The organism is Methylobacterium dankookense, from assembly GCF_902141855.1.
GTDB classification, from domain to species: domain Bacteria; phylum Pseudomonadota; class Alphaproteobacteria; order Rhizobiales; family Beijerinckiaceae; genus Methylobacterium; species Methylobacterium dankookense.
The window spans coordinates 54,000-108,913 of the sequence record NZ_CABFVH010000015.1; the positions used below are offsets into that span (position 1 = coordinate 54,000).

Annotated in this window: 54 protein-coding genes and 1 tRNA gene (2 of these 55 cut by a window edge); 31 read left to right on the top strand and 24 right to left on the bottom strand. The window is 70.2% G+C overall.

Annotation, left to right across the window (positions count from 1 at the left end; genetic code table 11):
- On the top strand, positions 1–323 hold the 3' end of the coding sequence (gene ligA, locus MTDSW087_RS13375; RefSeq protein WP_144764609.1) for an NAD-dependent DNA ligase LigA. 2,170 nt of this gene lie to the left of the window's left edge; 323 of the gene's 2,493 nt are visible here — the last part of the coding sequence; its start codon lies beyond the left edge, outside the window; it ends in the stop codon at positions 321–323.
- 48 nt (positions 324–371) lie between these two features.
- Here the strand turns inward: ligA and MTDSW087_RS13380 are convergent, their stop codons facing one another.
- The 3 genes from MTDSW087_RS13380 to MTDSW087_RS13385 form a co-directional block, all read right to left on the bottom strand.
- Complete coding sequence (locus MTDSW087_RS13380) at positions 372–629, bottom strand: hypothetical protein (protein WP_144764611.1); 258 nt, start codon at positions 627–629, stop codon at positions 372–374.
- A gap of 176 nt (positions 630–805) precedes the next feature.
- Positions 806–1,228: an STY0301 family protein gene (locus tag MTDSW087_RS30130; RefSeq protein WP_186383833.1), complete on the bottom strand. Its 423-nt coding sequence runs from the start codon at positions 1,226–1,228 to the stop codon at positions 806–808.
- Positions 1,200–1,595: a BPSL0067 family protein gene (locus MTDSW087_RS13385; RefSeq protein WP_210248286.1), complete on the bottom strand. Its 396-nt coding sequence runs from the start codon at positions 1,593–1,595 to the stop codon at positions 1,200–1,202. Before MTDSW087_RS13385 ends, MTDSW087_RS30130 begins: the two co-directional genes overlap by 29 nt.
- Before the next feature lie 389 nt (positions 1,596–1,984).
- On the opposite strand from MTDSW087_RS13385, the gene MTDSW087_RS13390 reads away from it, so the two are divergent.
- Complete coding sequence (locus tag MTDSW087_RS13390) at positions 1,985–2,266, top strand: hypothetical protein (protein ID WP_144764613.1); 282 nt, start codon at positions 1,985–1,987, stop codon at positions 2,264–2,266.
- A gap of 87 nt (positions 2,267–2,353) precedes the next feature.
- Here the strand turns inward: MTDSW087_RS13390 and MTDSW087_RS13395 are convergent, their stop codons facing one another.
- From MTDSW087_RS13395 to MTDSW087_RS13410, 4 genes are read right to left on the bottom strand one after another with little or no spacing between them, the layout of a single operon-like run.
- Positions 2,354–3,502: a GNAT family N-acetyltransferase gene (locus tag MTDSW087_RS13395; RefSeq protein ID WP_144764615.1), complete on the bottom strand. Its 1,149-nt coding sequence runs from the start codon at positions 3,500–3,502 to the stop codon at positions 2,354–2,356.
- The gene (locus tag MTDSW087_RS13400) at positions 3,499–4,839 is read right to left on the bottom strand and encodes a lipopolysaccharide biosynthesis protein (protein WP_144764616.1); all 1,341 of its coding nucleotides are present in this window, start codon (positions 4,837–4,839) and stop codon (positions 3,499–3,501) included. Before MTDSW087_RS13400 ends, MTDSW087_RS13395 begins: the two co-directional genes overlap by 4 nt.
- Positions 4,840–4,898: 59 nt before the next feature.
- Positions 4,899–5,858 carry an SGNH/GDSL hydrolase family protein gene (locus tag MTDSW087_RS13405; protein WP_186383834.1) on the bottom strand — a complete coding sequence of 320 codons (960 nt, stop codon included), beginning with the start codon at positions 5,856–5,858 and terminating at the stop codon, positions 4,899–4,901.
- The gene (locus MTDSW087_RS13410; protein WP_144764618.1) at positions 5,825–6,916 is read right to left on the bottom strand and encodes an OpgC family protein; all 1,092 of its coding nucleotides are present in this window, start codon (positions 6,914–6,916) and stop codon (positions 5,825–5,827) included. The genes MTDSW087_RS13405 and MTDSW087_RS13410 overlap by 34 nt, the downstream gene beginning before the upstream one ends.
- Before the next feature lie 231 nt (positions 6,917–7,147).
- Here MTDSW087_RS13410 and MTDSW087_RS13415 point away from each other — a divergent pair, with 231 nt between their 5' ends.
- Positions 7,148–7,411 carry a hypothetical protein gene (locus MTDSW087_RS13415; RefSeq protein WP_144764620.1) on the top strand — a complete coding sequence of 88 codons (264 nt, stop codon included), beginning with the start codon at positions 7,148–7,150 and terminating at the stop codon, positions 7,409–7,411.
- Between the two features lie 110 nt (positions 7,412–7,521).
- Entirely contained in the window at positions 7,522–7,845 is a 324-nt protein-coding gene (locus MTDSW087_RS13420; protein ID WP_144764622.1) for a hypothetical protein, read from the top strand.
- A gap of 15 nt (positions 7,846–7,860) precedes the next feature.
- Here the strand turns inward: MTDSW087_RS13420 and MTDSW087_RS13425 are convergent, their stop codons facing one another.
- Positions 7,861–9,729: a cation:proton antiporter domain-containing protein gene (locus tag MTDSW087_RS13425; RefSeq protein WP_144764624.1), complete on the bottom strand. Its 1,869-nt coding sequence runs from the start codon at positions 9,727–9,729 to the stop codon at positions 7,861–7,863.
- A gap of 276 nt (positions 9,730–10,005) precedes the next feature.
- Here MTDSW087_RS13425 and MTDSW087_RS13430 point away from each other — a divergent pair, with 276 nt between their 5' ends.
- The 5 genes from MTDSW087_RS13430 to MTDSW087_RS13450 all read left to right on the top strand — a co-directional run bounded on the left by MTDSW087_RS13430 (position 10,006) and on the right by MTDSW087_RS13450 (position 19,160).
- Complete coding sequence (locus MTDSW087_RS13430; protein ID WP_144764626.1) at positions 10,006–11,154, top strand: YihY/virulence factor BrkB family protein; 1,149 nt, start codon at positions 10,006–10,008, stop codon at positions 11,152–11,154.
- A gap of 207 nt (positions 11,155–11,361) precedes the next feature.
- On the top strand, positions 11,362–13,479 hold the full coding sequence (locus MTDSW087_RS13435) for a TonB-dependent siderophore receptor (RefSeq protein ID WP_144764628.1): 2,118 nt from the start codon (positions 11,362–11,364) through the stop codon (positions 13,477–13,479).
- An 8-nt stretch (positions 13,480–13,487) separates the two neighbouring features.
- Positions 13,488–14,675 (top strand): PepSY-associated TM helix domain-containing protein, encoded by a 1,188-nt coding sequence (locus MTDSW087_RS13440; protein WP_144764630.1) that lies wholly within the window; start codon positions 13,488–13,490, stop codon positions 14,673–14,675.
- 89 nt (positions 14,676–14,764) lie between these two features.
- Complete coding sequence (polA, locus tag MTDSW087_RS13445) at positions 14,765–17,935, top strand: DNA polymerase I (RefSeq protein WP_144764632.1); 3,171 nt, start codon at positions 14,765–14,767, stop codon at positions 17,933–17,935.
- Positions 17,936–18,086: 151 nt separating this feature from the next.
- Entirely contained in the window at positions 18,087–19,160 is a 1,074-nt protein-coding gene (locus MTDSW087_RS13450) for a glycosyltransferase (RefSeq protein WP_186383835.1), read from the top strand.
- A 146-nt stretch (positions 19,161–19,306) separates the two neighbouring features.
- Here MTDSW087_RS13450 and MTDSW087_RS13455 read toward each other — a convergent pair whose 3' ends face one another.
- The 3 genes from MTDSW087_RS13455 to MTDSW087_RS13465 are packed head-to-tail and all read right to left on the bottom strand — an operon-like array spanning position 19,307 to position 23,203.
- Positions 19,307–20,524: a glycosyltransferase gene (locus MTDSW087_RS13455; protein WP_144764636.1), complete on the bottom strand. Its 1,218-nt coding sequence runs from the start codon at positions 20,522–20,524 to the stop codon at positions 19,307–19,309.
- An 11-nt stretch (positions 20,525–20,535) separates the two neighbouring features.
- The gene (locus tag MTDSW087_RS13460; RefSeq protein WP_144764638.1) at positions 20,536–21,666 is read right to left on the bottom strand and encodes a glycosyltransferase; all 1,131 of its coding nucleotides are present in this window, start codon (positions 21,664–21,666) and stop codon (positions 20,536–20,538) included.
- 28 nt (positions 21,667–21,694) lie between these two features.
- Complete coding sequence (locus tag MTDSW087_RS13465) at positions 21,695–23,203, bottom strand: GumC family protein (RefSeq protein ID WP_144764640.1); 1,509 nt, start codon at positions 23,201–23,203, stop codon at positions 21,695–21,697.
- Between the two features lie 390 nt (positions 23,204–23,593).
- Here MTDSW087_RS13465 and MTDSW087_RS13470 point away from each other — a divergent pair, with 390 nt between their 5' ends.
- Complete coding sequence (locus MTDSW087_RS13470; RefSeq protein ID WP_144764642.1) at positions 23,594–24,544, top strand: cupin-like domain-containing protein; 951 nt, start codon at positions 23,594–23,596, stop codon at positions 24,542–24,544.
- A 10-nt stretch (positions 24,545–24,554) separates the two neighbouring features.
- Entirely contained in the window at positions 24,555–25,721 is a 1,167-nt protein-coding gene (locus MTDSW087_RS13475; protein WP_144764644.1) for a GNAT family N-acetyltransferase, read from the top strand.
- Positions 25,722–25,825: 104 nt separating this feature from the next.
- On the opposite strand, the gene MTDSW087_RS13480 is transcribed toward MTDSW087_RS13475, so the two are convergent.
- Positions 25,826–27,247 carry a lipopolysaccharide biosynthesis protein gene (locus tag MTDSW087_RS13480; protein WP_144764646.1) on the bottom strand — a complete coding sequence of 474 codons (1,422 nt, stop codon included), beginning with the start codon at positions 27,245–27,247 and terminating at the stop codon, positions 25,826–25,828.
- A gap of 312 nt (positions 27,248–27,559) precedes the next feature.
- Here MTDSW087_RS13480 and MTDSW087_RS13485 point away from each other — a divergent pair, with 312 nt between their 5' ends.
- Both MTDSW087_RS13485 and MTDSW087_RS13490 read left to right on the top strand, forming a co-directional pair.
- A complete protein-coding gene (locus MTDSW087_RS13485) occupies positions 27,560–31,093 on the top strand; it encodes a diguanylate cyclase domain-containing protein (RefSeq protein WP_144764648.1) in 3,534 nt (1,177 codons plus the stop codon).
- Between the two features lie 224 nt (positions 31,094–31,317).
- Positions 31,318–32,421, top strand: coding sequence for a PAS domain-containing protein (locus tag MTDSW087_RS13490; RefSeq protein ID WP_238178602.1), 1,104 nt, complete (start codon positions 31,318–31,320; stop codon positions 32,419–32,421).
- 48 nt (positions 32,422–32,469) lie between these two features.
- On the opposite strand, the gene MTDSW087_RS13495 is transcribed toward MTDSW087_RS13490, so the two are convergent.
- Entirely contained in the window at positions 32,470–33,174 is a 705-nt protein-coding gene (locus MTDSW087_RS13495) for a GntR family transcriptional regulator (protein WP_144764649.1), read from the bottom strand.
- 178 nt (positions 33,175–33,352) lie between these two features.
- On the opposite strand from MTDSW087_RS13495, the gene MTDSW087_RS13500 reads away from it, so the two are divergent.
- From MTDSW087_RS13500 to pyk, 3 genes are all read left to right on the top strand, one after another.
- Complete coding sequence (locus tag MTDSW087_RS13500; RefSeq protein ID WP_144764651.1) at positions 33,353–34,651, top strand: MFS transporter; 1,299 nt, start codon at positions 33,353–33,355, stop codon at positions 34,649–34,651.
- A gap of 40 nt (positions 34,652–34,691) precedes the next feature.
- Complete coding sequence (locus MTDSW087_RS13505) at positions 34,692–35,768, top strand: tartrate dehydrogenase (protein ID WP_144764653.1); 1,077 nt, start codon at positions 34,692–34,694, stop codon at positions 35,766–35,768.
- 108 nt (positions 35,769–35,876) lie between these two features.
- Entirely contained in the window at positions 35,877–37,298 is a 1,422-nt protein-coding gene (gene pyk / locus MTDSW087_RS13510) for a pyruvate kinase (protein ID WP_144764655.1), read from the top strand.
- Positions 37,299–37,373: 75 nt separating this feature from the next.
- On the opposite strand, the gene MTDSW087_RS13515 is transcribed toward pyk, so the two are convergent.
- Positions 37,374–39,515, bottom strand: a complete 2,142-nt coding sequence (locus MTDSW087_RS13515) for a TonB-dependent siderophore receptor (RefSeq protein ID WP_238178603.1) — start codon at positions 39,513–39,515, stop codon at positions 37,374–37,376.
- A 384-nt stretch (positions 39,516–39,899) separates the two neighbouring features.
- Between MTDSW087_RS13515 and MTDSW087_RS13520 the strand changes: the two genes are divergently transcribed.
- The 3 genes from MTDSW087_RS13520 (at position 39,900) to MTDSW087_RS13530 (ending at position 42,387) form a co-directional block, all read left to right on the top strand.
- Positions 39,900–41,438, top strand: a complete 1,539-nt coding sequence (locus MTDSW087_RS13520) for an acetate--CoA ligase (protein ID WP_144764659.1) — start codon at positions 39,900–39,902, stop codon at positions 41,436–41,438.
- Between the two features lie 9 nt (positions 41,439–41,447).
- Entirely contained in the window at positions 41,448–42,281 is an 834-nt protein-coding gene (locus tag MTDSW087_RS13525) for a glycosyltransferase family 2 protein (RefSeq protein WP_144764661.1), read from the top strand.
- Positions 42,282–42,294: 13 nt separating this feature from the next.
- Positions 42,295–42,387, top strand: a tRNA-Ser gene (locus MTDSW087_RS13530).
- 150 nt (positions 42,388–42,537) lie between these two features.
- Here MTDSW087_RS13530 and MTDSW087_RS13535 read toward each other — a convergent pair.
- The 4 genes from MTDSW087_RS13535 to MTDSW087_RS13550 all read right to left on the bottom strand — a co-directional run bounded on the left by MTDSW087_RS13535 (position 42,538) and on the right by MTDSW087_RS13550 (position 44,831).
- Entirely contained in the window at positions 42,538–43,530 is a 993-nt protein-coding gene (locus tag MTDSW087_RS13535) for a DNA-methyltransferase (RefSeq protein ID WP_144764663.1), read from the bottom strand.
- 10 nt (positions 43,531–43,540) lie between these two features.
- A complete protein-coding gene (locus MTDSW087_RS13540; protein ID WP_144764665.1) occupies positions 43,541–43,750 on the bottom strand; it encodes a hypothetical protein in 210 nt (69 codons plus the stop codon).
- Positions 43,751–43,891: 141 nt separating this feature from the next.
- Positions 43,892–44,140, bottom strand: a complete 249-nt coding sequence (locus MTDSW087_RS13545; protein ID WP_144764667.1) for an RNA-binding protein — start codon at positions 44,138–44,140, stop codon at positions 43,892–43,894.
- 265 nt (positions 44,141–44,405) lie between these two features.
- Complete coding sequence (locus MTDSW087_RS13550) at positions 44,406–44,831, bottom strand: hypothetical protein (protein WP_144764669.1); 426 nt, start codon at positions 44,829–44,831, stop codon at positions 44,406–44,408.
- Positions 44,832–44,927: 96 nt separating this feature from the next.
- Here MTDSW087_RS13550 and MTDSW087_RS30135 point away from each other — a divergent pair, with 96 nt between their 5' ends.
- Positions 44,928–45,071, top strand: a complete 144-nt coding sequence (locus MTDSW087_RS30135; RefSeq protein ID WP_186383836.1) for a hypothetical protein — start codon at positions 44,928–44,930, stop codon at positions 45,069–45,071.
- Between the two features lie 28 nt (positions 45,072–45,099).
- Positions 45,100–45,327, top strand: a complete 228-nt coding sequence (locus tag MTDSW087_RS13555; RefSeq protein WP_144764671.1) for a hypothetical protein — start codon at positions 45,100–45,102, stop codon at positions 45,325–45,327.
- 23 nt (positions 45,328–45,350) lie between these two features.
- Here MTDSW087_RS13555 and MTDSW087_RS13560 read toward each other — a convergent pair whose 3' ends face one another.
- Genes MTDSW087_RS13560 through MTDSW087_RS13575 form a run of 4 tightly spaced genes read right to left on the bottom strand, consistent with a single transcriptional unit; the run spans position 45,351 to position 46,454 of the window.
- Positions 45,351–45,575 (bottom strand): hypothetical protein, encoded by a 225-nt coding sequence (locus tag MTDSW087_RS13560; protein ID WP_144764672.1) that lies wholly within the window; start codon positions 45,573–45,575, stop codon positions 45,351–45,353.
- Positions 45,572–45,778, bottom strand: coding sequence for a hypothetical protein (locus MTDSW087_RS13565; protein ID WP_144764674.1), 207 nt, complete (start codon positions 45,776–45,778; stop codon positions 45,572–45,574). The genes MTDSW087_RS13560 and MTDSW087_RS13565 overlap by 4 nt, the downstream gene beginning before the upstream one ends.
- Entirely contained in the window at positions 45,775–46,017 is a 243-nt protein-coding gene (locus MTDSW087_RS13570; RefSeq protein ID WP_144764676.1) for a hypothetical protein, read from the bottom strand. The genes MTDSW087_RS13565 and MTDSW087_RS13570 overlap by 4 nt, the downstream gene beginning before the upstream one ends.
- On the bottom strand, positions 46,014–46,454 hold the full coding sequence (locus tag MTDSW087_RS13575) for a hypothetical protein (RefSeq protein ID WP_144764678.1): 441 nt from the start codon (positions 46,452–46,454) through the stop codon (positions 46,014–46,016). The genes MTDSW087_RS13570 and MTDSW087_RS13575 overlap by 4 nt, the downstream gene beginning before the upstream one ends.
- A gap of 366 nt (positions 46,455–46,820) precedes the next feature.
- Here MTDSW087_RS13575 and MTDSW087_RS13580 point away from each other — a divergent pair, with 366 nt between their 5' ends.
- The 9 genes from MTDSW087_RS13580 to MTDSW087_RS13620 all read left to right on the top strand — a co-directional run bounded on the left by MTDSW087_RS13580 (position 46,821) and on the right by MTDSW087_RS13620 (position 52,395).
- Positions 46,821–48,485 carry an AAA family ATPase gene (locus MTDSW087_RS13580; RefSeq protein WP_238178604.1) on the top strand — a complete coding sequence of 555 codons (1,665 nt, stop codon included), beginning with the start codon at positions 46,821–46,823 and terminating at the stop codon, positions 48,483–48,485.
- Positions 48,482–48,739, top strand: a complete 258-nt coding sequence (locus MTDSW087_RS13585) for a hypothetical protein (RefSeq protein ID WP_144764682.1) — start codon at positions 48,482–48,484, stop codon at positions 48,737–48,739. Before MTDSW087_RS13580 ends, MTDSW087_RS13585 begins: the two co-directional genes overlap by 4 nt.
- Positions 48,727–49,320 carry a hypothetical protein gene (locus MTDSW087_RS13590; RefSeq protein ID WP_238178605.1) on the top strand — a complete coding sequence of 198 codons (594 nt, stop codon included), beginning with the start codon at positions 48,727–48,729 and terminating at the stop codon, positions 49,318–49,320. Before MTDSW087_RS13585 ends, MTDSW087_RS13590 begins: the two co-directional genes overlap by 13 nt.
- Positions 49,298–49,678 carry a hypothetical protein gene (locus MTDSW087_RS13595; protein ID WP_144764686.1) on the top strand — a complete coding sequence of 127 codons (381 nt, stop codon included), beginning with the start codon at positions 49,298–49,300 and terminating at the stop codon, positions 49,676–49,678. Before MTDSW087_RS13590 ends, MTDSW087_RS13595 begins: the two co-directional genes overlap by 23 nt.
- Complete coding sequence (locus tag MTDSW087_RS13600; RefSeq protein WP_144764688.1) at positions 49,678–50,106, top strand: DUF6634 family protein; 429 nt, start codon at positions 49,678–49,680, stop codon at positions 50,104–50,106. The genes MTDSW087_RS13595 and MTDSW087_RS13600 overlap by 1 nt, the downstream gene beginning before the upstream one ends.
- Positions 50,107–50,109: 3 nt before the next feature.
- The gene (locus tag MTDSW087_RS13605; RefSeq protein WP_144764690.1) at positions 50,110–50,664 is read left to right on the top strand and encodes a hypothetical protein; all 555 of its coding nucleotides are present in this window, start codon (positions 50,110–50,112) and stop codon (positions 50,662–50,664) included.
- A 6-nt stretch (positions 50,665–50,670) separates the two neighbouring features.
- The gene (locus tag MTDSW087_RS13610) at positions 50,671–51,003 is read left to right on the top strand and encodes a hypothetical protein (RefSeq protein WP_144764693.1); all 333 of its coding nucleotides are present in this window, start codon (positions 50,671–50,673) and stop codon (positions 51,001–51,003) included.
- A 55-nt stretch (positions 51,004–51,058) separates the two neighbouring features.
- Positions 51,059–51,304 carry a hypothetical protein gene (locus MTDSW087_RS13615; RefSeq protein WP_144764695.1) on the top strand — a complete coding sequence of 82 codons (246 nt, stop codon included), beginning with the start codon at positions 51,059–51,061 and terminating at the stop codon, positions 51,302–51,304.
- A gap of 584 nt (positions 51,305–51,888) precedes the next feature.
- Positions 51,889–52,395, top strand: a complete 507-nt coding sequence (locus tag MTDSW087_RS13620; RefSeq protein ID WP_144764697.1) for a hypothetical protein — start codon at positions 51,889–51,891, stop codon at positions 52,393–52,395.
- Positions 52,396–53,251: 856 nt separating this feature from the next.
- Here the strand turns inward: MTDSW087_RS13620 and MTDSW087_RS13630 are convergent.
- Positions 53,252–54,148, bottom strand: coding sequence for an ImmA/IrrE family metallo-endopeptidase (locus MTDSW087_RS13630; protein WP_144764701.1), 897 nt, complete (start codon positions 54,146–54,148; stop codon positions 53,252–53,254).
- A gap of 97 nt (positions 54,149–54,245) precedes the next feature.
- Positions 54,246–54,554 (bottom strand): helix-turn-helix domain-containing protein, encoded by a 309-nt coding sequence (locus tag MTDSW087_RS13635; RefSeq protein ID WP_238178606.1) that lies wholly within the window; start codon positions 54,552–54,554, stop codon positions 54,246–54,248.
- A 155-nt stretch (positions 54,555–54,709) separates the two neighbouring features.
- Between MTDSW087_RS13635 and MTDSW087_RS13640 the strand changes: the two genes are divergently transcribed.
- A protein-coding gene (locus MTDSW087_RS13640; RefSeq protein WP_144764705.1) for an anti-phage 6A-MBL system MBL-fold protein crosses the window boundary here: on the top strand, positions 54,710–54,914 show its 5' portion. The gene runs 926 nt beyond the window's last position; only the first 205 of its 1,131 coding nucleotides appear in the window; its start codon is at positions 54,710–54,712; its stop codon lies beyond the right edge, outside the window.

Consider the following 54,914-nt stretch of genomic DNA (forward strand, 5'->3'; position numbering starts at 1 on the left):
TCGCGGAGGCGCATAACCGCGACGCGGTGGAGGCGCTGCTCGCCGAGGTCACGCTCGCCCAGGCCGAGGCGCCTGTGGCGTCAGGGAATAGCGAACTCGCCGGCAAGATCGTGGTCTTCACCGGCAGCCTGGAGCGGATGACCCGCAACGAGGCCAAGGCCACCGCCGAGCGGCTCGGCGCCAAGGTCGCCTCCTCGGTCTCGGGCAATACCGACCTCGTGGTGGCCGGGCCCGGCGCCGGGTCCAAGCTGAAGGAGGCTGAGAAGCACGGGGTCGCCGTGATCAGCGAGGCGGAGTGGCTGGAGCGGATCGGGGCGGCCTGAGCGTCCCGATCCGGGCGCCGAGCGGCGGTCAGGCGCCGGCGGTCGCCTTCAGGAACCCGACGAGAAGGCGGCGTCGTAGCCGTCGATATGCGCCATGAGGTCGTTCAGCCGGGGAAACCGGCGCATCGCCTCGTAGACCGAGACGAAGTCGATTCGTCCTTCAGGCAAGAGATGACGCATCACGCGCGCCACCGCACCGCCCTGACAGGTTCCGATGACGAAGATCCTCGGTGATTGGACAGCGCAGCTGCGTAATGCACGCCATTTGTACTCGGCTCGCCACAGGCGTGTCTTCAGGGCGAGCATGCTGGGCGCTGGCTGTACTGGAGATGGACCGGAAGGAATCCATGCTCTACGAAGCCCTGTCAATTCAGGTGCTTGGCAAAGTTTCGCCGGCGCCTGATATCTGCAACAGTGCCGCGAACCGGGCTCGGTACGGCGGACCTGCTGCTTGCCATGATTGATCCGCCCTATGTCCACCTTCATCGGCAAAGGCCGGATGCCCCATCCAGAAATTTGCGGGCTGGTCTCGCTTTGTATTCGAACGCGCAGGTTGTTGCTCCAGCTGGAACAGGTATCGCAATAATTGCGTGCTCGTAATTGCAGGTCACCCAGTAGCTTGTTGCGGGGTCCATTTTCCACTGCGGACGCGTTGCCGAATCGTTATCTGGGGCAAGCGAAGCAAGTTGTTCGGGCGGACCTGAGAACAACGACATAGATACAAGACGTGAAGCTTTGAGTGGTCCTACGCCGCGCCATCTATCTGGCACCTTTCTGGCAAAAGCTGGATTGCATATTAATGTCTCATACCTTTTTTCTTCCTTCGAATAAGCAGAGTTATTCAGTGCGAAAAACGCAAAGATAGAGAAGGCCAAATTACTCAATAACATAAAATGTCTTGCCATCGTTGCTCCTTTTGGTTCCTTCTGCGCATTTGAAATTAATTTTTCTCCTTAGAACTTGTTTTTGAGAAGCCCACTGATCGAGGACTTCGATTCCATTCTCATCATGACTCAAGTAAATGGCGGCATGTTTTCCTTTGTCGTCGGTCGGATAATGAGGCGGAACGCCATCGAAAGTAGCGATGGCAATGTATTTTTCAAACTGCTCCTTAGCACCCCATATTTGCTTTCCTCGCGTCCACGTCGTTGTCGCTCCAACATCTGTTACCTGCTGGACAAAAGAAACACATTCCGTTGTCTTCTTCGTGGGGTGTACGTATTTGCTGATTCCTTTGACCTTTTCCTCTGCAACATTCATTTTGTGCGGCATTGGAGAAATTCCTCTTATAGAATATAAAATATGTCACTTGAATTACTTTATGACATCGGCTGTTTATTGTTTATATGCGGCGAGCTCCGGCATGAGTCAAGATTTATCGAGAGCGTGGTTGACCTGAAGTCACGCTCGAAGACTATTTACCTATAATCATCCAGTCGTTACGAGGTGCAAGCTCGAACGACCGGGAGGGGCCGGACGTAGCTCCGCATGATGCGCCAAGCGCCGAACCGAGCCAGCGCACAGCCTCGATCCGATCTCTTGTATTATGTATGCCAGACGGCTAGGCTGACGCCGCACCTTCCTGAAGGGTCCACTTCCAACTTGCGGCGCGCCCCGAAACGGGTGCGCCGCTCTTGTGAGCCAGTGCGGAGCCGGCCCCTATGGCGATGCATGCCCAGATCCTCGACGGGCCGGAGGCCGAAGCCGACGCGTCTCTCCGTTGCCTCTCCGATATCGAGCAAGCCGTGCTGCGCGCCCTGGATGGCGAGTTCGTCAGCGCGACCGTCGTCAGGTGGCGCGCCAAGCTGCCCACCACGCAACGGGTCGGCCCCACCCTCGCGGCCTGCACCAAGCTGGAACAGCTCGGGCTTGCCGAATGCATCGGCGTCGGTTTGGCGCGGCGCTGGGCGCGGGCGGGCTCGGGCGACTTCGTGAGCGCCTGACCACCGCAGTGGCTGCGCGCGGCGGCCGGCCGTCGCGAGGTCCGCGGCGGGGCAGGGATAGGCGCCATCGAGCGCCCATTGCGACCCCTACCGCCGCCGCAAAGCCGTCTTGGCCGCCTCGCGCGCCCTCTGCTCGAAGCGGGCGAGGCGGATGCGCCGGTCCAGGGAGAGGCGGTCGGCGCCGGGGGGGACGGCGATGATCTCGGCGAGCGTCTCGCGCTCCGGATAGAGGCTCTCCAGGGCGGAGCCGGCGAGCGTCGCCGAATCGAGCCGGTCGGCGAAGCGGGTCTCGTGGCAGGCGCGCACGATCTCGGCTTCGAGCACGAGGCCGGGGGCCTGGGCGCGGAGCGTCTCGTCATAGGCGGTCTTCAGGAGCGTCGCGGTGCCGGATCCGACGAGGGCCAGGCTGATCGCGATCGGCCGGCCATCGAGGGTCAGGCTGTCGGCGCGGGCCGTGACGGGGCCGGTGCCCTCCGCGAAGAGCGCGCGGGCGAGGGCGGCGGTGGCCGGGCGGCAGGCCATGGCGGTGCCGGCCTCGCCCTTCCAGCCCGCCCGTTCCAGGGCGAGGAAGCTCTCCACCGCGGCGGCCAGCGCGGCGCCCCCGCTGGCGCTGTCGAGGCGGAGTGCGCCGCTCTCGGACAGGCGCTTCGTGCGCCGCCGCAGATCCTTCAGTCGGCTCCGGTTCGGATGGCCGGCCTGGAAGGCATCGAGGCTCGCGCGGCGGTCGAGCACCGGCCGCGCGAAGGTCGCGACGGGGCCGTGCGACCAGCCGGCCCGGTCCATCGCCGCGCGCATCGCCGTGCCGGCCGGGCTGTCGAGGCGCAGCAGCGGCCAGCGCCAGGCGCCGCCGCCCGAGGCGCAAGCGAGCCCGGCGACCAGGGCGTCGGCCGCCTCCGCATCGATCGCCGCCCCTCGGGCCGCGAGCAGCGGATCGGTGGCGGTGATGAAGGGCGTCAGGAAGGGCCGGGCCACGCGGGCGCCGAGCCCGCTGAGGTCGCGGGCGGTCCGGTAGGGCAGGAGCGCTTCGAGCCGCCCGGCCCGGGCCACGGTCACGGCGGCGAGGTCGGTCGGCGCGAGGGCCGCCGCGCCATGCGCCGCGAGGACGTGGCGGCTGAAATGGGGGTGGGTGTCGCGCGCCCGGGCGAAGAGGTCGTCCCAGGCCGCGCCGTCGATCGCCGCGAGGGGCGTGAGCGCGATCTCGAACCCATGGGCGGCGACAGGGGAGGGGGCGCTCATCGGGCGGCTCCGGCGAGGCTCGACCAGACCGGCGTCGCGAGGCCGTGCACGGCGCGGGCCGCGTTGGCGAGGGCGGCCGCCCGCAGCACTGTGGCGACGGCCATGGCGAGCGCGGCGCCGATCACGCCGAGTTGCGGGATCAGGATCAGGCAGAGCAGGGCGGCGAGGCCGAGCGCCGCCACCGTGATCGCGGCGCAGAGCCGCTCGCCGCCGAGCATGGTGAGCAGGTCCTCGCCCGGGCCGAACAGGCTGGCGGCGACGCTGCCGGCGGCGAGCACCGCCAGGATCGGCACGCTCTCCGAGAAGCCCGAGCCGAACATGGCGAGGAGGAGGGGGCTCACGGCGACCACGGCGACGGCGACGGCGAGCGTCGCCGCCGCGGTGGCCTGCCCCTGCAGGCGCACCAGGCCGGCGAGCGCCGCCCCGTCGCCGCGGGCCGCGCTGTAGCGCTGCGCCGTGGCCGCGGTGGCGGCGAAATGCACGAAGACCACGAATTGCTGGATGCGCGTGGCGGCGAAGTAGAGGCCGACCGCGGCCGGCGGCATCAGGAAGCCGAGCACCACCACGTCCACGAAGCCGAACCCGGCGGTGGCGAGGTCGATCGCGGCGATGGGCAGGCAGGCGCGCAGCCATTTGCGCAGGTCGAACCGGCGCGGCCCCGGGGCAAGCGCGCCGCGCAGGCGCGCGAGCAGCAGGACGGATTGCAGGGCGGTGGCGAGGGCTGCGGCGCCGAGCATGCAGGCCATCGCCACCTCGGCCCGGGCCGGGGCGCCGGCGAGCACGGCGGCGAGCAGCGCGCCCATCATCGCCACCTGCCGCAGCAGGTAGGGCGGCGCGATGGCGAGCACCGCCCAGTTCTGGCTGCGCGCGACGCCCTCCAGATAGTCCTGGAGCGCGAAGAGGGGCAGGACCAGGGCCGCGATCAGAAGGGGCGCGCGGTAGGGCTCGGCGAGGACGGCAGGGGCCGCCCGCATGAGGACGAGGCCGAGGAGGGCGGTGCCGGCGGCGGCCGCGAGGGTCGCGAGGGCGCCCGCGGCGAGGTAGCCGCGCGCCTCGGCGAGGTCGCCGCGCCCCTGCGCCTCCGGCAGGAAGCGGCTCGCCCCCTGCGACAGGCCGAGCGTCAGGGTGTGGCCGAGCATCGCCGTCCAGACCCAGACGGTGGCGAAGACGCCGTATTCCTCCCAGCCCATCAGCCGGGCGGCGAGCACCTGGGCGGCATAGGCGAAGCCGGCCGAGCCGATGCGGATGAGGAAGACCGAGAGGGCGGCCCCGGCCGCGCCCGCGCGCGCCGCGCGCAGGCGCCGCAGGGCCGTGCCGATGGAGAGCCGCGCCGCCATGTCCGTCCCGCGCCCGAGGAGCCAGCCCTTCCGCTTAGCGGGCCGGGCTTGCGGGCCGGTTAATGGGCGCCGGGCCTCGGCTCGGCCTTGTCTGCCGTTCCGTCTCCCTTGCCTTCGGCCTTGAGCGCCGGGGGCTCCTTCGTCCCCCCGGTCGTCTCCGGCTGGAGCAGGGACAGGGTGATGGCACGGGTGACGTGCTCGGCCATGCAGCGCAGGCCGAGATCGTTGATGCGGAACTGGCGCCCGAGCATGTGGCCCTCGCCGCTCTTGTCGCTGCGCCCGGCGAGGTAGCGCATCGCCTCGTAGCGGAGCACCAGCGGCACCTTCTCGCGGACGGCGACCTCGCGCACCGCGTTCACGATGCTGGTGTAGTAGGCGTCCTCCGCGAGGCTCGCGGTGTAGGTCGGATCGACCAGCACCACGTCGATGTCGTGCGACTTGATCCAGCGCACGGTCTCGTCGAGCGCCTCCGCGAAGGCCGAGAGCTCGACCCGCGCGAGGGCGTCGTGCGTGCCGACCTGCCAGACCACGAGGTCGGGCTCGACCTCGGCCACGATGCTGCGCAGCCGCTCGGCGGCCTCCCCCGCGATCTCGCCCGGCAGGCCGCGGGCCTCGATCACCACGTCGACGTCGGGCAGCGAGCGCTCCAGCGCCGTCTCGAGCTTGACCGGATAGGTGCTCGACGCGCCGAGCCCGGCGGAGGTGCCGCCGATCGAAAGCACGCGGACCGGCCGCTTCTCCTTCAGCGCGGCCTTCACCGCGCCGAGCTTGGCCAGGGTGTAGAGCTGCGAGCCCGGCACCCGGCACTCGGGCGAGAGAATGGTATCGCCGGGCTCGCTCGCCGCAGGTGGGGAGACCACCGCCGGCGGGGCGGGGCGGGAGGGCGCCTCCTCGGCGAGCGCGGCGCCCGCCACGAGGCAGAGGGCGAGCGCCTTGAGGCGGAGCGCGAGCGCCTTGAGGCGGGCCTCAAGGCGGCGCGGTCGCGTCAGACCCGGGGTCGCGGCTTGCGGGAGCGCCATTCGACGAACCATGCGGTGTAGCCCAGGGCGAGCAGGCCGAGACAAAGGATGCACAGATCGGTCAGGAAGCCGCCGCCCGTCCAGAAACGCAAGAGCTGCCCGCCGAGGCTCAGTATTGAACCCATAGAGAAAACGGCGAGTGAATTACGCCCCAGCCGCGTCAGATACGCAACCACCCATCCGATCCAGGGCGCGATCAGGCCGTAGACCGGCCCGAAGGCCAGGAGAACGCCGAGAAAATGGATCAGCCGCGCGGGCGTCAGGTAGGTCTTGTCGAAGGTGAACAGCAGCCGCGGCTCCGGCACCCGCAGCGGATCCGGCCGAATCTCGAACAACGACAACCCGATACCCAGAAGCACCAGGGCGACGCCCAGCGGGAACAGCCGCCGCGCCCAGCGGCGCAGGGCGTCCGATTCCCGGTTCCAGTCCTGCAGCACGAAGCCGAGGACCAGAAGAAGCTGCCAGCACAGGGGGTTGAAGAACCAGTCGCCCTGGCCCGGCCAGGAGGGCAGGTTCCACTCCTCGACGAGGCTCAGCAGGTAAAGTCCGCCGGAGAAGGTCAGCGCCGCCGCCCGGCTGCGCCGCGCGATCAGCACGAAGAGCGGCGCGATCCCGAGCAGCACCACGTAGAGCGGCAGGATGTTGAAGAAGCCGAGCTGGTGGGTCAGCAGCACGATGCCGACCACGGTCTGGATCGGATCGGCGAAGAAGCCGCCCGCATTGTGCCATTCCAGGATCAGCGGGTTGTCGAGCAGCAGCGCGGTGCCGGCGATGATGGCGAGCGCCATCAGCATCACCGTGAGCTGCGCGCGGTAGACCTCGATGGTGCGCGAGAGGAGGCGCAGGACGCTCCGCCCGCCGGGCTCGGGCGTGCCGTCGCGCCCGCGCGTGGCGATGCCGATCGACCAGCCGGCCAGGAACACGAACAGCTCCGCCGCGTCCGAGACACCGTACTGCGAGTAGGTGTAGCGCTCGAACGTGTTGCCCGGGACGTGGTTGATGAAGATCGTGACCAGGGCGAGGCCGCGCCAGAAATCGATCGCGTTCGGGTCCCGCATCGCGGTGGCGGCTCCGGGTCAGGCTTCAGGGCGCGGGGCTGGTCGAGGGCGGGCCCTGATACGGTGCGCGGGCCGCATCTGCAAAGGTGGAACCGCGCTCACGATCCGGCGAACCTGGGCCGCCTTCCCGCGTTTGGTCGGGCACGGCCCCCAAATGTCCGGCCCGCCTCGCCGTTCCGGGCCGGGCCGGCGCCCCCGCGGTGCGGGGCGCTCTCGCAGGAGGATGTACCGATGTTCCGCCCCACTCCCGTCCTCTGGCTCGCGGCGCTCGTGGCCGCCGCGCCCGCAGCCGCCTTCGCCCAGGCCCAGACCGGGACCGGCGGCGGCCCGGCCTCGACGGTCACGGCCCCCAACACCTCCTCGGTGGGCCGCACCATGCCTCCCGCCGCGGGGACCGGTGCCGGCACGCGCGAGGAGCGCACCGAGCGCACGCCGCAGATGAAGGATGACGACCGCATCCAGAAGGGCATCTGCATCGGCTGCGGCGCGAAGTAGGTTCCCTGGCCACCGCGGAGCGCGAGGCGCCGCCCACGATTTGACTTCGCGGGCGGTGCAAGGCTTCCTAGCGGCGATGCCCAGCCGGCCCCGATCCGGAGCCCGAGCCTTTGGACGACACCCTCGAACTCCGCGATCAGCTCGCCCGCGCTTGGCGACAGGTCCTCGACGCGGCCGTCGAGAACGGCGCACCGCCCCAGGCCGTGATCGAGACCATGGCCAGCGTGGCGCACGAGACCTTCGCCACCGTGTTCGGTGCCGCTGCGGCGGCGAGCTACCTCCAGCTCCTGGCCGAGCAGCTGCGCGACCTGGAGCGGAGCGAGACCGACCGGCTGGTGCGGGGCGAGGACGGGCCCGCGCCCGCGTCCGACCCGGTCGATGCCGACACGCCGATCGATCCGGCCTGGCTCACCCAGGACACCCTGTTCAGCTGAGGCTCGCCGCGGGCCCTACCCCTCGGCCGCCTCCGCCTTGTGCGGGCGCAGTTCCGGGGTGCTCTGGGCGATCTCGGTCTCGGCAGGGGGCTCGGCGCGGCTCTCGGCCCGGCTCGCATCCACGAACAGGCGGGCCTCGCCCTCCTTCAGGCCGAGGCTGCGCAGGGCGTAGAAGGTCATGCCGAAGGCGAGCTCCCGCTCGCCCATCAGGACGAGGCCGACCTTCCCCTCCTCGAGGCGGCGGCGCTCGGCGTCACTGTGGGTGCGGATCAGGGTGTCGATCTTCGGGTTCGCCTCGCGGGCGATCTCCACGAGGCGGCGCGCCTGGTGCGAATCCGGCGTGGCGCTCACCAGCAGGCGGGCGCGGCCGATATCGGCGGCGTCCAGGATGCCGGGCGCCAGGGCGTCGCCGAACACCGCCTCGATGCCCGCCTCGCGCAGTTCCAGCACCCGGCGCCGGTCGCGGTCGATCACCACGAAGGGCAGGTCCCAGCTCGCCAGCGCCTTGCCGATGCTGCTGCCGACCCGGCCATAGCCGACGACGACGGCGTGGCCGCGATGCGGACGGCCGGCCTCGGAGACGGGAATGGCGTCCGCGCCGTGCCGCTCGAAGCGGCGGGCGAGATCGGGCCGCTCGGCGAGCCAGGCCTCGACGCGCGCGGCCAGCATGAAGGCGAGGGGGTTGAGGGTGATCGAGAGCAGCGCGCCGCCGAGGATCAGGTCGCGCCCCTCGGTCGGCAGCAGCTTCAGCGACAGGCCGAGGGTGACGAGGATGAAGGAGAACTCGCCGATCTGCGCGAGGCTCGCCGCGATGGTCAGCGCCGTGCCGACCGGGTGCTTGAAGACGAGCACGATCGCCACCGCCGCCAGCGACTTGCCGAGCAGGATCACGCCGAGCACCGCCAGAACCGAAAGCGGCTCGCGCAACAGGATGCCGGGGTCGAACAGCATGCCGACCGAGACGAAGAACAGCACCGCGAAGGCGTCCTGCAGGGGCAGGGAATCGGCCGCGGCCTGATGGCTGAGGTCGGATTCGGCGAGCACCATCCCGGCGAAGAAGGCACCCAGTGCGAAGGAGACCCCGAACAGCTCCGCCGAGCCGAAGGCGAGGCCGAGCGCCAGCGCCAGCACCGCCAGGGTGAACAATTCGCGCGAGCCGGTGCGCGCGGCCTGATCGAGCAGCCAGGGCACGAAGCGGCGGCCCACCACCAGCATGAGGGCGACGAAGAGCGCGACCTTGGCGAGGGTGAGCGCCAGGGTGAGCCAGATGCTGTCGGCGAGGCCGCGTCCGACGAGGCCGCCGATCAGCTCGGTCAGCGCGTGCGCCGCGCCGTGCCCGGCCTCCTCCGTCTTGCCGCCGAGGGAGGGGGCGAGCGCCGGCAGCAGCACCAGCGCCAGCACCATGGCGAGGTCCTCGACGATGAGCCAGCCGACCGCGATGCGGCCCTTGTCGGTGTCGAGCAGGCCGCGTTCCTCCAGCGCCCGCAGCAGCACCACGGTGCTTGCCACCGAGAGCGCGAGGCCGAAGACCAGGCCGGCGCCGAGACCCCAGCCCCAGGCAAGCGCCAGCGCGCCGCCCATCGCGGTCGCCACGGCGATCTGCACGATGGCGCCGGGCAGCGCGATGGTCCGCACCGCCATCAGGTCGCCGATCGAGAAATGCAGGCCGACGCCGAACATCAGCAGGATCACGCCGATCTCGGCGAGTTGCCCGGCGAGCTCGCTGTTGCCGACGAAGCCCGGCGTGTAGGGGCCGACCAGCACGCCCGCGAGCAGGTAGCCGACGAGAGGCGGCAGCCGCAGGCGCTGCGCCACCATCCCGCACACGAAGGCGAGCACCAAGCCCAGGGCGATGATGGCGATCAGCTCGGTCGCGTGCGGCACGGGTGTCTCGGCTCCTTGGTTCTTGCGGGTACAACGTCCAGCAGGTGGCCCAAAGGTGGCCCATGCCACTGCCGGCCGCCGCTGTATCGGGGGAAACGCGCGCGAAACGACATTTCGCGCCGCTGCCGCCAGCATAGACCGATCCGTGCGCCGGGTCGGTGACGGATTGCACCTCGCGGACGGCCAACCGCGAAAAAATGCGCCCCGCACGTTGGGAAACCGAATTTTGCAATCGTTGGTTGTCGTTGCGCCCCTACCAGCCTGGAGAATGCCCCGATGGCAGCCGGAATCGATCCGATCGGACAGCGGGACCGCAACGGCGTGATCTGGACGCTCGCTCTCTCGGCTGCGCTGGTCGGGCTGGTGGCGCTCCCCCGCCGCAGCGGCCGGCCAGCGCACGTCGGCTCCGGTGCGGGTCCGGCGGCGCACGAGACGTCCGGCTCGCACGAGGGCGGTGCGGCGCACCGGGTCGCGCGGAGGGAGGCGGATCGGGGGCGGCAGGCCGATACCCCCTCCGAGATCCCGGCGGCGGGCTGGAAGGATATCGGCCTTCGCGTCGTCCACGACATCTCCGAGAACCGCCTCGTCACGGTCGCGGCGGGGGTGACCTTCTACGTGCTGCTCGCGATCTTTCCCGCGACTGCGGCGCTGGTGGCCTGCTACGGCCTGTTCGCCGACGTGGCCGAGATCAACCGGCACCTCGACAGCCTGCACGGGCTCATGCCCGCAGGCGCCGTCGATATCGTCGGCGACCAGGTCAAGCGCATTGCCGAGACGCGTGATGGGACGCTCGGGGTGACGGCGGTCACCGGCCTCGGGCTCTCGCTGTGGAGCGCCAATGGCGGCATGAAGAGTGTCTTCGATGCGCTGAACGTCGTCTACGAGGAGCGCGAGAAGCGCGGCTTCGTGCGGCTCACCCTCATCTCGCTGGCCTTCACCGTCGGGGCTCTGGTCTTCATCCTGCTCGCGCTCGGCGCCATCGTGGTGCTGCCGGTGCTGTTCCAGACGGTCGGCCTCAGCGCGGATGCGTGGTACGTCGCGCTGCTGCGCTGGCCGGCACTCCTCGTCGCCGTCCTGCTCGCCCTGGCCGTGCTCTACCGGTACGGGCCGAGCCGGGACGCGCCGCGCTGGCGCTGGGTGACCTGGGGCAGCGCCCTCGCCGCCATCCTCTGGCTCGGCGGTTCGGCCCTGTTCTCGTGGTACGTCGCCAATTTCGGCACCTACAACAAGACCTACGGCTCCCTCGGCGCCGTGATCGGCTTCATGACCTGGATCTGGCTCTCCACCATCATCGTGCTGATCGGCGCCGAGGTGAATGCTGAGATGGAGCACCAGACCGCCCGCGACACCACGCGCGGCCGACCCGAGCCCCTGGGCCAGCGCGAGGCCCGCATGGCCGACACGGTGGGCGAGGCTGCGGGCTGAGCATTCGATCGCATTTCCAGGTTGTGTTTCTGTATAAATTCAACCGGCATCTGGGCGATCATTGCCGATCTTAGTTGTAAAAATTCTAAATTCAAAACATTCGATATCTGTTCCGGGGCGATTATCTTGACGTGACGACTGGAATGCCGGTAATTCGCTGTGCCGCGTGCGACGCAAGACACGTCCGCGGTCAACGAGACCAGCCTCATGATCCGAATCCATCCGCTCGCCGGCCTCATCGCCGGGGTGAGCCTCGTCACGTCGGCCGCGGCCCAGCAGTCTGCCAGCGACCCCGTCATCACCCTCGACGAATTGTCGGTGACGAGCGAGCGGCCGATCTCGCGCGGCTATCAGCCGGTGCGGAGCTCGCTCGCCACCCGGAGCGAGACGCCGCTCCTGCGCGTGCCGCAGGCGGTCGCCGTGGTCACGGAGCAGGTGCTGCAGGACCAGCAGGTGCGCAGCCTCGACGAGGCCCTCGTCAACGTCTCGGGCATCACGCAGACCAACACGGTGGGCGGCCAGCGGGACGCCTTCATCCGCCGCGGCTTCGGCGAGAACGGTGACGGCTCGATCCTGCGCGATGGCCTGCGCACGGCCCTGCAGCGCTCCTTCATGCCGACCACGCAGCGGGTCGAGGTGCTGAAGGGTCCGGCCTCGGCCCTCTACGGGATCCTGGACTCCGGCGGCCTCATCAACATCGTCACCAAGAAGCCCCGCTTCGTCGAGGCGGGTTATGTCGAGACCTGGGGCACGAGCTTCGGCGGTGGCGGGGTCGAGCTCGACCATACCGGCCCGATCGCGGGCACGAGCCTCGCCTACCGCTTCATCGCGCAGGGGCGCAACCAGGAGTACTGGCGCGATTTCGGCATGCAGAGCCAGCAGGTGGTCGCGCCCTCGCTCACCTGGGAGGGCGACGACACCCGCGTCACGCTCGCCTACGAGTGGTCGCATTACCGGATGCCCTTCGACCGCGGGACGATCTTCGATCCCAGGACCGGCAAGCCGGTGCGCGTGCCGCGGGAGCGCCGGTTCGACGAGCGCTGGAGCAACACGACGGGCGAGAACCATGTCGCCTCGCTCTCCGTCGAACGGGCGCTCGCCGACACTTGGAAGGCGACCTTCGACTACGCCTTCAGCCACAATTTCTTCGAGGACAACCAGACCCGCCGGGTCAGCTTCAACCCTGTCACCGGCATCCTGACCCGCCGGGCGGACGCCACGCAGGATGCGAACACCTCGGTCCATGCCGCCCGCCTCGACGTGGTCGGGCGGGAGAACCTCCTCGGCTTCGGCCACGAATTCCTGCTCGGCGCCTCCTACGATTACTTCGAGGCCACCCGCAGCCGCCTGATCCGCGGGGCGAACGACGCGCGCTTCAACATCTATGCGCCGGTCTACGGCCGGCTGGCACCGAGCTTCACCGTCGTCGCCCGCGACAGCAACCAGCTCGAGCGCCTCTCGACGCCTTCGGTCTACGCGCAGGATACGATCTCGCTGACCGATCGGCTCACCGTCGTCGGCGGCCTGCGCTACCAATATTTCGATCAGATCGCGGGGCGCGGCCTTCCGTTCGTGCGCAACACCGACGTCTCAGGCGGCCGCGTCGTGCCGCGCGTCGGGCTGGTCTACCTGCTCGCGGACGGGCTCTCGGCCTATGGATCCTACAGCCAGACCTTCCGGCCGAACACCTCCGTCGCCACCGCGATCGGCGCGCTGCCGCCGGAGGAGGGCGAGGCCTACGAGATCGGCCTGAAGATGGAGGTGGCGGACGGCGTCACGGCAACGGCGGCCCTCTACGACATCGTGAAGTCGAACGTGCTCTATACCGAGGTCGTCGACGGCATCACCTACAGCCGCACGGCTGGGCGCGTCGGCTCGCGCGGGTTCGAGCTCGACGTGGCCGGCCGGATCGCCGAGGGCTGGAGCGCGATCGCGACCTACGCCTATACCGACGTCACCGTGCTGGCCGACCCGACGCTGAAGGGCAACACGCTGCCCAACGTGGCCCCCCACACCGCCTCGCTGTTCCTCACGCATGATTTCGGGCCGGTCGGCGGCGGCCGGTTGCGCGCCGGGCTCGGTGGACGCTACGTGGGCGTGCGTGCGGGCGATGCCGCCAACACCTTCACCCTGCCGGACTACGCCGTGCTCGACGCCTTCTTGGCCTACGATACCGAGGTGGTGGGCCGGCCGGCGACCGTGCAGCTCAACCTGCGCAACCTGACCGACGAGACCTATTACCTGTCCTCGCTCGGCACCAACACCCTCGGCGTCGCGGTGGGCGAGCCCTTCCAGGCCCTCGTGAGCGCGCGCCTGTTCTGGTGAGGCCCTTCTTGAGACCGACGCGCCCGACGCTCCGCACAATCCTGTTCCGCCTCCACTGGGCGTTCGGCCTCACCGCCGGGCTCGTCCTGGCGCTGGTCGGCGTCACCGGCGCCCTCATGAGCTACGAGGACGCGGCGATGGACGCGCTCAACGCGGAGCGCGCCGCGGTACAGGCCGGGGGCCGGACGCGGCTCGGGCCGGAGGCGCTGGTCGCCGCCATCGAGGCGGCGCATCCGGGCCTGCGCGTCGCCGCGCTGACGCTCGCCGCCGATCCGGCCCGGGCGGCACGGGTCCGCTTCACCGGCTCGCCCGCCGAGCGGGCGCCCTCGCGCTACCTCGACCCCTATGACGGTGCCGACCGCGGCACGGTCGCCGGCGAGAAGACCTTCGAGACGATCCGGTCCCTGCACCGCTGGCTGCTCCTGCCCGGCGGCGGGCGCGGCTGGGGCCGCACCATCACGGGGATCAGCGCCCTCGCGCTCCTGGCCTTTCTCGGCACCGGCCTCTACCTGCGCTGGCCGAAGCTGCATTCCTGGCGGATCTGGCTGCGCCCGAGCCTCGCCCGGCCCGGGCGTCCGCGCTGGTGGTCGCTGCACGCGGTCGTCGGCACCTGGCTGGTCCCGGTCTATCTCGTGATCGGGCTGACCGGCCTGTGGTGGTCTTACGATTCCTACCGGGCCGGGGCGACCTACCTGCTCACCGGCGCCTGGCCGGAGACCCGCCCGCAGGGCGAGGGCGGCCGGATGGAGGAGCGCCGGGCCGGGGCCAAGGCGGCGCCCCCGCCGCTCGCCCTCGATGCGGCATGGCGGATCTTCACCGCCGAGACGGGCGACCGCGCCGCTCTCGCGACGGTGACGCTGCCGGCCGGACGCGAGCGGACCATCCGGATCCGCTACCTCGCCGATGCGGACGACGCCCCGAGCGCGCGCTCCGAGATGCATTTCGACGCGGGCACCGGTGCGCTCCTCACCACCGCGCATGCGGCCGACAAATCCCTCGGCAAGCGGATCGCCGAGAACATGCTGGAGGTCCATCGCGGGCGCTTCTTCGGCGGCGTCTTCGCGCTGATCTTCTGCCTCGCCGCGCTCGCCATGCCGGTCTTCGCGGCCACCGGCATCACCCTCTACGTCCTGCGCCGGCGCGCGGCGCGGAAGCGGGCGGCGCCTGCCGTCCGGGCCGAGCCGGTCCGCGCCTGAGGACGACGGCCCCCGCGACCGCATCGGGCGTTTCCGTCGGGGCCGTTATGGCTCTAGACAGGGCCATCCGCACCGCACGCGAAGGCCCGATGAGCGCGCAGACCGAGACCCAACCGACCGAGGACGCCAAGGGGAGTGGCAAGCCCGTCGGCCCCGGCGACCAGGTGATCCTGGTCGACGGCTCGTCCTTCATCTTCCGGGCCTATTTCCAGTCGATCAACCAGGACCAGAAGTACAATTCGCGGCCCTCGGACGGCCTGCCCACGGGGGCGGTGCGCCTGTTCTGCACCAAGATCGCGCAGTTCCTCCAGGACGGCGCCGCGGGGACGATGCCGACCCATCTCGGCATCGTCTTCGACAAGTCCGAGGGCTCGTTCCGCAAGGAGATGTTCCCCGACTACAAGGGCCACCGCCCCGATGCGCCGGACGACCTCAAGCGGCAGATGCCGCTGATGCGCGACGCGGTGCGCGCCTTCGGCCTGCACGCGGTGGAGCTGGAGCGCTACGAGGCCGACGACCTCATCGCGACCTATACGCGGCAGGCGGAGGAGCGGGGCGCGGGCGTCATCATCGTCTCCTCCGACAAGGACCTGATGCAACTCGTCGGGCCGCTCGTGCGCTTCTACGACTTCGAGTCGGGCGCCAAGGGCAAGCCGGGCTACCGGCCCGAGCGCAACCTCGACGTCGAGGCCATCGTCGCGAAGTGGGAGGGGTTGCAGCCCGCCCAGATCGGCGACGCGCTGGCGCTGATCGGCGACACCTCGGACAACGTGCCGGGCGTGCCGGGCATCGGCCTGAAGACCGCGGCGGCGCTGATCAAGGAATACGGCAGCCTGGAGCAGCTTCTGGAGCGGGCGGGCGAGATCAAGCAGCCCAAGCGCCGCGAGACGCTGCTCGCCAATATCGATCAGGCCAAGCTCTCGCGGAAGCTCGTGGCGCTGATGGAGGACGTCTCCGTCCCCGTGCCGCTCGACGAACTGCGGGTGCCGAAGCCCGATCCCGAGCGCCTCGTCGGCTTCCTCAAGGCGATGGAGTTCAACACGCTGACGCGGCGCATCGCGCAGATGCTCCACGTCGATCCGGAGGCGGTGAAGCCCGATCCGCGTCTGCTGCCGGGCGCACGCCCGCACGGCTATGCCAACGCGCAGGGCGGCAGCGACGCGCTGCCCTTCTTCGGCGATGCCGTGCCGCCGGATCCCGAGACCGCGGCGGCCGGGTCCGAGCGCCCGCCGGGCGACGCGCCGCCGGGCGGCGAGGTCGATCCGTTCGCCGAGTTCGCCCTGCCGGAGGCGGCACCGAAGCCCCGCACGGCGCCGGAGCCGACGCCGGGCGGACTGGTGGCGGCCCGCGCGGCCGAATCCGTGAAGCCCTTCGACACGGCCGCCTACGACACCGTGCTGAGCCTGGAGCAGCTCGACGCCTGGATCGCCGAGGCCGAGGAGGCGGGCGTCGTCGCCGTCGACACCGAGACCGACGCCCTCGATGCCAACCGTGCCGGGCTCGTCGGCGTCTCGCTCGCGGTCGCCGCAGGGAGGGCCTGCTACATCCCGCTCGCCCATGTGCGCGCGGCGAAACCGGAGCGCAACGAGGGCGACCTGTTCGGCGAGGGGGCGGCGCCGAGCGACGCGGTCGAGCCGGTGCCGGGCCAGATCCCGATGCGCGAGGCGCTGGCGCGGTTGAAGCCGCTCCTCGAGAATCCCGGCGTGCTCAAGGTCGGCCAGAACCTGAAATACGATTGGGTCGTGCTCGCCCGCTACGGGATCGAGGTCGCGCCCTTCGACGACACCATGCTGATCTCCTACGTGCTCGATGCCGGCAAGGGCGGCCACGGCATGGACGAGCTGGCGCGCCGCCATCTCGGCCACCAGCCGATCACCTTCTCCGACGTCACCGGCACGGGTCGCGCCAAGATCACCTTCGAGCGCGTGGCGCTCGACAAGGCCACCGCCTACGCGGCCGAGGACGCCGACGTCACCCTGCGCCTCTGGCGGATGATGAAGCCGCGGCTCGTGGCCGAGCGGCGCGTCGCCGTCTACGAGACCCTGGAGCGCCCGCTCGTGCCGGTCATCGCGCGGATGGAGCGGGCCGGCATCCGCGTCGACCGCGACATGCTGAGCCGCCTCTCCGGCGACTTCTCGCAGATCCTGGCACGGCTCGAGGCCGAGATCCAGGAGGATGCGGGCGAGACCTTCTCGGTGAGCTCGCCCAAGCAGATCGGCGACATCCTGTTCGGCAAGATGGGCCTGCCCGGCGCCAAGAAGACGCCCTCCGGCCAATGGGCGACGCCTGCGACGCTGCTCGAGGAGCTGGCCCAGGCCGGCCACGAGCTGCCCCGCAAGATCCTGGAATGGCGCCAGCTCTCGAAGCTGAAATCGACCTATACGGATGCGCTCCAGCAGCATGCCGACCGCGAATCGGCCCGCGTCCACACCTCGTTCTCGCTCGCCGCCACCACGACGGGCCGGCTCTCCTCGTCCGAGCCGAACCTGCAGAACATCCCGATCCGCACCGAGGAGGGCCGGCGCATCCGCCGCGCCTTCGTGGCGGCCGCGGGCAACCGGCTGATCTCGGCGGATTACAGCCAGGTGGAGCTGCGCATCCTCGCCCACATCGCCGACGTGCCGCAGCTCCGCCAGGCCTTCGAGGAGGGCATCGACATCCACGCGGCCACGGCCTCCGCGATGTTCGGCGTGCCGCTCTCGGCGATGACGCCCGACCTGCGGCGGCGGGCCAAGACCATCAATTTCGGCATCATCTACGGCATCTCCGCCTTCGGCCTCGCGGACCGCCTCGGCATCGGCCAGCCGGAGGCCTCGGCCTTCATCAAGCAGTATTTCGAGCGCTTCCCCGGCATCCGCGCCTATATCGACGACACGAAGAAGCTCTGCCGCGACAAGGGCTACGTCACCACCCTGTTCGGCCGGGTCTGCCACTACCCGCAGATCCGCTCGAACAACCCGCAGGAGCGGGCGAGCGTGGAGCGGCAGGCCATCAACGCGCCGATCCAGGGCACGGCCGCCGACATCATCCGCCGCGCCATGGCCCGGATGGAGGATGCGCTCGCCGCCGAGAAGCTGACTGCGCGCATGCTGCTGCAGGTGCACGACGAACTGGTCTTCGAGGCGCCGGAAGGCGAGATCGAGCGCACGCTGCCGGTGATCGCGGGCGTGATGGAGCAGGCGCCGAGCCCGGCCCTCAGCCTCAAGGTCCCCCTCGTGGTCGAGGCGCGCGCCGCCGCGAACTGGGAGGAGGCGCACTGAGCGCCGCCGCCATGAGAGTCCGGGTTTCGAAAGGGGTCACCCCTTTCGCGGGTCCAGGGCGGAGCCTTGGGGCTTCTGATCAGGGCTCCGCCCCGGCACCCCACCAAAGGGACTCGTCCCTTTGGGATCCCCGTTACTGAGGACAGCGCGCGTGAACCGACCCTTGCGCCTGCTGTTCTACACGCACGCCACCACCGGCGGGGGCGCGGAGCGCGTCTGGGCCTCGCTCGCGGCCAAGCTCGCCGCACGCGGCCACGCCGTCACCTTCGCCTACGATCACGAGGAGAACGCGGCGCCGATCCCGGGCGTCACGCTGCTGCGCCTCGGCCGCGGCCATGCTCGCGCGGTGCTCGGGCTGCGCCGCCACCTCGCCGCGGAGCGCCCCGACGTCTCGATCTCGGCGCTCGGCGTCTCGAACCTGAAGCACGTCCTGGCGGCCCTGGCCGCGGGACGGCGGCGGAACGCCCTGATCTCCTACCACGGCCATCCGCAGAGCGAGCCGGAGCGCCTCAGCCGTCTCGGCAATAAGGCGACGCCGCTGCTCTCGCGGCTCACCGCGCGCTCGGTCTTCGTCTCCGAGGGCCTGCGCGACCATTATGTCCGCGCGCTCGGGGCGGCACGCACCCACTGCATCTACAACCCCGTCGAGATCGAGGCCGCCGTTCCGGCGCGGGACGCGGCAGACCTCGCCGCGCGCGGGCCGGTGGTCCTCGCGGTGGGGCGCCTCGTGCCGGCCAAGGACTTCACGACGCTGGTCCGCGCCTTCGCGCGCCTTCGCGCCGATGCCCGGCTCGTCATCGTCGGCGAGGGGCCGGAGCGCGGCGCGATCGAGGCCGAGATCACCCGGCTCGGCCTTGGAGATCGCGCCCGGCTCGCCGGCCATGTGGAGCAGCCCTGGCGCTTCTACCGGGAAGCCGCCTGCTCCGTCTCGTCCTCGCGGGCCGAGGCGTTCGGGAACGTCGTGGTCGAGGCCCTGGCCCATGGCTTGCCGGTGGTGGCCACCGCCTGCGACGGCCCCGCCGAGATTCTGGCCAATGGGCTCCACGGGCGCATCGTCCCGGTGGGGGACGAGGCGGCGATGGCGGAGGCGATCGCCGCAGCGCTCGCCGATCCCGGCCCCCCGGGTCCTCGCACCGAGCGCGCCCGGGCCTTCGCGGCCGAGGTCGCGGTCGACCGCTACGAGGCCCTGTTCCGGGAGGTGGCCGCCGCGAATGGCGGTCGATGAACGAGGGGCTGGACGCCGGATCCCTTGATCTCGTCCCGGCGGAGACGCACGCCGGTATCGGCCGAGCGCGACGCGCTCCCTCTCCCGAACGGGAGAGGGGACCCGCGCCTGAGCCGGACGCCGTTCAGTCTTGAAGCCAAGTTCGCTCAGGCGGTCACGACCTGCGGCACGCCGGCCCGGCCGCCCTGGAGGGCGCGGTGGCGGGCGAAGAGGCGGCTCATCTGGTTGGTGATGGCGTAGGGCTCGACCATCGCGGCGACGCGCGCCGGATCGATGCGGCCGGTCTTGATGCCCTCCCAGATCTCCATGAAGCCCGCGGCGAGCGCCTGGGCGGAGGCTTCGGGCCGCTCCTGCCGCTCCACCAGGGCGCCGCTCACGCCCCGCACCACCAGCGGGTCGTATTGCGGCAGGCGGATCGCGCCGAAGGGGCGGCCGGCGGCGAGCCCTTCGAGCAGGTAGCAGGGCATGCCCTCGAAGAAGGAGGTGAGGATGCCGGCATGGCAGCGGGCCATGATCCGGGCGACGCCCTCCGCATCCTGGAAGCCGTGCCGCACGGTCACGTCGCGGATCGGGGCGAACTCGGCGTAGCGCTCCGGATCGGTCGCGCCGATGTAGTTCAGCTCGACCCGGCCCAGGACGCGCCGGAGCTCCGCCACCGTGCGGAACAGGAGGGGCGGGTCCTTGAACTCGTCCAGGCGGCCCGCGAACACGATCCGCAGGGTGTCGTCGGCGCAGTCGAAGGGCGTCGGCCGGAACAGCCCGGTATCGACCGAGACGCTGAGCAGCTCCGCCTTCGGATAGGCGTGCGGGAACTCGGCCTTGAGCCGCTCCACGATCGCCGGGTTCACGCAGTAGATGCCGCGGGCGAGCCGCAGGGCCAGGCGCTCGCCGGAGCTGTGGATGTACCAGTAGGTCTTGATGAGGGAATCCATCCGGTCCTTCTTCGAGCCCTCGCCGTGGATCATCTGGATCGCGGGCAGGCCGAGCAGCCGCGCGATCGGCGCGAACTCGAAGCGGTGGAGGTCGGCGGTGGCGGGGCCCGGCCCGAGCGCCCGGCGGATCGCGCCGAGATGGCGCAGCGCGCCGAGCACGTAGCGGAGCGTCGTCGACTGGGTGAGGCGCTTGGCGGCCCGGTTCACCGCCTCCGGCTCGATCCGGGCGACGGGCAGGAAGTCGAAGCTGCGCCCGCCGATGCTGAGGCGCTGCACCTTGCCGATCTCGCAATCGCCGCGCTCGTCCGTGCCGACGAACAGGACCGAGAAGTCCTCCGGGTGGTGCCGCAGGATCTGGCGGATATGGGTCTCGATGCCGCCGACCTTCGCGCCGCGCGGATCCATCGTGTACATCAGCAGGAGACGGTGCATCGCGCGCTCGCTCAACGGCCTTGAGGGGTCTCGACGGGAAGGCGCAAAGGCGCCGGACGGCCGCGCGCCGCGCGCTCGGCCAGTTCCGCCACGAGGGCGATCACGTGCCCGCGGTCGGATTCGGCGAGGCGGTCCCACCGGGCCAGGTTCTCGGCCGCGAGGCCGACCTGCTCGGCGCGCGCCGCCCGATCCTCCGCCCAGGCCCGGATGCGCCGGGCGCTCGCCGCCGCGTCGGAGGTGTCGATCAGGAGGCCCGAGGCGCCCAGCACCTCGCGGAAGACCCGGGCGTCCGGCGCGATCACGGTGAGGCCCGCGAACTGCGCCTCGAGGAGCGGCAGGCCGAGGCCTTCGTCGTGCGAGGTCGAGATCAGGGCGTCGGCCTGTGCGAGCAGCGCGCGCACCTGCTCGCGCTCCTGGTAGCCGTGCAGGACCACGCCGGGCGTCGCGCGCAGGCGCTCGGCATCGGGGCCCCAGCCGGCGCGGCCGATCACGTGGAGGCGTGCCTCGGGGAGGCCGGAGCCGCGCAGGGCCGTGAGGATGGCGGCGGCGGCGGCGAGATTCTTGCGCGGCTCCACGGTGCCGAGTGCCACGAGATCGAGCCGGCCCGGGACGGGCCCGGCCCCGGCGCGGGCCCCGGGGGCGAGGTCGAAGACGTTGCGCACCCGCGGCCGGTAGAGCGCGATCTCGGCGTCCGGCCGGCAGAAGCGCTGCAGCTCGGCCCGGGTATGCTCCGAGTTGACGAGGAAGCGCGGCAGCGTCCGCACCGCCCGGCGGAAGGCCGGCACCATGTAGAGCTTGGCGCGCGGGTTGAGGTCATCGGCCCGCGTCAGCAGGAACAGGTCGTGGATGTAGGGCAGCACCCGCCAGCCCAGAGCCGTGAGCGGCAGCGAGGGCGGGAAGCCGGGGCAGAGCACCAGGGCGCGCCGGTCCATCAGCGCGGCCGCCGGCAGCCCGGCGATCTGCTTCAGCACCATGCCGTAGCGGTCGCGCGCGGTGACCGCCTCGACGGGGAGCGGCGCGAGGGCCTGCGGGGAGAACAGCTCCTGCGCGATCCGCTCCAGCCCCGTGGTGCGGCGCCCGCAATGGGTCATGTCCACGAGGATGCGGCCGGCATGCGGTCTGGCGGGGTGGGCGGCTGTCATCGGGTGTCCCCGGTGCTGTCGGAAGGGATTAGAACGCGCGGTCGTGCGCCATGCGCGGCGCGCCCCAACTCTGGCCGGCATGGGCCTCGGCGCGGGCCGGGGTGTCGCGCAGGGCGGCCGGCCGGGACTTGCGGCGGAGCGCGGCCTGCTGCCGGAGATGGTTCAGGATGCCCGCGGCGAGGCCGGCGGCGAGGGCGCAGGCGAAGGCGATCAGCATCACCGCCCGGGTGTTCGGGCTCGCGGGCTTGGACGCCGCGAGCGCGGGGGCGACGACGCGCGCCACCGGCGGATCGACGCTGTCCTGGGCGATGTTGCTGCTGGCGCGCAGGAAGCGCTGGAAGACCGCCTGGCTCGCCTCGACCTCGCGCTCCAGCTCGCGCAGGCGCACGATCGCCTGGTTGGTCTTGGTGGCGTTGCGCTTCTGCTCCTCGATCTGGCGCTGGATCTGCGCCTCGTTGGCCTCCGTGCTCGCCAGATCGGCGCGCTGCGCCGTCGCGAGCCGGCGCAGCTCGGCCGTGATCGAGCCGCGCAGGCCGGCGAGCTGCTGGTTCACCTCCAGCAGTGCCGGATGGCGGGTGCCGAGCGTCGTGGCGAGGTTGTCGCGCTGGCGCTTCACCTCGGCATACTGGATCCGCAGCTGCTGGATCAGGGCCGAGCGCAGGGCCTCGCCGGTGGCGCCGGGATCGGCGCCCCCCTGCATGGCCTGCTCGATCTGCTGCAGGCGCGAGCGGGCCTCGAAGGTCCTGAGCTGCGCGCGCGCCAGCTCGTTCGTGCCGGCCTCGAGCTGCTGCTCGTTCACCAGCCGGCCGTTGACGCTGAGAATCCGGTTCTCGACCTTGTAGGCCTCCACGCGCGCCTCCGCCTCGCGGATCTTCGAGTCGAGCTCGGCGAGGCGGCGGCGGATCCAGGTGCCCTCGGCGTTCGAGGCGCGGGCCTTGGCGTCGACCTGATCCTCGATGAAGGCTTCGGCGACGCCGTTGGCGAGGCGGGCGGCCGTCTGCGCGTCCCGCGACCAGACGTCGAGATCGACCACGAGGGTCTTGTCGGCCCGCTTGACCACGAGCTTGTCGGCGAGCACCGCCATGGCGGTCAGCCGCTTGCCGTCCTCGCTGGGCGGCTCGGCGCGGATCCCGAGCATGCCCTTCAGCCGCGACGTCAGGCCCGGCGGCGGCACGAATTCGGGGCTCTCGGCGAGGTGCTCCTTGTCGACGACGCGGCGCAGCACGGCCGCGGTCGAGATCAGGCGGATCTGGCTGTCGATCACGCTGGTGTCGATGGTCTGGCGCAGGGACGGGTCGGCGCTGAGGCTGGTGCCGCCGCGCAGGTCGAGCAGCAGGGTGGCGGTGCTGCGGTAGAGCGGCGTGGTCATGGCCAGATAGAGGCCGCCGGCCGCGAGCATGATCGCCGAGACGGCGAAGATGACGCGCGCCTGCCGCCGCAGGATCGCGGCGAGGTCTCCGAGCGTGACCGTCTCGACGTTGGACTCCGCGGAGCCCTGCGTCTCGGACGGGATCGCGGCGGGTCTGGCGAAACTCACGTCGGGGTCTCCATTCCGGCACCGTTCCGTCCCGCACCGGGACGGAACGTTCGACTGCACCCGCTCCGTGGCATCCCGCGTGCCGCGCAGCCGAGGCCGTCCACTCCTCGCAGCCCATGCTTAACAATTTGATTTAAGAATAGATCTCATTTCGCGCGGTTCTTGAAACGAGATGCACTGAGACTTCCGCTATGGCTGTCTCGGGCTTCAGGTCAGGCACCGCTTTTGCCGGATCAGGAGCTGTCGAACAACTCCGCGCTGGTGCTCGTATCGGATCGAAACAGCCTGTGCCAGCAGGATACGCACCGTGTCCCACCTCCCGATCAGTCCTGAGATGCGCGCATCGTCCGTAGATGCCGGCAGTCGCCCCTGAACCAGCCCGAGGATGCCATGACCGCGACCGAAGCCCCGATCTTCACCGCCTGGGACAAGCGCGATGCCCAGCTCTGGCAGACGCAGCCCGTCCGGCTCGCCCACCGCCTGCACGAGTCGCCGCTGTTCTCGCGCGCCGGCCTCGCCGCGCTGATCGAGCGCTACCCGGCCCAGCACTACAACCTCGTCCATATGGGCCCCGCCGGGCAGCGCCGGTTCTGGCGCGAGGGCGAGATCGGGAACCTCTCCGGCGCCGAGGTGCTGACGGCGATCGAGCAGGGCCGCATCTGGATCAACCTGCGCAACGTGGCCAAGATCGATCCGGCCTACCGCGACCTCCTGGAGCGGATCTTCGTCGAGCTGCAGCAGCGGATGCCTGGCTTCGAGACCTTCAACGAGGGCATCGGCATCCTGATCTCCTCGCCGAACGCGCAGGTCTACTACCACGCCGACCTGCCGGGGCAGGGGCTCTGGCAGATCGCGGGCCGCAAGCGTCTCTACCTCTACCCGAACTCCAAGCCCTTCCTGGCGCCCGAGCACCTCGAGGGCATCGCGCTCTTCGGCCACGAGATGGATGTGCCCTACGAGCCCTGGTACGACGAGTACGCCAAGGTCGTGGAGCTGCAGCCGGGCGAGATGATGCACTGGCCGCTCAACGCGCCGCACCGGATCGAGAACCTCGACTGCCTCAACGTCTCGATGACGATGGAGTACTGGACGGACGACATCCGGCGCCGGCACATCGTCAACGTGGCGAACGGCATCCTGCGCGAGGGCTTCGGCATCGCGCCGCGCAGCCGCGCCACCGAGGGGCCCGCCTTCCTCGCCAAGAAGGTGATGCAGAAGGCCCTGCGCAACCGCGACTGGAGCCCGAAGGACAAGCCGAAGCGCGGCCGTCCCCCGGTGGATTTCCGCCTCGATCCGGCCCGTCTCGGCCAGATCGTCGACCTGAAGCCCGCCGGCGCCTGAGGCCGATCCGATGTCGCTTCTCCTCGCCGCGTCCGAGGACGCCGCCGTCAGCCGCGCGGCCTCGATCGCCTACGACGTCTCGGTCGCCAACGACTGGGCCGAGGTCGAACGGGTCTGGACGCCCCTCGTCCGGGCGGGAGGGGCGGCGACGCCCTTCCAGAACCTGCCCTGGCTGGCGGCGTGGTACGCCTGCCTCGGCAGCCAGCCGGGCGTGCTGCCGCTGCTCGTGACGGTGCGGGAGCGGGGCAGCGGGCGGATCGCCGCCGCGCTCCCCTGGACCCTGAGCCGCGTCGGCGGCCTGCGGGTGATCGGCTTCGCCGACGACGGCATCACCGACTACAACGCGGCCATCCTCGGGCCCGCGGCGCCGCAGGACGCGGCGGGCTGGCGCGCGCTCGCCCAGGCCGTCCGCGCGGCGCTCCCGCGCGCCGACCTCCTGCGCCTGGAGAAGGTCGCCGGCCCGACCGCCCTCTGGCCGGGCGCGCAGGAATCGAACCTGTTCGGAAACCTGATCCGGATGGGCGATTCCTACGAGACCTATCACCGCTCGAACGAGAAGACCTTCCGCAAGGAGCTGGAGCGGAGCTGGCGCGTGTTCCTGCGCCATCCCGGCGCGGAACTGCGCCATGTCAGGTCCCGGGCCGAGGCCGAGGCCCTGATGGAATCCCTCGAGAGCCTCCAGCGGGAGCGCATCGCCGAGCTCGGCCTGCCCTATATCCTCGACCGGCCCGACATCGCGCGGCACTACCGCCGTCTGGTCGCCGAGGGGATCGAGTCGGGCACCACCGTTCTGACCGCCCTGATGGCGGGGGACGAGGTGGTGGCAGCCCTGTTCGGGCTGCGCGCGGGCGAGCACTACGCCATGGTACGCCTCGCCGTCACGGGCGAGGAGACATGGCGCAACACCTCGCCGGGGCGCCTCCTGATCGCGCAGACCATGGAGCATCTCCACGGCGAGGGCGCGCGGATCTTCGACTTCACGATCGGGGAATACGCCTACAAGCGGCGCTTCAACGTGGAGCGGGTGCCGCTCGCGACCGTGCTCGCGCCGCTCTCGGCGCGGGGCGCGCTGGTCTGCGCCCTCGACCGCGCGCGGCGCCTCGCCAAGCGCTCCGACCTGCTCGTGCGCCTGCGCCGCCGCCTGCGGCCCGCCCCGCAATCCGACGTGCCGCTCTGAGGGCGGCATCCGAGGTCCGGGTCTCGAAGGGGATCATCCCCTTCGCAAGGCCCGGGTCGGAGCCCCGGGATCCGTCGGGGCTCCGGCCCCGATGCCCTGCCGGATCAGGCGGCCCGGCGAAGCTTCGGCCAGTACTCGCGGAACAGCAGCGCCAGCGCGGCCAGGTAGAGCCCGCCGGAACCCGCGATGGTGAGGGCGAGGCGGAGCTTCGCGCCGAGCTGGCCCTGGAGATGGGGCGCGAGGGCGAGAGCCCCGACCATCAGCGCGGTCGCGGCCGCGATCTTCAGGAGCGGCAACAGCGTGAAGCGCAGGCCCTGCCGCCACGCTCCGGCGAAGCAGATGACGAAGCCGAGCGCCGAGCCGGCGAGGCATCCGAGGCAGGCGCCCGGCAGGCCGCCCCAGGCAAGGCCGGCGGCGCAGCCGGCGAGGGTCGCCGCCGCCTCCGCCAGGTTCACGCCGAGGAGGAAGCCGGTCCGGCCGAGCAGCAGGAAGACCTGATCGACGCAGTGGACGCGCAGGTTCCGGACCGCGGCCGCGACCGTGGCGATGGGCAGGAGCACCCGGGTCGCCTCACGGAACTCCGCGCCGATGAGCAGGTCGACGAGGGGCGGCGTCAGCCAGATCACCCCGACCGTCGACGGGACGAGGATCGCGAGCAGGAGCAGGCTGTTGCGGGAGACCTGCGCGTAGGCGGCCTCAGGACCGAACCGCTCCATGCGCTCGACGGCGATGGGGAAGGCCGCCGCCGTCACCAGCATGGCCGCGACCGACATCAGCCGCTGGCCGAGGCCCCAGCCGACCGAGAGCAGGCCCACCGCGGCGGCGCCCTCGAACTGCTCCACGATCACCCGGATGCCGTTCACCGTGAACCAGCCGACCGCGCCGGCCGCGAGGAGGGGTGCGCTGAAGAAGAAGGCCCGACGCAGCACCGCCCGGTCGAGGGAGATCGCGCGCGAGGGGACGACCGCGAGCCAGAGCACGGGCAGAACGACGATCTGGGCGAGGGCGAAGCCGGCGAGCGCCGCCGCCGCCGTGGGCGTCCAGACCACGAACCCGATCGCGATGCCGAGGCCGAGCACGGGCCCCACCGTCTGGGCGGCGGTGTAGAGCCCGATCGCCTGGGCCGAGCGCGCCCGCTCCGCCATGTGCATCGTGAGGCTGCGGCTGATCGTGTAGCCCACCGCGGCGGCGACGAGGCCCGGGGTCAGCGGGCTGTCGCCGATCGCCAGGAGCGCCACCGTGACGGCGAGCTGCAGGCTGGCGCTGCCCAGGAGCACCGCGTTCTCGTGGGCGCCCTGCCGCTGCTTCTCCTCCGGGCTCGCCGCCGCCGCCGCGTAGCGCAGGACGTAGCTCGACCACCAGGCGAGGCAGAGCTGGAACACCAGCTCCTGCATGGCCAGGATCAGGGCGACCGTGCCGTAGGCGGCCGGCGGCATCAGATGGGTCCAGACCACCACGGCCGCGAACTGGGCGAGCGGCCCGATCAGCTGCGCCGGCAGGTAGAGGAGCGTGCGGGACAGGAGCACGGGCGCCTCGTTCAACGCCGTCGCCGCCGGGACCGGGGCGAGGCGGGGGACTCAGCAAGAGAGCGTTGCGGTGCGGCGCACCGGTGCTCGCATGCAGCGGTTGGCGTGCCGGAATCGACGCGCGGAATGCCGCTTCTAACCCCATCCCCTCACCAAGGCGTGAACTGAACCCGCAGTCGTGCAACCGGTCAGCCATACGCGCTGGGAAAAAGCGCGCAGGGGTTGCGAGATGTTAAGTTGTGCCGGGCACGCTCGTCCGTTGCGGCCGCCGCCGCTTCCTGACGGTTCGCCTTTCGGACAGCCCACCGTTCCATGACCGCACAGATCCCCTCCGAGGCGGACCGGCTCGAGGCGCTGCACAGCCTGGGCGTGCGTCCGGCGCCCGAGCCGGAATACGACGCGATCTGCCGGACCGCCTGCGCCCTGTTCGATATGCCGATCGCCTGGGTGTCGCTGGTCGATGCGGAGGCGCAGTGGTTCAAGGCGCGCTGCGGCCTCGACCTCGACGGCACGGCGCGCGGCGCCTCGTTCTGCACCTACACCATCCGCTCCGACGACCTCCTGGTCATCGAGGACGCGACCCGGGATCCCCGCTTCGCCTCGGGTCCCCTGGTGCGGGGCGAGGTCGGCGTCCGCTTCTATGCCGGCGCCCCCCTGGTCCTCGGGCCGGGCCTGCGCCTCGGCGCCCTCTGCGTCGTCGACCGGGTGCCGCGCACCTTCTCCGAGCGCGAGCGCGCGCAACTCCGGGATCTCGCCCAGGTGGTCATGGCGCAGCTGCGCGCCGGGCGCGCCGCGCGCGAGGCCCGGGAGAGCGCGGCGAGCTTCCGCCTGCTCGCCGAGAGCACCAGCGACATGATCACGCGCTGCGACCTGCAGGGCACGCGTCTCTACGTCTCGCCGGCCTCCGAGACCCTGCTCGGCTACAAGCCGGAGGAACTCGTCGGCACGAAGCCCCGCGACCTGATCCATCCCGACGATGCCGAGGCCTATGGACGCCTGCTCGGCCAGGTCCGCTGCGGCGCGATCTCCCGCGCGGTGACGCAGCACCGCTACCGCCACAAGAACGGCTCCTGGATCTGGGTCGAGGTCTCCTTCGGCCTGGCGCGGGCGGACGAGGGCGAGCGGCCGGCGGGCTACATCGCCGCCGTGCGCGACGTCTCCCGCCGGAAGGAGGCCGAGGACCGCATGGCGCACATGGCGCGCCACGATCCCCTGACCGACCTGCCGAACCGCCTGCTGTTCCGCGAGGAGCTGGAGCGGGCGCTGGCCCGGCTCGACCGCGACGGGACCGGCTTCGCCCTGCACTGCCTCGACCTCGACCGCTTCAAGAGCGTCAACGACACCCTCGGCCATCAGGCCGGCGACACGCTGCTGCGCGTGGTGGCGGGGCGAATCCGCGCCGTCCTGCGCCGGGGCGACGTGGCAGCGCGCCTCGGCGGCGACGAGTTCGTGATCATCCAGGCCGGTTGCGAGGGACCGGAGGATGCGGCGCGGCTCGCCGCGCGGGTCGTCGAGGCGATGGCCGCCCCCGTCGATCTCGGCGGCTACCCGGCCGGGATCGGCGTCAGCGTCGGCATCGCCCTGGCCCCCGGCGACGCGCGCGCGCCCGACAGCCTCATCGCCCGCGCCGACGCGGCGCTCTACCGCGCCAAGGCGGAAGGCCGGAACACCTGGCGCTTCGCCGCGACCGAGGAGATGCCGGGCACGTCCGCGCTGTCGGAAGCGGACCCGGCCGGCGGAGCCGTGGGCGAGCTCTGGTCGCGCATCGCCTCCGTCCCGCCGGATCGCGCCGGCTCGGTCCTGGGCTGCTTCGAGGCCCTCCTGGAGGCCACGGCGACCACGGTGTGGCGGGCCGCGGCAGACGGAACCCTGATCGAGGGGAACGGCTGGGATGCCCTGACCGGCCAGTCCCGCGAGGCGAGCCGCGGCGACGGCTGGCTCGCGGCCGTCCATCCGGCGGACCGGCCACGCACGCTCTCGACCTGGCGGGACATCGTGGCCGGGCGCGAGCCGCGCTCACTGGAATACCGGGTCCGGCGCGCCGACGGCAGCTATCGCTGGCTGCTGGTGCGGGCGGTGCCCCTCGCCGGACCGGACGGCCGCGTGCGCGAATGGGTCGGCAGCGCCACGGACATCCACGAGCGCCGGCAGGCCGACGAGGTCCTGCGCAGCCGGGAGGAGCGCCTGCGCCTCGCGCTGCAGGCGGGCCGGATGGTCGCCTGGGAGCACGACCTGCGCAGCGGCGCGTGCAGCCAGTCCGAGAACGCCGTTGAGGTGCTCGGCTCCGAGGCGATCCTCGGCGAGGGCTTCCTCGAGCGCGTGCATCCCGAGGACCGCGAGACCATGCAGGCCTTCCTCCGCGAGGGCGGCACCCGCGACAGCCTGGAATTCCGGTTCCAGCCCCCCTCCGGGCCGCAGCTCTGGCTGCGCTCCTGCGCCGAGCGGGTCGGGACCGACCGCATCGTCGGCATCACCTTCGACATCACCGAGCGCAAGCTCGCCGAGGAGGGGGCGTGGCGCGCCGCCAACCACGACGCCCTGACCGGCCTGCCGAACCGCAAGCTCTTCCTGCAGCGGCTCGACGAGGAGCTCGCCGTCGTGGCGCGCGACGGGGGCGGCCTCAGCCTCCTCCTCGTCGACCTCGATTCCCTGCGCGAGATCAACGATGCCTTCGGGCAGGATACCGGCGACGGCATCCTCGTCGAGGTCGCCGCCCGCCTGAGGGTGGGCTTGCGGCCGACGGACATGGTCGCCCGGCTCGGCGGCGACGAGTTCGCGCTGCTCCTGACCGGCCGGCCCGGCCTCGACCACGCCGCCGCCCAGGCGCAGGCGATCGTCGCGCGCCTGCGTCAGCCCGTCCATTACCGGGGCCGCAGCCTCTCCTGCCGGGGCAGCGTCGGCGTCGCCGCCTACCTCGAGCATGACGGCCAGGCCCAGACGCTGATGACCGACGCGACCACGGCCCTCCTGCGGGCCAAGGCGCAGGGGCGCAGCCGGGCCGTGCTGTTCACGCCCGCGATGCGCGCCGAGACGGAGAGCCGGACGCGGATCGGCGGCGAGGTCCGGGCGGCGCTGGCGGCGCGGCAGATCGTCCCCTTCTACCAGCCCAAGGTCTGCTGCCGGACGGGGCGGATCAGCGGCTTCGAGGCGCTCGCGCGCTGGCAGCATCCGACGCGCGGCGTGCTGACGCCCGGCTATTTCGGCACGGCCTTCGAGGATCCCGAACTCGCGACGGCGATCGGCGACACGCTGATCCGGCACGTCGCCGCCGACATGCGCGCCTGGCGCGACGGCGGGCTCGATTTCGGCCGCGTCGCCGTCAACGTCTCCTCGGCGGAGTTCCGCAAGCCCGATCTCGCGGGCAGCATCCTGGAGGTGCTCGCGGGCTACGGCGTGCCGACCGCGCAGTTCGAGCTGGAGGTCACCGAGACGGTCTTCCTCGGGCAGGGCGCCGAGAGCGTGCCGGCGGTCCTGAACCGCCTCCACGACAGCGGCGTCCTCGTGACGCTCGACGATTTCGGCACCGGCTTCGCCTCGCTGACGCACCTGAAGCAGTTCCCGGTCGATCACATCAAGGTGGACCAGAGCTTCGTGCGCAACATGGAGCAGGACGGCGACGACGCGGCCATCGTGGCGGCGGTGGTCGGCCTCGGCCGCAGCCTCGGCATGCACGTGACCGCCGAGGGCGTGGAGAGCGCCGGCCAGGTCGAGCGCCTGCGCGCCCTCGGCTGCGACTACGCCCAGGGCTACCATTTCGCGAAGCCGATGGCGGCGTCCCGGGTGCCGCATTTCCTGCGGAACTGGGCCGCGCCCGCGCCGGACGCGGTGCGACTGAGATCGGCCTGAAAGGAGCAGGGCGGTATTAATCCCGTCGAGCTCTGATCAAACATACGTGATGCGCCGGCCGGGTTTCAGTTCAAGCGCGGCTGTTGTGTTGGCTAATCGAGCCTTAAATCGATGTTTACCAATGTAACAAGATCTCATATCTGACGCGGCCGGTCGCCCGGCCGCAGAACCCGGTGGCGATCCGGTCCAGGCTTGTCGTCGGGAAGCGCGTCAGGGAGTCCGAGGTGCCAACACGTTCGTTGATGCGGCCGCGCGAGGAGGGACAGGGCGGCGCGACGGGAGCCCAGGCCTTCTCCTCCCGGCACTTCCTCAAGCTCGTCGAGGATACGGGCGAGGTCGGCTTCTGGTCCGCCGATTTGCGCCGGGATCAGCTCAGCGCCTCGGTCGGCCTCTACCGCATCTTCGGCCTCGATCCCGCGACCGAGATGACGTTCGGCTTCGGCCTCGACATGATCCATCCGGACGACAAGGCCGCGCATGGCGACCAGATCGCGGTGCTGCGCAGCGGGCAGCCGATCAGTCGCGAGTTCCGCATCATCCGGCCGGACCGGACCCAGCGCTGGATCCTGCATCGCGCCGAGGTGATCGTCGGGGCGGACGGGCGGCCGAACCAGGGCATGGGCGTGGTCTTCGACGTGACCGCCCGCCACGACAGCCTGCGCTCCGTCGAGCAGCGGCACGACCGCTTCAACGCCCTGCTCTCGGTGACCGCGGCGGTCGTCTGGATCGTCAGCCCGGACGGCGAGGCGCGCGAGATGCCGCAATGGCAGGTCCTGACCGGCCAGAGCCAGGCCGAATTGCGCGGGCAGGGCTGGCTCCAGGCCGTGCATCCGGAGGATCGCGAGCGCACGGAGGCGGCCTGGCGCACGGCCGTCTCCCACGTCTCGCCCTACAACACCGATTACCGCCTCCTCTGCGCGGACGGCGTCTATCGCTGGTTCAACGCCCGCGGCGTGCCGATCATGAACCGCGACGGCTCGATCCGCGAATGGGTCGGGGTCTGCCTGAGCGTGCCCGGCCAGAACCGCTACGGGCCGGCCGCCGCGCGGGCCGAGGCGCGGAGCGCCGCCGCCGACACCGCCGACCGCGTCATCACCGCGGCCCAGGTCCGGGCCGCCCGCGGGATGACCGGCCTGTCGAAGGACGAGCTCGCCCGCCGGGCCAGCGTCTCGGTCTCGACCATCGTGCGCCTGGAGGACGAGGAGACCACCGTGCGCCCGCGGGCCGATACCGTGCTCGCGGTCCGCAAGGTGCTGGAGCAGGCGGGCGTCGAGTTCACCTTCGACCACGGCGTGATGCCCGGCGTCCGGCCCGCGATGGGCCGGTAGCGCTCTCCACCGGCGCTGAGGGGCCAGCTCGGCGCCGAGGCGCCCGGTTCAGAGGTGCTTCAGGCCGAAGCTGTCGAGGAGCGGCAGCAGCGTGTCGCGGGCGCGCAGGCGATGGGCGCGGGCGCTCTCCATGGCACCCGCCGCGTCGCCGGCCCGGATGCAGGCGACGATCCGGCGATGCTCCTCCACCGAGGCGCCCAGCTCGCGCCGGAGCTTCAGCGTGAACATCCGCGCCCTGTGCGACTGGTCGTTGATGGTCTGGATGATCCGGATCATGCGGCCGTTGCCCGCCCCCTCGACCAGGGCGCGGTGGAAGCGCTCGTCCGCCTCGCCCCAGCTGCGCAGGTCCTGCTCCGTCCAGGCCGCCTCCATCGCGTCGGTCCGGTCCGCGAGCTCGTCCGCCACCGCCATGCGCCGCTCCTCGGGGCTCGCGGCGATCAGCTCGGCGGCCCGCCCCTCGATGGCGACGATGACGTCGTAGATCTCGCGCATGTCGTCGGGCGCCAGCGCGCAGATCAGGATGCCCCGGCGCGGCAGCACCCGCACGAGGCCGTCCTCCTGCAGGCGGATCGCGGCCTCGTGGACCGGCGTGCGGCTCATGCCGAGGCGAAGCGCGATCTCCTGCTCCGAGGCCTGGTAGCCCGGCGCGAAGCTCGAATCGCGGATCGCCTGCTTCATGGCCGCATAGGCGTCGTCCACGAGAGAGGGACGCCGCTCCGTCTCCCGATCCGCCTCCGCCCGTGCGCGCACCATGTCCGTCCCTCCAGGCCCGATTAGAACGTACCAGCTTCCATGCAAGCTGCAATGGTCACTTGACAGACCGGCCCGACTCAGCGCAACTCATGCCATCTTGCATGCAAGTTGGCGCGCAAAAATCCGCTCAAGGATCGATGCAAAGATCGACGCATGCCGGGCCAAGCAGGAGGAAACGATGGACGGCTCGCTCGAGCGGGCGACCATGCGCAGGGTCGCGTGGCGCCTGGTTCCCTTTATCTGCCTTCTCTACTTCATCGCCTTCATCGACCGCGTGAACATCGGCTTCGCGGCCCTGACGATGAACAAGGATCTCGGCTTCTCATCGGCCGTATTCGGCTTCGGAGCCGGGATATTCTTCTTCGGCTACTTCCTGTTCGAGGTGCCGTCGAACATCATCCTCGACAAGGTGGGCGCTCGCCTCTGGATCGCCCGCGTGATGATCACGTGGGGCCTCATCTCCGGCGCCTTCGCCTTCGTGAAAGGCGAGTACAGTTTCTACACGCTGCGCTTCCTGCTCGGCGCGGCGGAGGCCGGCTTCTTTCCCGGCATCATCCTCTACCTGAGCTACTGGTTCCCGGCCCGCTACCGCGCCGGCGTCGTCTCGGTGTTCATGGCGGCGGCCCCGATCTCGGTGGTGATCGGCTCGCCCCTCTCCAGCGCGCTGCTGGCGATGGAGGGGATCTGGGGCCTGCACGGCTGGCAGTGGATGTTCATCATCGAGGCCATCCCGGCCGTCCTGCTCGGCGTCATGGTGCTGTTCTACATGACGGACCGGCCCGAGAAGGCGACGTGGCTCTCCGACGATCAGCGGGCCTGGCTCGTCGCGGAGATGAACGAGGAGCACGCCCGCAAACAGGTGAGCGCCAAGCACGGTATCCTCGCCGGTATGGCCGATCCCCGCGTGCTGGCCCTCGCGCTCGTCTATTTCGGCACCTCGGCCGGTCTCTACACGCTCGGCATCTGGGCGCCGCAGATCATCAAGAGCTTCGGGCTGTCGACCATGGCGGTCGGCTTCCTCAACGGCGTGCCGCCGACCATCGCGATCGTCGCCATGATCCTGTGGGCCCGGCACTCCGACAGGACGGGCGAGCGCACCTGGCACGTGGTCATCGCCTGCATCGTCGCCTCGGTCGGCCTGATGCTGGCCGGCGGCGCGTCCTCGGCCGTCGCGGTCATCGCCGCGCTGAGCCTCGTCAATGTCGGCATCAGCGCGGCCAAGCCTCCGCTCTGGGCCATGCCGACCATGTTCCTGTCCGGCTCGGCGGCGGCGGTCGGCATCGCCACGATCAATTCGATCGGCAATCTCGGCGGGTTCGTCGGACCCTGGGCCATCGGCTGGATCAAGGATCAGACCGGCAGCTTCAGCGGCGGCCTGGTCTTCGTGGCAGGGCTGCTGGTCCTGTCCGCCGTCGTCACCCTCATCGTCGCCCGCTCAGGGCGGCGTCCCGAGCCCGCAGGCGCCGTCGCGCGCTGATCACGAATATCCTTCAAGCAACGCAGAGAGGACACGTCTCATGAAGACCTACAACATCGCCGCCATCCCCGCCGACGGCATCGGCATCGAGGTCATCGCCGCCGGCATCGAGGTGCTCGACGCCCTGGCCGAGCGCACCGGCGGCTTCGCCTTCAAGTTCGATCACTTCGACTGGGGCTCGGACTACTACAAGAAGCACGGCGTGATGATGCCCGCGGACGGGCGCGAGCAGATCAAGGACCACGACGCGATCTTCTTCGGCGCGGTGGGCGCGCCGGACGTGCCCGACCACATCACGCTGTGGGGCCTGCGGCTCGCCATCTGCCAGCCCTTCGACCAGTACGCCAACGTGCGCCCGACCCGGATCCTGCCCGGCATCACGAGCCCGCTGCGCCATGTCACCGGCCCCGAGCTGAACTGGGTGATCGTGCGCGAGAACTCGGAGGGCGAGTATGCGGGTGTCGGCGGCCGGGTGCACCAGGGCCATCCCAACGAGGTCGCCACCGACGTCTCGATGATGACCCGCTCGGGCGTCGACCGCATCATCCGCTTCGCCTTCAAGCTGGCGCAGTCGCGCCCGCGCAAGCTCCTGACGGTGGTGACCAAGTCGAACGCGCAGCGCCACGCCATGGTGATGTGGGACGAGATCGCGGCCGAGGTCGCGAAGGACTTCCCCGACGTGACCTGGGACAAGATGCTGGTCGACGCCATGACCATGCGCATGACGATGAAGCCGGAGACCCTCGACACGATCGTCGCGACGAACCTGCACGCCGACATCCTCTCGGACCTCGCCGCGGCGCTCGCCGGCTCGCTCGGCATCGCGCCGACCGCGAACATCAACCCGGAGCGCACCTTCCCCTCGATGTTCGAGCCGATCCACGGCTCGGCCTTCGACATCACGGGCAAGGGCATCGCCAACCCGATCGCCACCTTCTGGACCGCCTGCCAGATGCTGGAGCATCTCGGCGAGAAGCCGGCCGCCGACCGGCTGATGCGGGCGGTCGAGCGCGTCACCGCGGATCCGAGCCTCCACACGCCCGATCTCGGCGGCAAGGCGACGACCCGCCAGGTCACGGACGCGGTGATCGCGGCCGTGCAGGGCGACAACGAGTAGGCTATCACGCACTCGAATCCGGGACTCCGAAGGGACATCCTCCCTTTCGGAGTTCCGGGGCCTGAGGTCCACGCTTGCGAGAGGCGGCCCGTCCGGGCCGAGGACACCATGCGCCGTCACCGCCACGCCAAGATCGTCGCCACCGTGGGCCCTGCGACCAACTCGCCGGAGATGCTGAAGGCTCTGTTCCTGGCCGGGGTCGATACCTTCCGCCTCAATTTCAGCCACGGCGTCCAGGCCGACCACGCCAAGGTCCACGCCGCGATCCGTGCCCTCGAGACGGAGGTCGGCCGGCCCATCGCCATCCTTCAGGATCTCCAGGGCCCGAAGATCCGCGTCGGCACCGTCCGGGACGGCCGGCTCGACGTGGCGCCGGGCGAGAGCCTGCGCTTCGTGCTGCGCGGCGCGGACGGCGACGCGGGCGGGATCCCGCTGCCGCATCCCGAGATCTTCGCCGCCGTGGTGCCCGGCCAGGAACTGCTGATCGACGACGGCCGCGTGCGCGTGCGCGTCACCGGCATCGAGGCCGAGGCGATCGACGCCGAGGTGGTGATCGGCGGCGCCATCTCGAACCGCAAGGGCGTCAACCTGCCGGGCACGCTCCTCGACCTCTCGCCGCTCACCGAGAAGGATCGCGCCGACCTCGCCTTCGGGCTGGAGCTCGGCGTTGACTGGGTGGCGCTGTCCTTCGTGCAGAAGCCCGCCGACCTGATCGAGGCACGCGGCCTGATCGGGGACCGGGCCGGCATCATGACCAAGGTCGAGAAGCCGCAGGCGCTCGACCGGATCGAGGACATCATCCGCCTCTCGGACGCGGTGATGGTGGCCCGCGGCGATCTCGGCGTGGAGATCCCGCACGAGGACGTGCCGGCCCGCCAGAAGGAGCTGATCCGCGCCTGCCGCCTCGCCGTGAAGCCCGTGGTGGTGGCGACCCAGATGCTCGATTCGATGGTCTCGGCCCCGACGCCCACCCGGGCCGAGGCCTCGGACGTGGCCACCGCGATCTATGACGGGGCCGACGCGGTGATGCTCTCGGCGGAATCGGCCACCGGCCGCTACCCCGTCGAGGCGGTGGCGATGATGGACCGCATCATCCGCAGCGTCGAAGGGCACAAGCTCTATCGCTCGATCGTGGCGGCCTCCGAGCCCGGCGAGGAGGAGACGCCGCCCCACGCGGTCGCCACCGCCACGGCGGAGCTGGCCCAGGCGGTGCACGCCTCGGCGATCGTCACCTACACGCTGTCGGGCACCACGGCGGCGCGCGTCGCCCGCAAGCGGCCGGCGGTGCCGATCCTGGCGCTGACGCCGGATCTCGGCACCTCGCGCCGCCTGAGCCTGCTCTGGGGCACCCACAGCGTGCGCGCCGACGAGGTCTCGACCTACGAGGAGATGGTCTCGAACGCGACCGCGCACGCCGTCGAGGAGGGCTTCGCCCGGGCCAACGACCTCGTCGTGATCACGGCCGGCATCCCGTTCGCGGTGATGGGGACCACCAACAACATCCGCATCGCGCAGATTCCGGGCACGTGAGGCTCCCGCGGCGGGCCCCGGGGAGCCTCCGGGACCCGCCGCGACGGCCTCAGGGTAGCGGCGTCGGGGAACCGCTCACCACGCGACCCGCGCCGTGACCAGGGCCTGGAACGGCTCCCCGACGGCGACCAGCACGTTGCTGGCGGCGGAGGACGGATAGTAGGTCTCGTCGAACAGGTTCTTCAGGTTGAGCTGGATCGTCGTCGGCAGGTCGTTGACGCTGGTGCGGTAGCTCAGGAAGGCGTCGCAGACGACGTAGTCCGGCATGAAGAAGGTGTTGGCGGCATCCCCCGGGCGCGTGCCGACATAGCGGCCACCGAATCCGGCCTCGAGGAAGCCCGGCCCGAGACGATACGAGCCGAGCTCCGCCTGCGGCGCCACGGCGCCGAACTGGTGCGTCAGGAAGAGCGAGGCGGTGGTGCGCGGAACGTTGAGCAATTGCTTGCCGGCCAGCAGCGGATCCTCGGCGACGAAGGCATCGGTGAAGCCGTAGCTGCCGATCACCGACCAGTCCGGCGCGATCTGGCCCGCGAAATCCAGCTCGAACCCGCGTGAGCGGACCTTGCCGGCGGTGGTCGCGATCCGGTTGCCGCCCACCACCTGGGTGACCAAGACGTTGGACTTCTCGGTGTCGAACATCGCCCCGGTCAGCGTGAGTCCGGGCCCGAGATCCGCCTTGACGCCGACCTCGAAGGCCTCGCCCTCCTCGGGGGCGAGGGACCCGCTCCGGTCGAGGTCCGTCACGTTCGGCCGGAATGATTGGGTGTAGCTGCCGTACAGCGAGAGATCCGGGCTCAGCTTGTAGACCACGCCCGCCCGCGGCAGCGGCCGCACACCGGAGAGGTCGGTGGAGGTCACCGCGGGCACGCCCGCATAGGCAATCTGATGGAAGATCTGGGCGCTGACGCCGCCGACCAGGATGAGCCGGTCGGTGAGGTGCAGCGAGTCCTGCAGGTAGAGGCTCGTGTTGACGAGCCGGTCCCGGTTGTTGCTCGCCGGCACGGAGACCCGGTCGGACGGGCCGAGCCTGCCGTAGACCGGATCGAACACGTTGAAGCCGCCCACGTTCGGACCGCGGACGCTGGTTCTGCGATAGTAGTCCACCCGCTCGTGCATCGCCCCGAGCAGGAGGTCGTTGCGCAGGCCGAAGGTCTCGAAGCGCCCGACCAGGTCGAGCCGGGCCACCTGGGCGTTGAAGTCGCCGCCGCGGGTCGCGTCGGACCGGCGCGTCAGGATGCCGGTGGCGGGGTTGTAGGAGATCGGGCGGACCTGATTGTCGTCGTAGGTGAGGTTGCTGGCACTGAAGCCGAGATGCAGCTTCCAGTCCTCATTGAAGCGATGGTCCACGTCGAGGCTGCCGAGATGGCTCGCCGCCTCCACCTTGCTGAAGCGCTCGCCGAAGCGCCGGTCGCGGGGAACCGGCAGGGGCCGGCCGGTGCGCGGATCGAACGTCGTCCCGCGGTCGAAGGGGATGACGTAGTGCGAGAACTCGTAGCCCACCGTCACGGTGGTGTCGTCGCCCCGCCAGGTGAGCGAGGGCGCCGCGACCTGCCGCGCGATCGTGCCGAAGTTGCGCCAGTAATCGGAGTTCTGGACGTCGCCGACGATCCGGTAGGCGAGGTTGGTGCCCTCGACCGGGCCGGTGAGGTCCGGCTGGATCAGGCTGCCGCCGAAGCTCGTCGCGGTGACGTCGAGGGTGTTGCGCGGCGTGAATTCCGGCCGCTTGGAGACGAGATTGATCAGGCCGCCGGGCTCGGAGATCCCGTAGAGGAGCGAGGCGGGACCCTTCAGCACTTCCACGCGCTCGATGGCGTGGCTGAAGTTCTGCTGGAGGACCGTGCGCCGTCCGTCCCGCAGGATCGAGCTGTCGCGGCTGCTGCCGAAGCCGCGCCGGACGACGCCTTCCTGCGTGCCGCCCAGGCTGTTGGTCTGGGTGACGTTGCTGACGTTGCGCAAGGCCTCGTCGAGCGACAGGACCCGCTGGTCGCGCAGCACGCTCGCCGGGACCACGGCGATGTTGGCCGGCGTGTCGAGGAGCGCGGCATCGGTGCCCGCCCCGAAGCTGCTGCGCCTGGGCTGGTAGCCCACGACGCTCGCGCCGTCGCCGGCAACCGTCAGCTCGTCCATCGACACATGCAGGGCGTCCTGCCCCGCCGCGCGTGTCTCGGCGCGCGCCTGGCCCGGAACGGAGGCGAAGCCTCCGATCGAAACCAGCACCGCTATTCCGGATACGGCATGATGCCACGCGTATAGATTTGCTCGGCAATCTCGCATTGCGTTTCTCGAAACAATGAGGAAACATTTGCTTATCCGGGCACAAAATACGGGTCAACGAATATGATTTAGAACTACTCCGAACGATATTGTTGACCAAGCGGTTCGGAACGATGGCGTATATTGCATTGGCAGAAAATTTCATGACGTTTTGAATCATGATTGCGCCGCGGTGCTGGATCGCAGCGGCGCCCTGTGCGCGCGGTGATCCGCCGATCCGCGCTCCGCTCCGCCGAGGTCCGGCCGGCCGTCACTCCGGCAGCGCGTGCCGCAACCGTTGACGGGGCGCCCCGGGATGGCCGACACGCGGGCAGGTCCTGCTCAGGAATGCGCCCCGTGTCCGACGACCGCCATCCGCCGTCCCGCTTCAACGCCGCCCGCTACTGCCTCGGCGCGAACGCGGCCGTGCGCCCGGACAAGACCGCCCTGGTGATGGTGGGGGAGGGCGGGGCGGTCGCGAGCCTCACCTTCGGCGAGGCGGACCGCGCCGTACGCGGCATCGCGGCGGGGCTGCTCGGCCTCGGCCTGAAGCGCGGTGACCGCGTGATGATCCGCATGGGCAACGAGGCGGATTACGTGCTCACCTATTTCGGCGCACTCGCCGCCGGCCTCGTGGCCTTGCCGTCCTCGCCGCAGCTCACGCCGGCCGAGGCCGCCTTCCTGATGGAGAATTCCGGCGCTGCGGCGATCGCGGTGGCGAGCGGCTGCACGGTCGACCCGGATGCACTGGCCGGCCGGATCCTGCTCGGGCCCGGCGACATCGCCGCGATGAAGGCGGGTCCGCCGGTCGAGGACTATGCCGAAACGGCCGCCGACGATCCGGCGACCCTGGTCTACACCTCGGGCACGACGAGCCGCCCGAAGGGCGTGCTGCACGCCCACCGCACCATCTATGGCCGCCGGCCGATGCTGGCGCACTGGCTCGGCCTCTCCGAGATCGACGTGATGCTGCATGCCGGCACCATGAACTGGACCTACACGCTGGGCGTCGGCATCACCGATCCCTGGGCGGTGGGGGCGACCGCGGTGCTCTATAACGGTCCGCGCGACCCCGCCGTCTGGCCGCGCCTGATCGCCGAGCGGCGGGCCACGATCTTCGCGGCGGTGCCGAGCCTCTACCGGCAGATCCTCAAATACGGGGACCTGCCCGCCCACGACCTCGTCAGCCTGCGCCACGGCTGCACGGCGGGTGAGGCGCTGCCCGTCGACATCCTGGAGGCCTGGCGCGCGGCGACCGGCAAGCCACTCTACGAGGCGCTCGGCATGAGCGAGATCTCGACCTACGTGTCGAGCGGGCCGACGATCCCCGTGCGCCCCGGCTCGCCGGGCAAGCCGCAGCCAGGGCGGCGCGTGGCGATCCTGGCGCCCGAGGGCGCGCCGGAGCCGCTGCCGGCGGGGGAGACGGGCCTGCTCGCCGTCCACCGCTCCGAGCCCGGGCTGATGCTCGGCTACTGGAACAGGCCGGACGAGGAGGCGCAGGTCTTCCGGGGCGACTGGTTCGCGGGCGGCGATCTCGCCCGGCTCGATGCGGACGGCTACCTCTGGTTCGAGGGCCGCAACGACGACCTGATGAACGCGATGGGCTATCGCGTCTCGCCGAACGAGGTGGAGGGCGTGCTCGCCGAGCATCCGGACGTCGCCGAGGTCGGCGTGGCGGAGCTCGCCGTGCGGGCGGATGTCCGCGTGGTCTGCGGCTTCGTCGTGCTGCAGCCCGGCGCGGCCGCGGATGCCGAGGCGCTGCTGGCCTGGTGCCGCGACCGGCTCGCCGCCTACAAGTGCCCGCGCGAGATCCGCTTCCTCGAGGCCCTGCCGCGCACCGCCAACGGCAAGGTGCAGCGCAAGCGCCTCGCCGCGGCTTTGGCGTAAGGTCCGGCCATGTCCGCCACGAACTCCGTCCTGCCGCTCTCCGTCTTCATCATCGCCAAGAACGAGGCCGACCGGATCGGCGCCACCATCCGCGCGGTGCGCGACCTGACCGACGACCTCGTCGTGGTCGATTCCGGCTCCACCGACGGGACGCAGGCGCTCGCCGAGAGCCTCGGCGCCCGGGTGATCCACAATCCCTGGCCGGGCTACGGGCCGCAGAAGCGCTTCGCCGAGGAGCTTTGCCGCCATCCCTGGCTCTTCAACCTCGACGCCGACGAGGTGGTCCCGCCCGAACTCGCGGCCGAGATCCGCGCCCTGTTCGCGCAAGGCGAGCCGCGCCTGCCCGCATGGCGCACCGGCATCGCCGAGATCTTCCCCGGCGAGCGCCGCCCGCACCGCTGGGCCTACACGCTCACCCCCGTGCGCCTCTACCGGATCGATGCCGGCCGCTACTCGCCGTCCCCGGTCCACGACCGCGTGGACCTGAGCCCGGGCATCGTGCCCGGCCGGCTCCGCGCCGTGATCCACCATTTCTCGGTGCGCTCGCTCGGCGACCAGCTCGACAAGCTGAACCGCTATTCCGACCAGCAGGCGGACGACCTCGAGGCGCGCGGCGTCGTCATCCCCAGCTGGCGCATCTTCGTGGAGCTGCCGGGCAACTTCCTGAAAGCCTATCTCGGCCGCCGCCACTTCGTGCGCGGCGTCTACGGCTTCCTCACCGCGATGAACTACGCCATCTCGCGCCACCTGCGCGTGGCCAAGCACTACGAACGCCGTCACACCCCTGCCACAGCCCCCGCTTCGACGCGGGACCGGGTTGACCGGCGCGAGGCGAACTCTTAGAGCCGGTGTTGCCGGAGACGTGGCCGAGAGGCTGAAGGCACTCGTTTGCTAAATGAGCATACCCCTAAAAAGGGTATCGAGGGTTCGAATCCCTCCGTCTCCGCCACCTATGCGCACCCCTAGTTAAGGTGTTGAAAACAAACGGATTGCCGGGCCATCTACACCCCGGTTTGAACCGGTTTGTAACCGCCGCCCAGGGGCGTATTTGTCACCGCCGGACGGCCTCCTCCACAGATTCGATCCGCCGATCCTTGGCCTACTCGGCCGCGACCTGCGCAAACAGCCGTCCGACGGCTTCCAGGCGCTGGGTCGCGATGCGGGTGTAGGCCGGGTTCAGCTCGCACAGGATGGCGTTGCGCAGCAGGCGCTCCGCGACGAGCGCCGTCGTCCCGGCCCCGCCGAAGGGATCCAGGACCATGCCGCCCTCCGGGCACCCAGCGAGGATGCACGGCTCGACGAGGGCCGGCGGGAAGGTCGCGAAGTGCGCCTCCTTGAAGGGAGTCGGCGTCACGGTCCAGACCGACCGCTTCTGCCGCCCCGAGGACCTGTCGTAGCTCGAACCGGTCTCGTCCCGGCCGCGGGCGACGTCGACCTCGCCGGTGCCGGCCCCCCGCCACATGCCGGTCGAGGCGACGCTCCGCCCCTCCATTGGGAGCTGGTTCGGGGAGACCTTGTAGCCCCATGCCGCCTCCTCGCGGATCGCGGCGTGGTCGTAGCGGTACCGGGCGCTCTTCGTCAGCATGTAGAGCATCTCGTGACCCGGCGTGGTCCGGTCCTTCACGCTCGACGGCATCGGGCAGGGCTTGTGCCAGACGATCTCGTCGCGGATCCACCAGCCGTCGTCCTGCAACGCGATCGCCGTCCTGGCCAAGATCATGAACCGGTCCTTCGGCTTCATGCCGGACCGGGCGCGTCGGTGCCGGGGGTGCATCGTCACCCGGACGCGGTCGAGGCCGCCGCGGCCGTTGTAGCCGCCGGAGCGACCGCCCCACTTGTCGTCCGAGCAGTAGCTGTCCCCGAGGTTGAGCCAGAGGGTCCCGTCCGGGCGCAGGACGCGCCGGACCTCGCGGAAGACCTCGACCATGGCGGCGACGAACTCGGCGGGGGTGGGCTCCAGGCCGATCTGCCCGTCGACGCCGTAGTCGCGCAGCCCGAAGTACGGGGGCGAGGTGACGACGCAGTGGACCGAATCGGCGGGGAGCGAGCGCAGGGTGTCCCCGCAGTCGCCGAGGAGGATGCGGGTCGACATCGCGCCCACCTCAGAGCTGGCCGGAGCGGATGAGCGACATCGTCTCGGCGCTGATGCCGAAGGCCCGGGCCAGCTCCTTCACCCTGCGGCGGCTGCGCAGGATCGCCTTGATCTCCTTGGCGGTGAGCTGGGAGGCCTCGGCGCGGCGCTCGTTGGTGCCGCGGACGTGGGCGGGGGCGGGGACGTGTTTACAGGTGTCGGGGCTGTGGCAAACGCGCACGGGCAAGTCCTCGCTAAGGGCGAGGAGTGCCTCCACGGCTTCCCTGGATGACCGGACTTACAGCGAAAGGCGCTGGCCGCAGGAGCGCCTCTCCGAAGGCGTCTAACGCGAATATGTCACCGCCCGGCCATTCGCACAGGGCTACCGGGCCGCGTCGGGACCGAGCTGGCGGTGGAGGTCCTCGGCCGCCCGCCGCAGGTCGAAGTAGCCGTCGACCAGCGTCCGGGCTTCCCCGGTCGGCTCGCCGTCCTCGCCCGTGACCAGGCATGATTGCAGCAGCCCGACGTAGGCGCCGCTCGTGCCCGCGGCGGTGAGCGTCCCGTGCACCGCCCGCATTATCGCCTCGACCGCCACGGCCGGCCGGGCCCGCATCGCGGTCGCCTGCGCCAACTCGCCCGCGTTGTGGTGGGACCACTGCGTCCCTTCTGGCGGCGGTCCCCGCAGGGCGTCGACGACCTCGGTCAGGATCTCGCCCTGCCGGGCGATGACGTCCGTGGCCGAGCGGAGCTCCTGCCAGAGGACCTCGACGTCGTCCTAGTCGGTGGAGAGCTTCGCCTCGAAGGCAGCCTGCTCCTCCGGGGTGGGATCTCGCATGCCGAGGTGCTCGTCGAGGCCGGCGATCATGCCCGCAGCCTTTCTGTCTAGAATCGGCATTTCAGGCAGTCTCCCCTTCCGGCATCGGGAGCGCGATCTCACCGATCCGGTAGCCAATCGCTTGGAGCGCCTTCATGGGGTCGAGTAGCCACCCAGCGAGACGCTCCAGGTCTTCGCGCTCCCAGATCAGCCACTGGCGCTTGAACTCGAACAGCCCGTCCCGGCTGAGGATATCCGGGTGGATTGTGAACAGGTCACCTTCGCAGTCGCCCTTGGACAACGCCGCCTGGTTCGCCTCGGTGATGTTGAGACCGAGCGAGATGGTGGGCAGGAGCGAAGCGTCAACGAAGTCGCCGCGGCCATCCTCCCAGGTCCAGATCTCGTCAAGCACCCGCAGGTCGCCCCAGTCCGGACGCCTATCGTCCGTCATCTGGAACACCGTGCCCCTGGGCATCTTGCTGAATTCAGCCCACCCGACGATGCGCATGCTCCCCCTCCCTCAATCGCAGGCCGACCAGCAGGCCGGCACCCCCGTGCTCCCCCGGGCTTGCCCTGCGGCCGTGACGGCGCGAGAATCCCGGGCATGCCCGACCATGATCAGCCGGCCGCCCTTCCGGTGCTCGACGACCCCGCCGGGGACGGCTACGGGCCCGAGGCGCTCGCCGTCCTGCGGGGCATGGAGCCCCCGCGCCGGCCGGCCGGCTTCGTCGAGAAGTGCCCCCGCTAACCCGGCCGAGGACGGCCCCGGCGCCGGGGTGCGGGTCGAGCTCACCGTGCGCGTGGTCGTCGGCAGCGAGCGGTCCACGGTCATCGTGGTCGACCCGCTGACCGGGCGCGCCATCGCGCACGAGGTCCTCCCGCACGGGGGCGAGGCCGACCTCGCCGCCGCGGCCGTCGAGGCCGCGATCAGGGCCCGCCTGCCGAGCGCGCCAGGCGGCGTGCCCGGGGGACTGCGGGAAGCGGCGGGCGAGCCGGGCGAGTAGGTCGGCCGAGGGGGCGGGGCGGGTCACTGGCGCCTCGCGTAGTCGGGCTTGCCGTCGGGCCCGAAGAGCGGGCTCATGCCCTGCTCGCCAGCGGTATAGCGGCAGCCCGTCTTCGGGTCGGTCCACACGAGGACGCCACCGTGCTTCTCACAGCCTTCGCCCGGCGTGGTGATGGCGACCGCGGCAGCGATGAACGCCACCGCCGCCAGCACGCCGAGAAACCCCACGGACATCTTCCCTTCGTTCATCCCTTCCTCCTCATGGCCGCCTGTGCCCTCGCGCAGGAATCCCGGCACTCCGGCTCGCCGGCCGCCCGCTCCTGGCAGGCGTCCTGGCAGCGCGCGTAGGCCCGCAGCCCCCGGGCGAACCGGGACGCGTCCGGGTCGGCCGGCAGGTACCGGGCGACGGCCTCGCGGGCCCGGGCCAGCGCGTCGGGGGCTGGGTGGCTCATGCCGCGACGCGCTCCGGGTGGAGGACGTTGAAGCGGGCGAAGCGGTCGTAGGCGGCCGACCAGACCTCATAGGCCTGCTCCTGGGCCTCCTTGGACTCGGCCGTGTAGTCCATCGTCGCCGGGTCGATCCTGGCGTGGCCCTGGGCGAACTCGATCCCGGCGCAGCCCTCGTCGTAGAGCGCCTGCAGGCCCCGGCGGGCCAGGGCGATCATGTCGAATTCGGTGGGCTCGATCGTCATGCGCCATCTCCCGGCGTCAGGCGCGCCAGCTCGCTCGCCATCTCGTCCTTGAAAGCCTGCCGGGCGAAGGCCTCTTCGCCCTTGATCTCGTAGTTCCAGCCCTCGGCCGAGCTACGAAAGCCAGCGCGAAACGCCTGCTCCAGGGTGATGCCGCCCGTGCGGACGAACCCTGCGTCCCGCAGCACTGCCTCAGCCTTGTGCGTGTTGACTTCTAGTTCGGTGTTGCCCGGCCGATGGGCGCGATGCCTCAGGGCTACGCCTGCATCGAGCGCGGCCGAGATGACTTCCAAGTCCGACATCGCCCGCAGCTTGGCGATCCGCGCCACGTCGGCGGCCCTTGCGCGCTCGTCGGCGACCATGCCGTCGAAGAAGTCCCGCTCCCCCTTGGGCAGCGCCGCAACCGCGCGCGCCATCTCGGCAACCTGCTCGATTTCCATGGTCGACCCTCCTGTGTTGAGGGTCCCACTTCGCCCGGATTCGCACAGAGGCATCCGGGCAACACGAGCCGACTACCGAGACGAACCTAGTCCCCGCGCATGTTACATTCGCAGGGTCTTTCGATCGGATCGCCCTGCGGAAGTAACACCGGGTCAGCGTCCAGGGATTCATCAACCAATACTGGCTGACCCCCTTGCCGGCGGAGTCCGCCCAGGCCATGTTGGCCTCATGAGCGAGCTGTCGAAACCGAAACGCGCCTGATCCCCCGCCGCCTTGAGCCCCCCGGCTCGGCGGCATGCGCGCCCCCGTTTCCAGCGAGTCCCCCAATGACCACGACTGCCCGCCGCGCGGCCCTCGCCGCTGTGATGAAGAACCTGCGCTCGTACACTAAGCCGAGGTGGCCCAAGCCCGGCGAGAAGCCCCACAACACGATCGAACTCCTGAGCGGGGCCGAGTTCGAGGGTGGCGACGTCGTCCGCGACATCGGCATGTACCTGTCGCCGATGCTGGAGCCCTCGTGGCCGCATAAGGTCCCGAAGCGCCTGCTGACGATCATGAAGGGCCTGCGCGCCGAGCCGTCGCTTGCCCGGCTCCGCCAGCTCGAAGACGCCGCCCAGACCGTGCTCGACGAGGCCGACGCCGGGCGATCCCCGGTGCTCGCGCAGACGATCGCGGTCGTGGAGGACCTCGTCGACCGCAGCCTCGTCTACGCCGCTGCCCTCGGCTGCCAGAGGGCGGCGATGCGCTGCGCGGTCCTCGCGTTCCGGCACTGGCGGGGGCGGCCTACGAGCTTCGCCAATCCCGTCACGCATGGCCTGATGCTCAGCATGCTCGATTATCTGCACAGCGCGGACCTGCACGTAGCCCCGGCCGACGTGCGGGGCTACGTGCAGGAATCGCGGCACATGCAGATCTGGCAGGCGGACGGCGACGCGCGGCGGCTCACGTACCTGCTCACACTCGTTCAGGACGCGATCGACACCCCGGAGGCGGGCGCGTCGGCGCCGGACGACCCCGAGGACCGGGCGGCAATCGCGGAGGACCGGGCCGGCATCGTGCGGCAGGCGCCCCCTGTGACGGAGACGCGCCCCGAGGATGGGGTCCTCTGGTTCAACGAAGACGGCCAGACCTACACCGGCGCAGACCTGCCGCTCGCGCCGGGCATGGTCGTCATCGGTGACGTCAGCCACGTCAAGAAGAGCGGCAAGCTCGACACCGACCCGGTGAAGGAAGCCGAGCCGATCATCGGCAAGCGGCTGCCTCTCGTCGCACCCCCGGCTGACCTAGGCGCGGCACGGGCCGAGCTGCTTGGCGAGTTCCCTCATGCCGAGCGCATCGTCGACCGGCTGCTCCGGCCCCAAGCCTCACGGGACAGCGTGGGCAATCCGCCGGTCCTCATCTGGGGACCGCCTGGCGGCGGCAAGACCCGGTTCGCCCGCCGTTACGGCGAGGTCATGGGCCTTCAGCCGGGGGTGCTGTCCATGGCGGGCCTGACGGACGCGCTGCCGATCACCGGCACGCCGCGCGGCTGGTCCTCGGCGAATTTCGGCATTCTCGTGCGGGAACTCCTGCGCACGAAGATCGCCAATCCGCTGATCGTCGTCGACGAGGGCGACAAGATCGGGGCATCCCGGCATAACGGCAACGCGGCCGACGCGCTGATGAACCTGCTCAGCCCCGAGACTAGCGCCCGATACAGGGACGTATACCTGCAGGCCGATGTAGACGGCTCGCGGGTGCAGTGGATCATCACAGCCAATACGCTCGACACGATCCCGAAGCCGCTGCTCGACCGGTGCCTCGTGCTGCGCCTGGAGGAGCCGGGCCCGGAGCACCTCCGCACCCTGGCGACTTCCATCCTGCAGGACGTCCGCACCGACCGGGGGCTCGACGAGCTCTGGGCGCCCCCGTTCGACGGCGTGGAATGGTCCGCGCTGGAGGCCAATTGGGCGAAGGGGGGCAGCCTGCGCGCCCTCCGGCGCCTCGTCGAGACGGTTCTCGACGCTCGCGAAGCGGGGCTCCGGCAGTGAGCGCCGTCATCTCGGAGCTGCGGCTCCTGCGCGACGCGGTCGAGGAGGACCTCGACCGCCGACGCGTCGACGAGAACCTGGGACGGGGCGTCTACGGCTACGTGGGCTGCCTCATCCGCCTCGTCGAGGACGGCGACCGCGACCCCGTCCGGTCCCTGAACGAGGCCCGGAGCGCGGCCGGATTCCTGCGCGCCGTCCCCCGCCTGCCCGACCCCCGCCCCCGCTCGTGGAATGCCCCGTCATGCCCCGCGTGATCCCCGCCGAAGCGATGGCCTACCTCGCCGGCGCCCTGGACGAGGGCGCGATAGTCGGCATCCGGGTAACCAGCGTCGACCCCACTCCCGAGGGGCCTCGCGTGCGGTTCGAGGTCCCGCCGCTGCGCCGCCGCCGCGGCGACACGAAGCGCCTGCCGGACCGCGCCGTGATCGCCGAGCTCGTGAGCAGGATGGTCGCCCGCCGGTGGAAGGACAGCCCCGTGCCGCGAGAGGTCCCCGAGGCGCACCAGATGGATCTCGCGGTGAGCCACCCCGTCGTCATCGGTGATTTCACCGAGACGGCCGCCGGCTGGCACTGGCTGCTCTCGGCCGCCGCGGGCTGGATCGAGGAGACCGGCGTTCCGACAGGCTTCAAGAGCGTGCAGATCAAAGAAAAGTTCGGCACGCTCAGGTGGTATTGCAGTTGTCTCGAAGACGAGGACCGCCTTCAAGCCGGCAGGATCATCCAGGCGGCGGAGTGGATCTCCGGGGCGGTCTGCGAGACCTGCGGCGCGCCGGGGTCCGTCCGCCCCGGGGGCTGGGTCAGGACTGCGTGCGATGCCCACGCCCGTAAGCGTTGACGTGCATCGCAACCTGACCAGGCGCGCCTGGTCTGTTCGGGTCGCCGGCCGAGTCGTCGGCCACGTCCCGGCGATCGCGCTGCGCGACGTCGTCCTCCGGTCCTCGAACGCGTCCCGGATCCGGTGCCTCCGTCTCGGGACCCGGGACGTCCACGCCTGGGCCCGGGGCATCCCGACCGACGCGGCGCGCCCGCCCGAGGCGGTCCGCTTCCGGTACAGGCTCGCCGAGCCCGGCTTCAGACTCGCCGACGGCCAGGTCCTCCTCGCGGCGGAGGTCGCCTGGTTCGAGGAAGACGGCAGCGCGTGGTGCCTTGCTAGCCCAGATGCGAACGTGCTCATCGGAGGGACAGACACGTGATGAGGGTACGCACGCTCACGCCCGGCGAGCTCGCCGAAATCGAACGCCTCCGGGCAGCCGCGCGCGCGACCCTTGCGCAGATTCGCGCAGGGTGGGTCCCCGGCGAGGCCGCCCTCGCCGAAGCCCCGTTCCTCGACGAGTGGGACGAGCGCACGCACCCGCAGGACGGCAAGCCCTGCCTGACGGGCAACGTCTACGGGCACCCGCGCCTGGGCGATCGCTGGATCTGCACGAGCCCGCTGCTCCATCGCGGCGAGAGTTGGGCCCTTACCAGCAACCGCCTCTACATCCTCGGCAAGCCCCGCCTCGATCGAGTCATCGCCGGCCGCCGCGGCCGGGGGCGCTCCCTCCTCGATGGCTCGCCCTCCGTCCCGCCGACTGGCGGCCCCGGGATCCCCGGCGCCGACGACGACCTTCCGGAGCCCTGAGTCATGACCCGCGCTGACATCGAGGCCGCGTTCGAGGACCGGGACCGCTTGGCCGGCGGATGGGAGCCCTCGGGCCACGTCTGGGGCGACGCCCCGATGCTCAACCGCTGGGCCTACGGCGTGCACCCGGCCTCGGGCACGATGGCGCTCGTCGGGTTCCTCAACGGGCAGGCCAGGACCTGCTCGCCGGTCGTCGCGATGCTCACCGGCCCCGGCGGTATCGGCTGGGCGCGGACGCTGTCCGGCTGGCTCCGGCTGGTGCTGACGAGCGACGAACTTCACCGCCAGGGCCGCCACCTCCTCCCTGCGCACGCCCGGGACCTGGAGCTCGCCGCGTTCGACGCGGGCTACCGGGCGCCGCGGCGGTCCCTTCGCCCCGAGGGCCCGATCAACACGGACCCGCGCTGGCACGAGGCGGCCGACTTCATTGATCGGACCGCCAGGGACGCGGAGATCGGGTTCGCCGTGTTCTACGCCCGGCAGAAACGGGTGACCCTCGCCGAGGCCCGCCGGGCCATGGAGACCTTCTGGCTAAGCCGAACCCTGACCTTCGAGTGAGCCCCCATGCGTGTTGCGTACCTCGCCGCGGCCCTGGCCGCGCTCTCCAGCCATGCCCATGCAGGCCCCCGGCTCCCCGCGCTGGGGCTCTACTGCCCAGTTGGCGAGGACGTCCCGCCGATCTCCGTCGACGCCGACGGCGGCCTCGGAATCGACCTGCTCGACTGCGAGGGCGCACGCTTCGCGCGCGCGCGCGTCCGAGCCGAGGTCTGCTTCGCGAACGGGGGATCCGTGGTGGCGCTCAACACCGACCTCGTCGTGCGCCGCGACAGCACGCTTCGGCACGGGGGCGTGACGTTCAGGCTCTACACTGGCCGGCGGCCGTGCCCGGCGCCGTAGCCCGCAGGCCCTCGGCTGGCTGGCTGAGCGCCTGCCGGACGCGCAGATCGTCTACGTGCCCGGCAATCACAACTTCTGGTGGGACCGCGGCGAGGACCGCTTCACGCTCGCCGACCGGATGGTGGCCCGCGGCCGCGAGGTTGCTGCACGCCACGACATTCACCTCCTCATGGACGACACGGTCACGATTGCCGACACCCGCTTCGCCAGTGGCACGCTCTGGAACGATTTCCGCCTCGGCTCCGCCACGCCGACCTACGCCATGCGCTCGGCCCAAGGGCGCAAGGGTATGGTCGACTAGCGCCGGATCCGCACCGGCCCACCCCCGCACGACCGCACGTCCACGAGGCTGACCGTGGACCCGGCCGGCACGGCGGCTCGCGCCGTGCGGGGTGCGAAGTCCATATTGGGACTCCATTCGCTAACCCTGTCGCTCATTTCCGTCTCAAACAATCTCCCCCTTTGATCCGAATCGTAGTACCGATATGGACGGCGATGAGCTGCAGTACGCTACATAGCAATGGCTTATCGAGGAAAGAATGAGGCGTAGATGACTGTAAGTAGGGAGGCATTCCGGCTGGCGCTAGCGGCGCTCAGGCAGCTCCTGCGCGATGGCGAGGCTAACCGGCCATCGCCCAATGTTACGTCGTCGGGAGTTCCCCGTGCCGGCTGTGCCCCGGTCCCCGGACAAGGACGCTCGATCGGCGTCCAACGGTAGCAGCAATAACAATCGGCAAAGCGGAAGCTGAAGCCAGTTGAGCGGCGTCGCTCAGCTCAATCAAATATCTGCGCTGGAGGTTAGAGTCATGACTGCGGTAGGACAATATATAGTATTATCAGACTAAAAGAACAACATAAATTCAGTCGAAACATAAGGTTAAAACCATGAATACCTACGATGTGTACGAGAAGTTCGTCGCCAACATGATCGAGCATGCCCGTGAACAAGAAGTCGCCATGTCACTTATGGACCAGGTACGGCAGTCAAAGCATATGCTCGATCAGGTTCGGCACCATGACGCATTTCTTGCTCTGATCCCTAACGATGGCGCTGTTGGCGGTCATTCGCTGTACGTCATTACAGGCCAAGACGTACTGGAAGGAGCCGGTTTCAACTTAGCTGTCGTCGAACAAGTGGGCAACCCTGTTCAACCGCGTCCCCGCCGCCTCAACCGGCCGCTGCGGGTGGGAGCCTTCCTTGTCGGATCCTACAGAGAGGCTCGATACTTAGATATCAGCCTCGGGGATTCTGCCTCTTCCAAGAAGATGCGGAAGTGGCAAGAGAGAGACGGTGGGCCTGAGGCCATTCGGAATATGCGCCAAGCTATTACGCCGGCGGGGCGAGCTTACATCCGCGCCAACCCTCACCTGTTTCGGGCTGAGTACCACTAACAGCCTGTTCAACCCGCTAACGACATGGCGGCGCTCGGAGGTTGTGAGCGTGAGCAAATAATAGTTTCCAGTAAAACCGTTCAATACCAGCAGTCATAGCGGAGTTGATCCATACCCTCACCGAGACGACCAAGCCAACTATTTTTACTTGCAGATTTGGTCCTCATTTACCCGCCCGAGGAGTGTTCATGCCCCGCCCGTCATCGCGCCCACCTCATCCAGGCCGGACGCCGGCCGAGCGCCGTGCCCTCGACAGCATCGGCTGTGGGAGGACCACGCCAACAATGCACTCAAAGGTTCGCCAAAACCTGATCGCCTCCGGATTGATTGTGCAGTGCGGGGAACGGGTATTTGGCACGGGGCCCTCTGCCATCCGCGTGCCGGAGTACGAGATGCCGATCCCAGTTCATATGCAGTGGTGCTCCGCCGTCGCTGCGGTCGATGAGTAACGGCCGACGAGTAAATAGCGACATCTAAGGCCGGCGCACGATGATCCCGACTGGTTGCCCAGCGTACAAGTTGCTGGCATTTGGCCAGCTTCCTCTGCACGGCCATGCTCGTCGGCGGCCAGAGCGAACTGTGGTGCAGATTTGGCCACAACGAACTCTACGACAGGGACGGATAGACAGAGAATTTGACTCTTACCGGAGTCGAGCCAGCCCCTCCGCCCCCGCCCTTCTCTAGACCGCTCGGATTTGGGCGACCCAGACGAGGGCAGGCTCCTCGCGAGAGGACTTAACAACAGCCACTCAGCGGCGCCGTGCTGACCTCGCTCATGGCACGCTTCCTAGCTGGATACCCGGCTATCGAGCTCGACCTCGACTACAGCGACCTCTGGATCAGCGAGGGGGCTCGGCTATCGAAGCCGTCCAAGGGCCTCGAAACGGTCCACCACGTCGGGCTCCGATTCCTCGCGCGGGCGCAACCTCGGAACCGCGTCGTCCAACTGCAGGATGGTAATCACCCTTTCGTGCGCCGTGGCATGCACCGTGTACTCCTCGACCTCCTCGTCGAACCAGACGCCGGGCGGATGACGGATGCCGGCCCTGCATCGATCGGCGAGCGCGGGCTGCGCGGCGCCTGAGGCCTCGTGGATCGGCTGAGGCGGACCCGATGTCCTGAAGAAGCGGCCGGTTCGATGCGCCGCCGTGCTCGACCACGACCACAGGACATAGCTGTCCTTCGAGACGACGATGACGGCCCGACGCTCCGTGTATTCGAGCCAGCGCAACATGAGCGCCGTCAACGAGACCCCGTAACGGCCGGCCAGCGCGCCGAGATCCTCCAGCGTGGGCTTCGCTTTCGGATCCAGCTGCCGCCGCATGTCGTGGAGCGGCATCAGGAGCGAGGCCGCGAAGGTATCAGCCTCCTTCTCGATCACCCTGATGTCGCGCTGGGAGAGGTCCCCAACCTTGCAGTAGATGCCGTCGGCCGGTAGCAGGTGGCGATGCATGAGGTAGTGACCGGCCTCGTGCGCCACCGTGAACCGTCGGCGTCCCTCGTTCGCCGAGGCGTTGCAGATCACCAGCCAGCCCCGGGGATCGCCGCGCATCGGAACGAGCGCGCCCTCGAAGCCCTTCAGGGGCTGGGTCTCGACGCCGAGCACCGGGTCGTCCGGCCACCGCGCGCGCGAGATCTCAAGGATCAGCTGCTCGATGTCGACCGGATACCGGTCTTCCGCCTTCGCCAGGTCCAGCAGCTGCGTCAGGTCGTTGGCCCACCGCGTCGGCGCCAACCCCGCGGAAGAAGCCATGCCCGCAACCTCGAATCGGTCCTGACCCAAACTCGCAGGAAGCCGCCGCTTCCACAACGCGGTCAAGGTCGGAACCGTCGGGGCTGAAGGCCCGCGGTCAGCGCTTGAAGGTCTCCGTGATGCGCCGGATCTGCTCCTTCACGGACGGGTCGAGCCCCTTGTACTTGCGGAAGAACGCCTCGTCCTCGGCAGTCGCCAGATCGGCCTCGCTGTCCATGAGGTAGTCGGCCGTGACGCCGAGAGCCTTCGCGATGCGGTCGATCTTCTCCGCGGACGGACGTGGCGGGTTCTTGTTCTCAAGCTCCCACACGTACGACTTGCTCGACCCGGTCCGCTCGGCGAGCTGGTCGAGCGTCAGGCCGGCCTTCTTACGCAGCTCCCGGATCTTCTCGCCGAAGGTTGCCACGTCGCTCACCACTCCCGCCGATCCCCGGCCCATCCCGTGTTCGCTGTAGGATAACACGAGGGGCTTGAATCGCGACCCGCCGTAGCCCACGTTCGGAGTAGGCATACACAATGGTTCGTTGATCCGACCACAGTCGGCCGAGGCGGAGCACCGACATGACGGCGTCCACGGTTCATTTCCGCGTCGGCAACGGCGACATGGCCCTGATCGAGTTGGAGGACGGCCGGACGATCCTGGTCGATGTCAACGCACGCCAGCCGGGCGCCGACATCCCAGACGTCATTGCGCAGCTCCGCAAGCGCCTGAAGCGGGACGCCTCTGGGCGGCTCTACCTCGACGCATTCCTGCTCACCCACCCCG

Excerpts from the sequence above, each read along its gene's own strand:
- MTDSW087_RS13380 (WP_144764611.1), bottom strand. The coding sequence starts at position 629 with ATGCTCGCCCTGAAGACACGCCTGTGGCGAGCCGAGTACAAATGGCGT.
- MTDSW087_RS30130 (WP_186383833.1), bottom strand. The coding sequence starts at position 1,228 with ATGGCAAGACATTTTATGTTATTGAGTAATTTGGCCTTCTCTATCTTT.
- MTDSW087_RS13385 (WP_210248286.1), bottom strand. The coding sequence starts at position 1,595 with ATGCCGCACAAAATGAATGTTGCAGAGGAAAAGGTCAAAGGAATCAGC.
- MTDSW087_RS13390 (WP_144764613.1), top strand. The coding sequence starts at position 1,985 with ATGGCGATGCATGCCCAGATCCTCGACGGGCCGGAGGCCGAAGCCGAC.
- MTDSW087_RS13395 (WP_144764615.1), bottom strand. The coding sequence starts at position 3,502 with ATGAGCGCCCCCTCCCCTGTCGCCGCCCATGGGTTCGAGATCGCGCTC.
- MTDSW087_RS13400 (WP_144764616.1), bottom strand. The coding sequence starts at position 4,839 with ATGGCGGCGCGGCTCTCCATCGGCACGGCCCTGCGGCGCCTGCGCGCG.
- MTDSW087_RS13405 (WP_186383834.1), bottom strand. The coding sequence starts at position 5,858 with ATGGCGCTCCCGCAAGCCGCGACCCCGGGTCTGACGCGACCGCGCCGC.
- MTDSW087_RS13410 (WP_144764618.1), bottom strand. The coding sequence starts at position 6,916 with ATGCGGGACCCGAACGCGATCGATTTCTGGCGCGGCCTCGCCCTGGTC.
- MTDSW087_RS13415 (WP_144764620.1), top strand. The coding sequence starts at position 7,148 with ATGTTCCGCCCCACTCCCGTCCTCTGGCTCGCGGCGCTCGTGGCCGCC.
- MTDSW087_RS13430 (WP_144764626.1), top strand. The coding sequence starts at position 10,006 with ATGGCAGCCGGAATCGATCCGATCGGACAGCGGGACCGCAACGGCGTG.
- MTDSW087_RS13435 (WP_144764628.1), top strand. The coding sequence starts at position 11,362 with ATGATCCGAATCCATCCGCTCGCCGGCCTCATCGCCGGGGTGAGCCTC.
- polA (WP_144764632.1), top strand. The coding sequence starts at position 14,765 with ATGAGCGCGCAGACCGAGACCCAACCGACCGAGGACGCCAAGGGGAGT.
- MTDSW087_RS13455 (WP_144764636.1), bottom strand. The coding sequence starts at position 20,524 with ATGCACCGTCTCCTGCTGATGTACACGATGGATCCGCGCGGCGCGAAG.
- MTDSW087_RS13460 (WP_144764638.1), bottom strand. The coding sequence starts at position 21,666 with ATGACAGCCGCCCACCCCGCCAGACCGCATGCCGGCCGCATCCTCGTG.
- MTDSW087_RS13470 (WP_144764642.1), top strand. The coding sequence starts at position 23,594 with ATGACCGCGACCGAAGCCCCGATCTTCACCGCCTGGGACAAGCGCGAT.
- MTDSW087_RS13475 (WP_144764644.1), top strand. The coding sequence starts at position 24,555 with ATGTCGCTTCTCCTCGCCGCGTCCGAGGACGCCGCCGTCAGCCGCGCG.
- MTDSW087_RS13485 (WP_144764648.1), top strand. The coding sequence starts at position 27,560 with ATGACCGCACAGATCCCCTCCGAGGCGGACCGGCTCGAGGCGCTGCAC.
- MTDSW087_RS13495 (WP_144764649.1), bottom strand. The coding sequence starts at position 33,174 with ATGGTGCGCGCACGGGCGGAGGCGGATCGGGAGACGGAGCGGCGTCCC.
- MTDSW087_RS13500 (WP_144764651.1), top strand. The coding sequence starts at position 33,353 with ATGGACGGCTCGCTCGAGCGGGCGACCATGCGCAGGGTCGCGTGGCGC.
- MTDSW087_RS13505 (WP_144764653.1), top strand. The coding sequence starts at position 34,692 with ATGAAGACCTACAACATCGCCGCCATCCCCGCCGACGGCATCGGCATC.
- pyk (WP_144764655.1), top strand. The coding sequence starts at position 35,877 with ATGCGCCGTCACCGCCACGCCAAGATCGTCGCCACCGTGGGCCCTGCG.
- MTDSW087_RS13520 (WP_144764659.1), top strand. The coding sequence starts at position 39,900 with ATGCGCCCCGTGTCCGACGACCGCCATCCGCCGTCCCGCTTCAACGCC.
- MTDSW087_RS13525 (WP_144764661.1), top strand. The coding sequence starts at position 41,448 with ATGTCCGCCACGAACTCCGTCCTGCCGCTCTCCGTCTTCATCATCGCC.
- MTDSW087_RS13535 (WP_144764663.1), bottom strand. The coding sequence starts at position 43,530 with ATGTCGACCCGCATCCTCCTCGGCGACTGCGGGGACACCCTGCGCTCG.
- MTDSW087_RS13550 (WP_144764669.1), bottom strand. The coding sequence starts at position 44,831 with ATGCGCATCGTCGGGTGGGCTGAATTCAGCAAGATGCCCAGGGGCACG.
- MTDSW087_RS30135 (WP_186383836.1), top strand. The coding sequence starts at position 44,928 with ATGCCCGACCATGATCAGCCGGCCGCCCTTCCGGTGCTCGACGACCCC.
- MTDSW087_RS13560 (WP_144764672.1), bottom strand. The coding sequence starts at position 45,575 with ATGAACGAAGGGAAGATGTCCGTGGGGTTTCTCGGCGTGCTGGCGGCG.
- MTDSW087_RS13565 (WP_144764674.1), bottom strand. The coding sequence starts at position 45,778 with ATGAGCCACCCAGCCCCCGACGCGCTGGCCCGGGCCCGCGAGGCCGTC.
- MTDSW087_RS13570 (WP_144764676.1), bottom strand. The coding sequence starts at position 46,017 with ATGACGATCGAGCCCACCGAATTCGACATGATCGCCCTGGCCCGCCGG.
- MTDSW087_RS13575 (WP_144764678.1), bottom strand. The coding sequence starts at position 46,454 with ATGGAAATCGAGCAGGTTGCCGAGATGGCGCGCGCGGTTGCGGCGCTG.
- MTDSW087_RS13580 (WP_238178604.1), top strand. The coding sequence starts at position 46,821 with ATGAAGAACCTGCGCTCGTACACTAAGCCGAGGTGGCCCAAGCCCGGC.
- MTDSW087_RS13590 (WP_238178605.1), top strand. The coding sequence starts at position 48,727 with ATGCCCCGCGTGATCCCCGCCGAAGCGATGGCCTACCTCGCCGGCGCC.
- MTDSW087_RS13595 (WP_144764686.1), top strand. The coding sequence starts at position 49,298 with ATGCCCACGCCCGTAAGCGTTGACGTGCATCGCAACCTGACCAGGCGC.
- MTDSW087_RS13600 (WP_144764688.1), top strand. The coding sequence starts at position 49,678 with ATGAGGGTACGCACGCTCACGCCCGGCGAGCTCGCCGAAATCGAACGC.
- MTDSW087_RS13605 (WP_144764690.1), top strand. The coding sequence starts at position 50,110 with ATGACCCGCGCTGACATCGAGGCCGCGTTCGAGGACCGGGACCGCTTG.
- MTDSW087_RS13610 (WP_144764693.1), top strand. The coding sequence starts at position 50,671 with ATGCGTGTTGCGTACCTCGCCGCGGCCCTGGCCGCGCTCTCCAGCCAT.
- MTDSW087_RS13620 (WP_144764697.1), top strand. The coding sequence starts at position 51,889 with ATGAATACCTACGATGTGTACGAGAAGTTCGTCGCCAACATGATCGAG.
- MTDSW087_RS13630 (WP_144764701.1), bottom strand. The coding sequence starts at position 54,148 with ATGGCTTCTTCCGCGGGGTTGGCGCCGACGCGGTGGGCCAACGACCTG.